Origin of the sequence: Mycolicibacterium tusciae, assembly GCF_002086795.1 — a bacterium.
GTDB lineage: Bacteria > Actinomycetota > Actinomycetes > Mycobacteriales > Mycobacteriaceae > Mycobacterium > Mycobacterium tusciae.
Map to the genome: position 1 here is coordinate 57,672 of NZ_MVIM01000008.1, position 55,212 is coordinate 112,883.

At 66.6% G+C, this 55,212-nt stretch carries 59 protein-coding genes, 1 tRNA gene and 1 pseudogene (1 of these 61 cut by a window edge); 31 read left to right on the forward strand and 30 right to left on the reverse strand.

Annotation, left to right across the window (positions count from 1 at the left end):
* The 6 genes from BST47_RS16420 to BST47_RS16440 form a co-directional block, all read left to right on the forward strand.
* Positions 1-450 carry the final stretch of a HAMP domain-containing sensor histidine kinase gene (locus BST47_RS16420; RefSeq protein ID WP_083126602.1) on the forward strand. 1,038 nt of this gene lie to the left of the window's left edge, so the window shows 450 of its 1,488 coding nt (coding positions 1,039-1,488); the start codon falls outside the window, past its left edge; its stop codon occupies positions 448-450.
* Between the two features lie 144 nt (positions 451-594).
* Complete coding sequence (locus BST47_RS16425) at positions 595-1,962, forward strand: S1C family serine protease (protein WP_083126603.1); 1,368 nt, start codon at positions 595-597, stop codon at positions 1,960-1,962.
* Positions 1,963-1,991: 29 nt separating this feature from the next.
* Positions 1,992-2,537 carry a MogA/MoaB family molybdenum cofactor biosynthesis protein gene (locus tag BST47_RS16430; protein WP_163737698.1) on the forward strand — a complete coding sequence of 182 codons (546 nt, stop codon included), beginning with the start codon at positions 1,992-1,994 and terminating at the stop codon, positions 2,535-2,537.
* Positions 2,538-2,594: 57 nt separating this feature from the next.
* The gene (locus BST47_RS30730) at positions 2,595-2,750 is read left to right on the forward strand and encodes a hypothetical protein (protein WP_165799805.1); all 156 of its coding nucleotides are present in this window, start codon (positions 2,595-2,597) and stop codon (positions 2,748-2,750) included.
* A 381-nt stretch (positions 2,751-3,131) separates the two neighbouring features.
* Positions 3,132-3,761 (forward strand): porin MspA, encoded by a 630-nt coding sequence (locus BST47_RS16435; RefSeq protein WP_083126605.1) that lies wholly within the window; start codon positions 3,132-3,134, stop codon positions 3,759-3,761.
* A 269-nt stretch (positions 3,762-4,030) separates the two neighbouring features.
* Entirely contained in the window at positions 4,031-4,672 is a 642-nt protein-coding gene (locus BST47_RS16440) for a porin MspA (RefSeq protein WP_083126606.1), read from the forward strand.
* Between the two features lie 66 nt (positions 4,673-4,738).
* Here BST47_RS16440 and mscL read toward each other — a convergent pair whose 3' ends face one another.
* Positions 4,739-5,161 carry a large-conductance mechanosensitive channel protein MscL gene (gene mscL, locus BST47_RS16445; protein WP_083126797.1) on the reverse strand — a complete coding sequence of 141 codons (423 nt, stop codon included), beginning with the start codon at positions 5,159-5,161 and terminating at the stop codon, positions 4,739-4,741.
* Between the two features lie 143 nt (positions 5,162-5,304).
* Between mscL and BST47_RS16450 the strand changes: the two genes are divergently transcribed.
* Positions 5,305-5,514, forward strand: a complete 210-nt coding sequence (locus BST47_RS16450) for a hypothetical protein (protein WP_083126607.1) — start codon at positions 5,305-5,307, stop codon at positions 5,512-5,514.
* A 20-nt stretch (positions 5,515-5,534) separates the two neighbouring features.
* On the opposite strand, the gene BST47_RS16455 is transcribed toward BST47_RS16450, so the two are convergent.
* The 3 genes from BST47_RS16455 to BST47_RS16465 all read right to left on the reverse strand — a co-directional run bounded on the left by BST47_RS16455 (position 5,535) and on the right by BST47_RS16465 (position 7,258).
* Positions 5,535-6,197 (reverse strand): SAF domain-containing protein, encoded by a 663-nt coding sequence (locus BST47_RS16455; RefSeq protein ID WP_083126608.1) that lies wholly within the window; start codon positions 6,195-6,197, stop codon positions 5,535-5,537.
* A gap of 61 nt (positions 6,198-6,258) precedes the next feature.
* Complete coding sequence (locus BST47_RS16460) at positions 6,259-6,600, reverse strand: FmdB family zinc ribbon protein (RefSeq protein ID WP_083126609.1); 342 nt, start codon at positions 6,598-6,600, stop codon at positions 6,259-6,261.
* A gap of 88 nt (positions 6,601-6,688) precedes the next feature.
* A complete protein-coding gene (locus BST47_RS16465) occupies positions 6,689-7,258 on the reverse strand; it encodes a 5-formyltetrahydrofolate cyclo-ligase (RefSeq protein ID WP_083126610.1) in 570 nt (189 codons plus the stop codon).
* Between the two features lie 63 nt (positions 7,259-7,321).
* On the opposite strand from BST47_RS16465, the gene BST47_RS16470 reads away from it, so the two are divergent.
* The 5 genes from BST47_RS16470 (at position 7,322) to BST47_RS16490 (ending at position 11,597) form a co-directional block, all read left to right on the forward strand.
* On the forward strand, positions 7,322-8,233 hold the full coding sequence (locus tag BST47_RS16470; protein WP_083126611.1) for a UTP--glucose-1-phosphate uridylyltransferase: 912 nt from the start codon (positions 7,322-7,324) through the stop codon (positions 8,231-8,233).
* A 37-nt stretch (positions 8,234-8,270) separates the two neighbouring features.
* Positions 8,271-9,545: a molybdotransferase-like divisome protein Glp gene (glp, locus tag BST47_RS16475; RefSeq protein WP_083126612.1), complete on the forward strand. Its 1,275-nt coding sequence runs from the start codon at positions 8,271-8,273 to the stop codon at positions 9,543-9,545.
* A 20-nt stretch (positions 9,546-9,565) separates the two neighbouring features.
* On the forward strand, positions 9,566-10,219 hold the full coding sequence (locus tag BST47_RS16480) for a GNAT family N-acetyltransferase (protein WP_083126613.1): 654 nt from the start codon (positions 9,566-9,568) through the stop codon (positions 10,217-10,219).
* 231 nt (positions 10,220-10,450) lie between these two features.
* Positions 10,451-11,470: a divisome protein SepX/GlpR gene (gene sepX / locus BST47_RS16485; protein WP_083126614.1), complete on the forward strand. Its 1,020-nt coding sequence runs from the start codon at positions 10,451-10,453 to the stop codon at positions 11,468-11,470.
* Positions 11,471-11,524: 54 nt separating this feature from the next.
* Positions 11,525-11,597: transfer RNA gene (locus tag BST47_RS16490), tRNA-Ala, on the forward strand.
* 43 nt (positions 11,598-11,640) lie between these two features.
* On the opposite strand, the pseudogene BST47_RS16495 reads toward BST47_RS16490, so the two are convergent.
* From BST47_RS16495 to BST47_RS16505, 3 genes and pseudogenes are all read right to left on the reverse strand, one after another.
* A pseudogene (locus BST47_RS16495) lies at positions 11,641-11,923 on the reverse strand (tyrosine-type recombinase/integrase); the annotation flags it as partial.
* 576 nt (positions 11,924-12,499) lie between these two features.
* Positions 12,500-13,711, reverse strand: a complete 1,212-nt coding sequence (locus BST47_RS16500) for a thiolase family protein (RefSeq protein WP_083126615.1) — start codon at positions 13,709-13,711, stop codon at positions 12,500-12,502.
* 35 nt (positions 13,712-13,746) lie between these two features.
* A complete protein-coding gene (locus BST47_RS16505) occupies positions 13,747-14,145 on the reverse strand; it encodes a Zn-ribbon domain-containing OB-fold protein (RefSeq protein ID WP_107529002.1) in 399 nt (132 codons plus the stop codon).
* Between the two features lie 95 nt (positions 14,146-14,240).
* Between BST47_RS16505 and BST47_RS16510 the strand changes: the two genes are divergently transcribed.
* Positions 14,241-14,624 (forward strand): hypothetical protein, encoded by a 384-nt coding sequence (locus tag BST47_RS16510; protein WP_083126617.1) that lies wholly within the window; start codon positions 14,241-14,243, stop codon positions 14,622-14,624.
* Between the two features lie 82 nt (positions 14,625-14,706).
* Here BST47_RS16510 and BST47_RS31650 read toward each other — a convergent pair whose 3' ends face one another.
* Positions 14,707-15,681: a DUF742 domain-containing protein gene (locus tag BST47_RS31650; RefSeq protein ID WP_083126618.1), complete on the reverse strand. Its 975-nt coding sequence runs from the start codon at positions 15,679-15,681 to the stop codon at positions 14,707-14,709.
* 107 nt (positions 15,682-15,788) lie between these two features.
* Here BST47_RS31650 and BST47_RS16520 point away from each other — a divergent pair, with 107 nt between their 5' ends.
* Positions 15,789-16,595 carry a crotonase/enoyl-CoA hydratase family protein gene (locus BST47_RS16520; protein WP_083126619.1) on the forward strand — a complete coding sequence of 269 codons (807 nt, stop codon included), beginning with the start codon at positions 15,789-15,791 and terminating at the stop codon, positions 16,593-16,595.
* Between the two features lie 36 nt (positions 16,596-16,631).
* Here the strand turns inward: BST47_RS16520 and trhA are convergent, their stop codons facing one another.
* From trhA to BST47_RS16540, 4 genes are all read right to left on the reverse strand, one after another.
* Complete coding sequence (gene trhA / locus BST47_RS16525; protein ID WP_083126798.1) at positions 16,632-17,408, reverse strand: PAQR family membrane homeostasis protein TrhA; 777 nt, start codon at positions 17,406-17,408, stop codon at positions 16,632-16,634.
* Between the two features lie 88 nt (positions 17,409-17,496).
* A complete protein-coding gene (locus BST47_RS16530) occupies positions 17,497-18,564 on the reverse strand; it encodes a phosphotransferase (protein ID WP_107528992.1) in 1,068 nt (355 codons plus the stop codon).
* Positions 18,561-19,532, reverse strand: coding sequence for a DNA polymerase domain-containing protein (locus BST47_RS16535; RefSeq protein WP_083126620.1), 972 nt, complete (start codon positions 19,530-19,532; stop codon positions 18,561-18,563). Before BST47_RS16535 ends, BST47_RS16530 begins: the two co-directional genes overlap by 4 nt.
* Before the next feature lies 1 nt (position 19,533).
* The gene (locus tag BST47_RS16540) at positions 19,534-20,334 is read right to left on the reverse strand and encodes an SDR family oxidoreductase (protein ID WP_083126800.1); all 801 of its coding nucleotides are present in this window, start codon (positions 20,332-20,334) and stop codon (positions 19,534-19,536) included.
* A 115-nt stretch (positions 20,335-20,449) separates the two neighbouring features.
* Here BST47_RS16540 and BST47_RS16545 point away from each other — a divergent pair, with 115 nt between their 5' ends.
* On the forward strand, positions 20,450-21,448 hold the full coding sequence (locus BST47_RS16545; protein ID WP_083126621.1) for an acetyltransferase Pat: 999 nt from the start codon (positions 20,450-20,452) through the stop codon (positions 21,446-21,448).
* A 37-nt stretch (positions 21,449-21,485) separates the two neighbouring features.
* On the forward strand, positions 21,486-22,358 hold the full coding sequence (locus BST47_RS16550) for a shikimate 5-dehydrogenase (RefSeq protein ID WP_083126622.1): 873 nt from the start codon (positions 21,486-21,488) through the stop codon (positions 22,356-22,358).
* Positions 22,359-22,361: 3 nt separating this feature from the next.
* Here BST47_RS16550 and BST47_RS16555 read toward each other — a convergent pair whose 3' ends face one another.
* Positions 22,362-22,691 carry a hypothetical protein gene (locus tag BST47_RS16555; RefSeq protein ID WP_083126623.1) on the reverse strand — a complete coding sequence of 110 codons (330 nt, stop codon included), beginning with the start codon at positions 22,689-22,691 and terminating at the stop codon, positions 22,362-22,364.
* Positions 22,692-22,701: 10 nt separating this feature from the next.
* On the reverse strand, positions 22,702-23,406 hold the full coding sequence (gene lpqN, locus BST47_RS16560) for an envelope biogenesis lipoprotein LpqN (protein ID WP_083126624.1): 705 nt from the start codon (positions 23,404-23,406) through the stop codon (positions 22,702-22,704).
* A 171-nt stretch (positions 23,407-23,577) separates the two neighbouring features.
* On the opposite strand from lpqN, the gene BST47_RS16565 reads away from it, so the two are divergent.
* Complete coding sequence (locus BST47_RS16565; protein ID WP_083126625.1) at positions 23,578-25,161, forward strand: PE-PPE domain-containing protein; 1,584 nt, start codon at positions 23,578-23,580, stop codon at positions 25,159-25,161.
* Positions 25,162-25,169: 8 nt separating this feature from the next.
* Here BST47_RS16565 and BST47_RS16570 read toward each other — a convergent pair whose 3' ends face one another.
* Entirely contained in the window at positions 25,170-25,478 is a 309-nt protein-coding gene (locus BST47_RS16570; RefSeq protein ID WP_083126626.1) for a hypothetical protein, read from the reverse strand.
* A 110-nt stretch (positions 25,479-25,588) separates the two neighbouring features.
* Here BST47_RS16570 and BST47_RS16575 point away from each other — a divergent pair, with 110 nt between their 5' ends.
* Both BST47_RS16575 and BST47_RS16580 read left to right on the forward strand, forming a co-directional pair.
* Positions 25,589-26,230, forward strand: coding sequence for a DUF5642 family protein (locus BST47_RS16575; RefSeq protein ID WP_234809740.1), 642 nt, complete (start codon positions 25,589-25,591; stop codon positions 26,228-26,230).
* Between the two features lie 28 nt (positions 26,231-26,258).
* Entirely contained in the window at positions 26,259-26,930 is a 672-nt protein-coding gene (locus tag BST47_RS16580) for a DUF5642 family protein (protein ID WP_083126627.1), read from the forward strand.
* Here the strand turns inward: BST47_RS16580 and BST47_RS16585 are convergent.
* Positions 26,927-27,523 (reverse strand): alpha-ketoglutarate-dependent dioxygenase AlkB, encoded by a 597-nt coding sequence (locus BST47_RS16585; protein ID WP_083126628.1) that lies wholly within the window; start codon positions 27,521-27,523, stop codon positions 26,927-26,929. The genes BST47_RS16580 and BST47_RS16585 overlap by 4 nt on opposite strands.
* A 33-nt stretch (positions 27,524-27,556) precedes the next feature.
* Positions 27,557-27,991 (reverse strand): redox-sensitive transcriptional activator SoxR, encoded by a 435-nt coding sequence (soxR, locus tag BST47_RS16590; RefSeq protein WP_083126629.1) that lies wholly within the window; start codon positions 27,989-27,991, stop codon positions 27,557-27,559.
* Positions 27,992-28,025: 34 nt separating this feature from the next.
* Here soxR and arcA point away from each other — a divergent pair, with 34 nt between their 5' ends.
* Positions 28,026-29,252 (forward strand): arginine deiminase, encoded by a 1,227-nt coding sequence (gene arcA / locus BST47_RS16595; protein WP_083126630.1) that lies wholly within the window; start codon positions 28,026-28,028, stop codon positions 29,250-29,252.
* Between the two features lie 71 nt (positions 29,253-29,323).
* Here the strand turns inward: arcA and BST47_RS16600 are convergent, their stop codons facing one another.
* Together BST47_RS16600 and BST47_RS16605 are read right to left on the reverse strand one after the other, a co-directional pair.
* On the reverse strand, positions 29,324-29,974 hold the full coding sequence (locus BST47_RS16600; RefSeq protein WP_474623429.1) for a type IV toxin-antitoxin system AbiEi family antitoxin: 651 nt from the start codon (positions 29,972-29,974) through the stop codon (positions 29,324-29,326).
* Positions 29,975-30,338: 364 nt separating this feature from the next.
* The gene (locus tag BST47_RS16605; protein ID WP_083126632.1) at positions 30,339-31,880 is read right to left on the reverse strand and encodes a dolichyl-phosphate-mannose--protein mannosyltransferase; all 1,542 of its coding nucleotides are present in this window, start codon (positions 31,878-31,880) and stop codon (positions 30,339-30,341) included.
* 24 nt (positions 31,881-31,904) lie between these two features.
* Here BST47_RS16605 and rsmI point away from each other — a divergent pair, with 24 nt between their 5' ends.
* Positions 31,905-32,741, forward strand: coding sequence for a 16S rRNA (cytidine(1402)-2'-O)-methyltransferase (gene rsmI, locus BST47_RS16610; RefSeq protein WP_083126633.1), 837 nt, complete (start codon positions 31,905-31,907; stop codon positions 32,739-32,741).
* Between the two features lie 12 nt (positions 32,742-32,753).
* Positions 32,754-33,212, forward strand: coding sequence for a hypothetical protein (locus tag BST47_RS16615; RefSeq protein WP_083126634.1), 459 nt, complete (start codon positions 32,754-32,756; stop codon positions 33,210-33,212).
* Positions 33,213-33,303: 91 nt separating this feature from the next.
* Here BST47_RS16615 and BST47_RS16620 read toward each other — a convergent pair whose 3' ends face one another.
* From BST47_RS16620 to metG, 6 genes are all read right to left on the reverse strand, one after another.
* On the reverse strand, positions 33,304-34,602 hold the full coding sequence (locus BST47_RS16620; RefSeq protein ID WP_083126635.1) for an aminodeoxychorismate synthase component I: 1,299 nt from the start codon (positions 34,600-34,602) through the stop codon (positions 33,304-33,306).
* A gap of 19 nt (positions 34,603-34,621) precedes the next feature.
* Positions 34,622-35,518, reverse strand: coding sequence for an RNA polymerase sigma-70 factor (locus BST47_RS16625; RefSeq protein ID WP_083126636.1), 897 nt, complete (start codon positions 35,516-35,518; stop codon positions 34,622-34,624).
* Complete coding sequence (locus BST47_RS16630) at positions 35,515-36,696, reverse strand: NAD(P)/FAD-dependent oxidoreductase (RefSeq protein WP_083126637.1); 1,182 nt, start codon at positions 36,694-36,696, stop codon at positions 35,515-35,517. Before BST47_RS16630 ends, BST47_RS16625 begins: the two co-directional genes overlap by 4 nt.
* Positions 36,697-36,827: 131 nt before the next feature.
* Entirely contained in the window at positions 36,828-37,730 is a 903-nt protein-coding gene (locus BST47_RS16635; protein WP_083126638.1) for an RNA polymerase sigma-70 factor, read from the reverse strand.
* The gene (locus tag BST47_RS16640) at positions 37,727-38,932 is read right to left on the reverse strand and encodes an NAD(P)/FAD-dependent oxidoreductase (protein ID WP_083126639.1); all 1,206 of its coding nucleotides are present in this window, start codon (positions 38,930-38,932) and stop codon (positions 37,727-37,729) included. Before BST47_RS16640 ends, BST47_RS16635 begins: the two co-directional genes overlap by 4 nt.
* Positions 38,933-38,995: 63 nt before the next feature.
* Positions 38,996-40,531 carry a methionine--tRNA ligase gene (metG, locus tag BST47_RS16645; protein ID WP_083126640.1) on the reverse strand — a complete coding sequence of 512 codons (1,536 nt, stop codon included), beginning with the start codon at positions 40,529-40,531 and terminating at the stop codon, positions 38,996-38,998.
* A 25-nt stretch (positions 40,532-40,556) separates the two neighbouring features.
* Here metG and BST47_RS16650 point away from each other — a divergent pair, with 25 nt between their 5' ends.
* The 3 genes from BST47_RS16650 to rsmA all read left to right on the forward strand — a co-directional run bounded on the left by BST47_RS16650 (position 40,557) and on the right by rsmA (position 43,554).
* Positions 40,557-41,411, forward strand: a complete 855-nt coding sequence (locus tag BST47_RS16650; RefSeq protein WP_083126641.1) for a TatD family hydrolase — start codon at positions 40,557-40,559, stop codon at positions 41,409-41,411.
* 83 nt (positions 41,412-41,494) lie between these two features.
* Positions 41,495-42,622: a resuscitation-promoting factor gene (locus BST47_RS16655; protein ID WP_083126642.1), complete on the forward strand. Its 1,128-nt coding sequence runs from the start codon at positions 41,495-41,497 to the stop codon at positions 42,620-42,622.
* Positions 42,619-43,554 carry a 16S rRNA (adenine(1518)-N(6)/adenine(1519)-N(6))-dimethyltransferase RsmA gene (gene rsmA, locus BST47_RS16660; RefSeq protein WP_083126643.1) on the forward strand — a complete coding sequence of 312 codons (936 nt, stop codon included), beginning with the start codon at positions 42,619-42,621 and terminating at the stop codon, positions 43,552-43,554. The genes BST47_RS16655 and rsmA overlap by 4 nt, the downstream gene beginning before the upstream one ends.
* 9 nt (positions 43,555-43,563) lie before the next feature.
* Here rsmA and BST47_RS16665 read toward each other — a convergent pair whose 3' ends face one another.
* On the reverse strand, positions 43,564-44,346 hold the full coding sequence (locus BST47_RS16665) for a serine/threonine-protein kinase (protein WP_083126644.1): 783 nt from the start codon (positions 44,344-44,346) through the stop codon (positions 43,564-43,566).
* Between the two features lie 83 nt (positions 44,347-44,429).
* Here BST47_RS16665 and BST47_RS16670 point away from each other — a divergent pair, with 83 nt between their 5' ends.
* From BST47_RS16670 to BST47_RS16690, 4 genes are all read left to right on the forward strand, one after another.
* Positions 44,430-45,386: a 4-(cytidine 5'-diphospho)-2-C-methyl-D-erythritol kinase gene (locus BST47_RS16670; RefSeq protein ID WP_083126645.1), complete on the forward strand. Its 957-nt coding sequence runs from the start codon at positions 44,430-44,432 to the stop codon at positions 45,384-45,386.
* A gap of 286 nt (positions 45,387-45,672) precedes the next feature.
* Entirely contained in the window at positions 45,673-47,307 is a 1,635-nt protein-coding gene (locus BST47_RS16680; protein ID WP_083126646.1) for a fatty acyl-AMP ligase, read from the forward strand.
* A gap of 77 nt (positions 47,308-47,384) precedes the next feature.
* Positions 47,385-48,362: an efflux ABC transporter ATPase subunit, DrrA-related gene (locus tag BST47_RS16685; protein ID WP_083126647.1), complete on the forward strand. Its 978-nt coding sequence runs from the start codon at positions 47,385-47,387 to the stop codon at positions 48,360-48,362.
* Positions 48,359-49,207: an ABC transporter permease gene (locus BST47_RS16690; protein ID WP_083126648.1), complete on the forward strand. Its 849-nt coding sequence runs from the start codon at positions 48,359-48,361 to the stop codon at positions 49,205-49,207. Before BST47_RS16685 ends, BST47_RS16690 begins: the two co-directional genes overlap by 4 nt.
* A gap of 71 nt (positions 49,208-49,278) precedes the next feature.
* Here the strand turns inward: BST47_RS16690 and BST47_RS30515 are convergent, their stop codons facing one another.
* Entirely contained in the window at positions 49,279-49,500 is a 222-nt protein-coding gene (locus tag BST47_RS30515) for a hypothetical protein (protein WP_133056220.1), read from the reverse strand.
* 90 nt (positions 49,501-49,590) lie between these two features.
* Between BST47_RS30515 and BST47_RS16695 the strand changes: the two genes are divergently transcribed.
* Positions 49,591-50,622, forward strand: a complete 1,032-nt coding sequence (locus tag BST47_RS16695; RefSeq protein ID WP_083126649.1) for an epoxyqueuosine reductase — start codon at positions 49,591-49,593, stop codon at positions 50,620-50,622.
* 83 nt (positions 50,623-50,705) lie between these two features.
* Positions 50,706-51,401: a cutinase family protein gene (locus BST47_RS16700; protein ID WP_234809741.1), complete on the forward strand. Its 696-nt coding sequence runs from the start codon at positions 50,706-50,708 to the stop codon at positions 51,399-51,401.
* A 2-nt stretch (positions 51,402-51,403) separates the two neighbouring features.
* Here BST47_RS16700 and BST47_RS16705 read toward each other — a convergent pair whose 3' ends face one another.
* The 3 genes from BST47_RS16705 to BST47_RS16715 all read right to left on the reverse strand — a co-directional run bounded on the left by BST47_RS16705 (position 51,404) and on the right by BST47_RS16715 (position 55,179).
* Positions 51,404-52,510 (reverse strand): NDMA-dependent alcohol dehydrogenase, encoded by a 1,107-nt coding sequence (locus BST47_RS16705; protein ID WP_083126651.1) that lies wholly within the window; start codon positions 52,508-52,510, stop codon positions 51,404-51,406.
* A gap of 14 nt (positions 52,511-52,524) precedes the next feature.
* Positions 52,525-53,796, reverse strand: coding sequence for a cytochrome P450 (locus tag BST47_RS16710; protein WP_083126802.1), 1,272 nt, complete (start codon positions 53,794-53,796; stop codon positions 52,525-52,527).
* A 93-nt stretch (positions 53,797-53,889) separates the two neighbouring features.
* Complete coding sequence (locus BST47_RS16715) at positions 53,890-55,179, reverse strand: sensor histidine kinase (protein WP_234809742.1); 1,290 nt, start codon at positions 55,177-55,179, stop codon at positions 53,890-53,892.
* Positions 55,180-55,212: the final 33 nt, after the last annotated feature.

Below are 55,212 nucleotides of genomic sequence, written 5' to 3' on the forward strand. Positions count from 1 at the left end.
GATGTGAACCTGGTGCCGTGGCAGGTCTACGGTGACGGCGTCGGCCTGGGCCGCGCGGTGCTCAACGTGCTCGACAACGCCGCCAAGTGGAGCCCGCCCGGCGGACGGGTCGGTGTGCGGTTGTCACAGGTCGATTCGATGCACGCCGAATTGGTGATCACCGATCAGGGCCCCGGTATCCCGCCGCAGGAACGGCGGTTCGTGTTCGAGCGCTTCTTCCGCTCGACCTCCGCACGTGCGATGCCGGGATCGGGTCTGGGTCTGGCGATCGTGAAACAGGTTGTGCTCAAGCATGGCGGCTCGTTGCGCGTCGAGTACGCCGTGCCGGGCGGGCAGCCGCCCGGCACCGCGATACACATGGTGCTGCCGGGCAGACCGATACCCGGTGAGTCCGCGCGACACGCGGTCACAGGCGTGGACTTGCCCGTGGTCAGCGTCGACAATGATTAGCCTAGGCGCGCTCTGGGGAAGCAACTCTGTGCATGTCCCGAACGTTCTCTAAGTGGATTCTCAGCCCGCTTAGGCAACTTTGACAGTGCGAACGCCGTTGTTCTGGATGTCGGACCCACAACAGGAAAAGAGCACCGCAGCGACATGACCAACCATCCGAGGTATTCGCCGCCACCGCCACCGGGTCGTCGCCCCGAGCCCGCGGCCGCCGGATACCCCGGTGCGCAGCGGCCCGATCCGTACCAGCAGCAGCCGTATGACTGGCGGTACCAGACGCAACAGCAGCCTTTTCGTGCCCCCTACGATCCGTATAGTGGTGCGCCGCAGCCGGCCACGGCGCGGTTTCCCCACGCGCCCCTTCCGCTGCAGCAGGCCCAGAAGCGTTCTCGCGCAGGCTCTTTGATCGCCGGCGCCATCGCAGTCGCGGTCGTGTCCGCCGGTGTGGGCGGTGGAGTGGCGCTGCTCGTGCAGTCCGAGCGGCCCGCGGCGTCGTCGACCATCAACGGCGCCGCTCCCGGTCAGCCCGTCGCCAGCCTGCCCGCCGGCTCGGTCGAACAGGTCGCGGCCAAGGTGGTGCCCAGCGTGGTGAAGCTCGAGGTGGATCTCGGCAGGCAATCCGAGGAGGGCTCCGGGATCATCCTGTCGCAGGACGGCCTCATCCTGACCAACAACCACGTCGTCACCGCGGCGTCAAAAGACGGGCCCGGCGGCCCGGGCGGTCCGCCGGCACCCACTGGTGGCGGCGGCGCGCAGACCAAGGTGACGTTCGCCGACGGCCGCAGCGCCCCGTTCACGGTGGTCGGAACCGACCCCAGCAGCGACATCGCCGTGGTGCGCGCCCAGGGAGTGACGGGTCTGACGCCGATCACCGTCGGCTCGTCGGCCAACCTGCGTGTCGGCCAGGACGTCGTGGCGATCGGTTCGCCGCTCGGGCTCGAGGGCACGGTGACCACCGGCATCATCAGCGCGCTGAACCGGCCTGTTGCCGCCGGTGGCGACATCCGCAACCAGAACACGGTGCTGGATGCGGTGCAGACCGACGCCGCCATCAACCCCGGTAACTCCGGGGGTGCGCTGGTCAACATGAATGGCGAGTTGGTCGGCGTCAACTCGGCCATCGCCACATTGGGCGGCGACGCCGATGGCGCGGCGCAGGGCGGTTCGATCGGGCTCGGGTTCGCCATCCCGGTCGACCAGGCCAAGCGCATCGCCGACGAGCTGATCGAGAACGGCACCGCCTCGCACGCCTCGCTGGGTGTCCAGGTCGGTAACGACGCGACGGTCGACGGTGCCCGCATCGTCGAGGTGACCGGCGGCGGTGCCGCCGCCGCCGCGGGCCTACCCAGTGGTGTCGTCGTGACCAAGGTCGACGACCGGGTGATCAACAGCGCCGATGCGCTGGTCGCGGCGGTGCGATCCAGGGCGCCCGGCGACAAGCTGACGCTCACGTACCTCGATACCGCCGGCAAGGCGCAGACCGTGGAAGTCACACTCGGCAAGGCCCAGCAGTGAGGCCCACTGTGACCTCCGGACCGACGACCCTGAGAGTGGCTGCGCCGCTGTCGCTGCCCGGATATACGGTTGGCGTCATGGAACAGCCAGGGGAGTTGGTGGGCCGAGCTTTGGTCGTCGTGGTGGACGACCGCACTGCGCATGGCGACGAGGAGGACCACAGCGGTCCGCTGGTCACCGAACTGTTAGGTGAAGCGGGCTTCGTCGTGGACGGCGTGGTCGTGGTGGCCGCCGATGAGGTCGAGATCCGTAACGCGCTGAACACCGCGGTCATCGGTGGAGTGGACCTGGTGGTGTCGGTCGGCGGGACCGGTGTCACGCCGCGTGACGTCACCCCCGAGGCGACGGTCGATCTGCTCGATCGCGAGCTGCTGGGTATCGCGGAGGCACTACGGGCGTCCGGGTTGTCTGCCGGCGTCGCCGATGCCGGACTGTCACGCGGCCTGGCAGGAATCTCCGGGAGCACGCTGGTCGTGAATCTGGCCGGATCTCGCGCCGCGGTGCGCGATGGTATGGCGACCCTTACTCCGCTGGCTGTTCAGATCATTGGACAGCTGTCGAGTCTCGAGATCTAAGAGTTATCTGTGAGCGATCGCGCGAAAGTGTGATCTTTGTCACAGCTGAGGAGGGCCATGGCTGACCGGTCGGAGCGCCCGCGTGACGCGATGGACGAGATTTTCGGCGACGAGCTACGTCCGAAGTCTATTGACGATCGTGAGAATTCATTTGCCGACGAAAATCGGCACGATGAGTGGTTGCAGGAGAACACGCCTCCGCACCATCAGTGAGCTGCGGATATGCCTCGTAGAGGAATGTCGCGCACGTTGCCTTGATCTTGACCCCCGTGCCTGGCCGCCGGGGCGAATTGCCGGACCCGACGGGCCGCGTCACGGCCCCCATGACGCAAGTATCGGCGTTACTGGAGTGAGCAAAGTGGTAGATCTGGTAACGCCCTCCCAGCTATTTGCGATCTCACGTTGCCGGGGTGATGCCCGACCGTTATGTTCCTCGTGTCAACGATGAGTAAGACGTAAGAGCAGTATGTGAAGTTTCTCATTTGAGTCACATGCGACTCCTGCGTCGTGTGTGGTGTCCGCAGCAGTGCCAGGCACGAACAACAAAACACAGTGGTCCACTCGGGGGTCACTGTCGACATAGCTAGGGAGAACATGAAGGTATTCAGTCGGGTGCTGATTGCGATGGTTGCCGCCATCGCGTCTTTGTTCGTGAGCACTGGCACCTCTCACGCCGGGCTGGACAACGAGCTGAGCCTCGTTGACGGCCAAGACCGGACGCTGACCGTCCAGCAGTGGGACACCTTTCTCAATGGTGTGTTCCCGTTGGACCGCAACCGGCTGACCCGCGAGTGGTTCCACAGCGGTCGCGCGAAGTACATCGTCGCCGGCGCGGGAGCCGAGGAGTTCGAGGGCACCCTGGAGCTGGGTTACCAGATCGGCTTCCCGTGGTCGCTGGGTGTGGGCATCAACTTCAGCTACACCACCCCCAACGTCCTGCTGGACCAGTTCTCGCCAACGGCTCCGCTGGGCCCGGCGTTCACCACGCCGAACCTGTTCCCCGGTGTGTCGATCAGCGCTGACCTCGGCAACGGCCCCGGTATCCAGGAAGTCGCCACCTTCTCGGTGGATGTCGCCGGTCCGTCCGGTGGTGTGGCGGTGTCCAACGCGCACGGCACGGTGACCGGTGCTGCCGGTGGTGTGCTGTTGCGTCCGTTCGCTCGGCTCATCTCGTCGGCTGGTGACAGCGTCACCACCTACGGCGAGCCTTGGAACATGAACTAACACCTCTCCCAGGCAAATTGGGGTCCCCCGGAGAAATCCGGGGGACCCCTTTTTTGCGTGACTCTGGTCTTGTCTTGCCAGAACCGGTCAGGCCGGCAGACCAATTTCTTCCTCGCGTTGCGGGGGTGGTGCCCGACCGTTATGTTCCTCGTGTCAACGATGAGTAAGACGTAAGACCCGCCTGTGAGGCCTCTCATATGAGTGCCAGGCACGAACAACAAAACACGGTGGTCCACTCAGGGGTCACTGTCGACATAGCTAGGGAGAACATGAAGGTATTCAGTCGGGTGCTGATGGCGTTGGTTTTGGCAATCGCCGGAGCCGTCGCGTCTTTGTTCGTGAGCACTGGCACCTCTCACGCCGGGCTGGACAACGAGCTGAGCCTCGTTGACGGCCAAGACCGGACGCTGACCGTCCAGCAGTGGGACACCTTCCTCAATGGTGTGTTCCCGTTGGACCGCAACCGGCTGACCCGCGAGTGGTTCCACAGCGGTCGCGCGAAGTACATCGTCGCCGGCGCGGGAGCCGATGAGTTCGAGGGCACCTTGGAGCTGGGTTACCAGATCGGCTTCCCGTGGTCGCTGGGTGTGGGCATCAACTTCAGCTACACCACCCCCAACATCCTGCTGGACCAGTTCTCGCCGGCAGAGCCGCTGGGACCGGCGTTCACCACGCCGAACCTGTTCCCCGGTGTGTCGATCAGCGCTGACCTCGGCAACGGCCCCGGTATCCAGGAAGTCGCCACCTTCTCGGTGGATGTCGCCGGACCTTCCGGTGGTGTGGCGGTGTCCAACGCGCACGGCACGGTGACCGGTGCTGCCGGTGGTGTGCTGTTGCGTCCGTTCGCTCGGCTCATCTCGTCGGCTGGTGACAGCGTCACCACCTACGGCGAGCCCTGGAACATGAACTAACACCTCTCCCAGGCGTTAAGCGAAACAGCCCCCCGGATCATCCGGGGGGCTGTTTTCGTATGTCGCTCAGGTCTTGTCGTTGCTTGTGGTCTCCGCGGTGTCGGTGTCGCGCCCCGGGGTGTCGGCCAGAAGGTTGCGAATCTCGGTGAGCAGTGTCAGCTCGGTGTCCTGTGCCTGCTCGACTTCGCCCTTCTTGCGCAACCTGTTGTAGGGCAATACGACCAGGAAGTAGACGACGGCAGCGACGAGGATGAAGTTGATGGCCGCCGAGACCAGGACGTTCAGGTCGATGGTCTGGTCGCCGCCGATGCCGATTCGCAGAATGCCGTAGTCGGAGTCGCCGCCCGCGCCGATCCGGTTGATGAGCGGCTGGATGACGCTTTCGGTGAACTTGGTGACCAGCGCCGTGAACGCGGTGCCGATGACCACCGCGACCGATAGATCGACGATGTTGCCTCGGGCGAGAAACTCCTTGAACCCCTTTAACATGCGCGCGATTTCCTTCCCCTTGAGCCCGGCCATATGACAGACACTCGACGTTAGTCCTGATGGTCCTGCGGCACGCGGGGTCCGATGCTAGCTTGCGTGCAGCGGCCAGTTCGGCTGTGCCCGAAATTGGGGGAGGCCTTGCAATGCGGTGGCTGTTTGCGGTGGCAGCGGGAGTGCTGATCGGCATGTCGGCGATCGCGACGAGTCCGGCCAGCGCGCAACCGGTTCCGCCCCCGCCACCGCCCACGCAACCCGGCTCGTCGAGCACCGAGGAGTTGGCCGACATGGTCCTGGATGCGATCGAGCACGATTCGGCCGCGGCCCCGAGCACCACGCCGGTGCCGCAACCCTGACGCGCTCAGTGGAAGGTAGCTCAGTGAAAAGTAACGGTGACGGTCTGCACCAGCGCCGCGCCCGCCGCCTTGTTCGCGTCGTGAGCCGGCAGGGCGACAAGCACCACACGATCACCTCCGCCGCCCGCCCCTGTCGATTTCGGGGATACCAGGACCACGACGGCGTCGGTTGCCACGACCGCGGGCTCGGCGTCGGCGCCAACGCCCGCATCGGCTCCGGCGCCAAGTACATCAACCACGTCCCCCGGCCGGATCAGGTCGAGTAGGGCTGTGTCGTCAAGGTGGAGCGGAACGATGCGCGCATTGGGGCCCGCCGCCGATTCGGCCAGCCGCGGTCCCAGCAACCGCACGTCGGTCAGCGCCTCGCCGCGGCGCGCCGGGCCGGCCAGCGTCGCGCCGACCACGACCGTGAGATCTGTCTGGAATCCATCGGGAACCGTTGTCGCCAAACGGGTTTCGACGCGGACATCGTCCGCGCTGAGTTCGATGCCCGGCGCCAGATCCCGGGCGGCAACGACGATGTCGGTGCGCTCGTGCGCCGGGTCGGGCCGAAGCGCCGCGACGGCAGCCAGGATCACGAGAGCGCCGGCGGCGACCCGCCGGGCCGCCGCGGTGCGTGACCAGTCGGGGCGCAGACGATCGACGAGTCGGCTCAGCGCCGTCGGGTTGAGCGATTCCCCCATACCGCCAAACTAGGCAGCCGAGGAGGGTGATGGCGCGGTCTGACGACGCGCCTGTGGATAACTAGCTCGATGCCGCCGCGGCGGGCGCCGAACTCGACGAGCCGGAGCTCGAGTCGCTGGACGACTTCGAGGTGGACTTGTCCGCTGACGAAGACTCCGAGCCGCCGGACGAACCGTTCGAGGACGGCGCCGAAGACGAGGATGTCGACGCGGCGCTCTTCGACGTCTCGCGGCTGTCGTTGCGGTAGAAGCCGCTGCCCTTGAACACCACTCCCACATTGCCGAACAGCTTGCGCAGGCGGCCGCTGCACTGGGGGCAGGTGGTCAGGGCATCGTCGCTGAAGGCCTGCACCTCATCGAAGCGATTGCCGCATTCGGTGCACGCATAGGAATACGTGGGCACGAAAACCTCCGAGATCGTCAAACTTCTTAGCACTCTACCGGCTCAAGTGCTAGAACCGCTACGTGGCCATCGGCATTCCCGGTACCGGCTAGCCGACCGGCACTGGTCCGTGGGTCGGGGTCAGTGCGTGGGTCATACGCACATCGTGTGGTTCGGCGGGGAGGGCCTCGACGAGTTCGTCGTCGCGCACGACGGCGATCCGGCGCGCGGCGGGATCGGCCAGCGGCAGGGCGCGGTCGTAGAAACCCGCGCCGCGGCCCAGCCGGACGCCGCTGCGATCGACCGCCAGCGCGGGCACCAGGATCGCCGATGCCTGTGCGATCGCGTCGGCCCCCTGCCACGGTGCAGCGGGTTCGCGCAGTCCGAACGGTGCCTCGACGAGCTCGCCGGGGCGGTACTCACCCCACTGCAACCCCGCGATATCGCGGCGGGCGACCGGCAGCAGCACCCGCACGCCCCGGCCGTGCAGTGTGTCGACCAGGTCCATGGATCCTGGCTCGGACCCGACCGGCACGTAGGCGCACACGGTTGCGGCATCGGTGATGAGTGCCGCCAGATGGCGAGCGAGAGCCTGCGCCTCGACGGCGTGCTCGCGTGGCGACACTGCGCGGCGAGCCATCAAGATCGCCGTGCGCAGTTCAGCTTTCGTTGGCTGCACGCGCCGCCTCCAAACCTGGGTCTTGGGAGGTTCAACCGACCTAAGGACATTAGTGTGTGAACGATGACACGGCCCGAGGTACCGATTCCGCACACCGCGGTCGTTCCGGCGGCAGGTTTGGGTACGCGATTCTTGCCCGCGACCAAGACTGTGCCGAAAGAACTGTTGCCCGTCGTGGACACCCCGGGCATCGAACTGGTGGCCGCAGAGGCTGCCGAGGCCGGTGCCCGGCGACTCGTCATCGTCACCTCGGAAGGTAAGGATGGCGTGGTCGCCCACTTCGTCCAGGACCTCGTGCTCGAGGGCACGCTGGAGGCGCGCGGCAAGCATGTGATGCTCGAGAAGGTGCGCCGTGCCACCGCGCTCATCAAGGTGGAGTCGGTGGTCCAGGCCGAACCGCTGGGTCTCGGCCACGCCGTCGGGTGTGTGGAGAGTGTCCTGACCGACGACGACGACGCGATCGCGGTCTTGCTGCCCGACGACCTGGTGCTGCCCACCGGCGTATTGGAGACGATGTCGAAAGTCCGCGCCAAGCGCGGTGGTTCGGTGTTGTGTGCGATCGAGGTGCCTCGCGACGAGATCAGCGCCTACGGCGTTTTCGACGTCGAACCCGTCACCGACACCAACAACCCGAACGTGATGCGCGTCAAGGGCATGCTCGAGAAGCCCAAGGCCGAGGACGCGCCGTCGCCGTATGCCGCGGCCGGCCGTTACGTGCTGGACCGTGCGATCTTCGATGCGCTCAAACGGGTTCCCCGAGGCGCCGGCGGTGAGATCCAGCTGACCGACGCGATTGCCCTGCTGATCAACGAAGGGCATCCGGTCCACGTGGTCGTGCATCGCGGTTCTCGACACGACCTCGGAAATCCCGGCGGCTACCTCAAGGCTGGGGTTGACTTTGCGTTGGAGCGCGACGACTACGGGCCCGAGCTACGGCGCTGGTTGGTGGAGCGCTTGGGGCTGATCGATTGCTGACCCGCGGCGATCGCCCTGACATCTAGAAAGGCGTGTTGTGCGGTCGGTTGAGGAGCAGCAGGCCCGAGTAGCCGCCGCCGCGGTGGCCCCCAGACCGGTACGGGTGGCGATCGCCGAGGCACAGGGTCTGATGTGCGCCGAAGAGGTGGTCACCGAGCGTCCGCTGCCGGGTTTCGATCAGGCCGCCATCGACGGCTACGCGGTCCGAAGCGTCGACGTGCTCGGCGTCGGCACCGGGGATGAGGAAGACGGCGATGACGCGCCGACTGGCTCCGACGGTGAGGTGAGCCTGCCGGTCATCGGTTCGATCGAGGCCGGGGCGCGCACCCCCAGCCGCCTGCAGCCGCGCCAGGCCGCCCGGGTCCAAACGGGTGCGCCGATGCCGACCCTCGCCGACGCGGTACTCCCGCTGCGCTGGACCGACGGCGGCGACTCGCGCGTGACCGTGCTGCGCGGTGTGCGCTCCGGCGCCTACGTCCGCAGGACGGGAGACGACGTTCAGCCAGGTGACGTGGCCGTGCGCGCCGGAGCGATCATCGGACCGGCGCAGGTGGGGTTGTTGGCCGCGGTCGGGCGGGAACGCGTGCTCGTGCATCCGAAGCCGCGGCTGTCGGTGCTGTGTGTGGGAGGCGAACTCGTCGACATCTCCCGCACGCCGGGCAACGGGCAGGTCTACGACGTCAACTCCTACGCGCTGGCCGCCGCGGGACGGGACGCGGGCGCGGAGGTGAACCGCGTCGGCATCGTGGACACCGACCCCAAGGCTCTGCGCGACGTCATCGAGGGTCAGATCAACCGGGCCGAGGTGGTGGTGATCGCGGGCGCGGTCGGCGGGGCCGCCGCCGAAGGAGTGCGGACGGTCCTCGCGGAACTCGGTGAGATGGAAGTCGTGCGTATCGCCATGCATCCGGGCTCGGTGCAGGGCTTCGGTCAGCTCGGACGCGACGGCGTGCCGGTGTTCCTGTTGCCCGCCAACCCCGTCAGCGCGCTCGTCGTCTTCGAGGTCATGGTGCGCCCGCTGATCCGGCTGTCGCTGGGTAAGCGCCAGGCGCATCGGCGGATCGTGCAGGCGCGCACCCTGTCGCCGATCACCTCGGTAGCGGGTCGCAAGGGTTATCTGCGTGGACAGCTGATGCGCGATCAGGACACCGGCGAGTATCTGGTGCAGGCGCTCGGCGGTGTGCCAGGCGCGCCGTCGCATCTGCTCGCGACGCTCGCCGAGGCAAACTGTCTGGTCGTCGTTCCCAGTGAGGCCGAACAGATCCGCACGGGCGAGATCGTCGACGTCGCGTTCTTGGCCCAGCGCGGCTGATCGACGCCGGGCACACCGTCATGAACCTGTGGCGTTCCAGTTCCATACATCCGGGGTGGCCGCAGCCGGCCGGCCCGCTGCGGGTGCCCGGCGGCGTAGTGAGGCTGCGTCCGGTACGGCTGCGCGACGGTCCGCAGTGGAGCCGTATTCGGTTGGCCGACCGGGCTCATCTCGAGCCGTGGGAGCCGACCACCGGTCAGGATTGGGAAGTGCGGCACGCCATTACGGCATGGCCTTCGGTGTGCTCGGGGCTGCGGTCAGAGGCGCGCAAGGGTCGGATGCTGGCGTTTGTGATCGAACTGGACGGGGACTTCGCCGGCCAATTGACGATCGGAAACGTGACGCATGGGGCGCTGCGTTCGGCGTGGATCGGGTACTGGGTGGCCAGCTCGTCGACGGGCGGTGGTGTCGCGACGGCCGCGCTGGCGTTGGGGCTGGACCATTGTTTCAACGCGGTGCGGTTGCACCGTGTGGAGGCGACGGTGCGCCCCGAGAACGCCGCGAGCCGCGCTGTGCTGGCAAAGGTCGGCTTTCGCGAGGAGGGTCTGCTGCGCCGTTATCTCGAGGTGGACGGCGCATGGCGGGACCATCTGTTGGTGGCGATCACCATCGAGGAGCTCAACGGCTCGGCGGCGTCGGCTCTGGTGCGCGAGGGCCACGCGAGCTGGACGTGAATTTCTGGCGTTGATCGCGCGAGTGCTACGTGAAGGCTGTGCTCCGCGGGCAAATTGCGACCCTGGCGTAGATCTCGTGATGCCGAACCCAGGCCAAACTGTTGCAAAAGTGACACGTGTGACTGTTGGTGCTTGTCAGCAGCGAATTACAGGTGTGTAATTGTCTCGGCGCGCCATCCACGGATGCGCAGGTCAGAAGACCTAGCCTTAACGGGGAAAGGAGCCGGCGACATGCCAAGCATCCCCCAATCCCTCCTGTGGATCTCTCTCGTCGTCCTTTGGCTGTTCGTGCTCGTCCCGATGCTGATCAGCAAGCGAGACGCAGTGCGCCGCACCAGCGACGTCGCGTTGGCGACGCGGGTTCTCAACGACAGCCGAGCCCGGCTCCTACGGCGTAAGGCGCCCGCGGCCGGCCATGCCAGCGATCCGGACTGGCGGCCGTCCGAGGAAGACCTCGATGACGACCTCGATGAAGACCGCGACGACGAGGCAGAAGAGGCCCCGGCCCGCCGGACGGTCGTGCGGGTCGCCGCCGTCGATGAAAAGGACGAGGATCCCGGCTACCTCGATGTCGACGTGATCGACGAGGACGCCACCGCGCTACCGGCCGGTGAGTCCGCGCGCGCTGAAACCGACGAGCTGACACTGGATTTCGATGACGTTGCCGAAGCGGAGCCCGTTGCCGAAGATGCCGGCGAACCGCAGGCCGAGCGCGAACCCGAAGCCGACGGATCCGACGACGAATACGAGTACGTCGCCGATTCCGCCGGTTTGGAGGCGCCGTCGGACAACGACCTCGAGCTGGCCGACTCGCTGAGCGCCGCACGCAAGCGCCGCTACGAATCGAAGACAGCTGCCGCGGTGAGCGCGCGCAAGTACAAGTTCCGCAAGCGGATGCTGACCGTCATGGCGGTGCTGGTGATCGCGGCGGTCGTCACGGCGTACACCGTCTCGCCGATGATGTGGTGGGTCAGCGCCGTCGTCAGCGCGGTGACACTGTTCTACCTGGGGTACCTGCGACGCCAGACCCGGATCGAGGAGAAGTTGCGGCGCCGTCGCGCGCAGCGCATGGCCCGGTCGCGGCTCGGGGTGGAGAACACCGACGACAGAGAGTTCGACGTCGTGCCGTCACGGCTGCGGCGGCCCGGCTCGGTGGTGCTGGAGATCGACGACGAGGACCCGGCCTTCGAGCACCTCGACTACGCCCCGTTCGCACGTCACTACGACCTTCCGCGCGCCGCGGGCCAGTAGCCCTGCGGTTTTCGACCCGCGGGCTGCGACTGGTAGCGTGTGCTACCGGTACCAGGGGCTATGGCGCAGTTGGTAGCGCGTCTCGTTCGCATCGAGAAGGTCAGGGGTTCGAATCCCCTTAGCTCCACAACAGGGAAACCCCATCTGAACTGCCATCAGAGGGGGTTTCTTTAGTTAGCCGACTCGCCGCTGTCAGCCGGTCGGACAGGCAGTGGGCCCGCAACAGCTTTCAATTTCGAGCTTCGATCAGCTTGTGCGGCAGCAGCTTTGATGGCCATGTCCAGCTCGACCGCCACCGCGTCCAGTTGGGTCGAACAGGTCGGTGTAGGTGTCCAGCGTCATCGACGCCTTGGCGTGTCCGAGCATCCGTTGCACCGCTTTGACATTCGCGCCCGCGCTGATGGCCAGCGATGCCGCTGTGTGTCGCAGATCGTGTGGGGTGATCGTCGGAAAAGACTCGTCTGCCGGCGCAGCGACGACGACTAACCGCTGTACCTGTGGGGCGCCGTGCGCGCCTGCGAGCCGAACAGTGGAAGGTCAACGGCTGACGTTCGCCACCAGATTCGCTACGATCGGTCACCGAGATTGGAAATCCTCTGAGGACCGACCGCAGTGCATCCGCGCCGCCGCCGCCCAGTGAGGATCGTGGGGGAGAACATCGTGATTGGCCGGGTTAGACAGCCAGCCCGCCGCGTGGGGTCAGTAAATGCGCAGCATCAATGTCTGCGAAAAATGTCGCGTGCCGACGTTCGTTGACGAGCGGCGGTGCATGCAATGCGCGGCGCGACCGCGTTTCGGGGGCATGAGTGGGAGTGTTCGCATCATTCGCCTGCGACGGTTGTGGCGACGTCGTTGACCTGCGATTGCAGACGCCCTCGACGCTGGTCGCCACCCATGTCCCCGCCGGATGGACAGTGACGGGCCCCGGGCCTGATGACAAGCCATGCCGCGCACCGACAACATGAGCCGAGGGTTGCGTGGTGGGCCGGCCAGTCAGGCGGTGAACGCGGCTTTGTATCAGCAGCTGGCTTACGCAGCCGACTTCTCCATAATGTGGACGCCGCAGGCCGAACCCAGTCCGATCACGTGGGCCAGGCCCACCTTTGCGTTCTCGATCTGCCGGTCACCCGCCTCGCCGCGCAGATGGTGGCAGATCTCCCAGACGTTGGCGATACCGGTCGCGGCAATGGGATGCCCCTTCGACTCCAGCCCGCCCGACACGTTCACCGGGGTCGAGCCGTCGCGCCAGGTGGCGCCGGAATTGAAGAAGTCAGCGGCCCCGCCCTCTTCACAGAGCATCAGGTTGTCGTAGTGCACCAGTTCCGCAGTGGCGAAGCAGTCGTGTAGCTCGACCAGATCGAGATCCTTCGGCCCGACGCCGGCCTGCTCGTAGGCGATGGCGGCGGCCTTGCGCGTCAAGGTGTTGACGTTGGGCAGGACCTGGCAACCCTCCTCATAGGGGTCGGTGGTCAGCACCGAGGCCGCCACCTTCACCGCTCGGCGCCGCTGTTCGAGTGACAGCGAAGCCAGCGTCTCGCCGTTGCACACGACCGCGGCAGCCGCGCCGTCACAGTTGGCCGAGCACATCGGGCGGGTGTTGGGGTACGCGATCATGACGTCGTTCATGATCTGTTCCAGCGTGAACCTCTTCTGGTAGGACGCAAGCGGATTCAGTGTCGAGTGCGCGTGATTCTTCTCGCTGATCTTGGCGAACAACTCGAAGCTGGTGCCGCCGTACTTGTGGCCGTACTCCATGCCGATCTGCGCGAATACGCCCGGCATGGTCTCGGTGCCGATCCGACCGTCGATCGGCGCGACCGCGCCGTACCGGCCGGCCGGCGTCCAGGTGTCGGCGTCCTTCTTCTTCGAACCGCCCCCGCCGAGCAGGCCTGCGCCGGAGAGCTTTTCGACGCCGACTGCCAGACCGTAGTCGACTTCGCCGGCCTTCACTGCCATGATGGCGGTCCGCAGCGCCGTCGCGCCGGTCGCGCACGCGTTGGCGACGTTGTAGACGGGGATGCCGGTCTGACCGATCTGCTTCTGAAGTTGTTGTCCGATACCGGCACTCGCGTTCATCAGGTTGCCCGCGGCGATCACGCCGATGTCCGCCATCGTGACCCCGGCGTCGGCGAGCGCTCCCGTCGCTGCCTCGGCCGCCAGGTCGACGGTGTCCAGGTCGGGGTGCTTGCCGAACTTGGTCATCTGAATGCCGACGATCCATACCTCGTCGCTTGCGCTCATCGTTGAAGCTCCTTCGCCAGATGGATGGGGTCGGGTCAGTCGACGGGCTCGAAGCCGAAGCCGATGGCCTCGGTGCCCTCGGAATCGGTGCCGATCGAATGGGTGGCGAGTCGCACGTTCATGCCGTCGCGGACGTGCTGGGCGTCGGGCTCGACGTTGATGAGGTTGGCGCGAACCTGCGTGCCCCCGCAATCGACGACCGCGGCGACGAACGGAACGGGGATACCCGGCGCGGCGAAGGCGACGATCGTGAATGCCCGCACCATGCCCTCGGTCGGCACCGGCACCGTGGTGAAGTCGGTGCCGAAGCACCCGGCGCACGCGTTGCGCCGGTCGAAGAACCGGGCGCCGCAGTTCGCGCATTGCTGCGCGATCAGATGCGGCTTGTCGCCGTCCAGCACCAGGTAGTCGACCAAGGGAATCTGTCCGGCCACGCGCACCTCCATCGTCGGTGGCATCGACGTTAGTACTCATGCGCCGGACGCAGATATTGGGATCGGTAGGCGACGTGGCGCGATTTACTGGCCACATGCACAAAGCCCTCATCGCAGCGTGTGCGACGGCCACGTTTGCCTCCGTCGGCATGAACGTCGCAGCCGTGCTGGCGCCTGCGGCGAACGCAGTACCGTTCTGTTCACCGTCGAACGCGAATACTCCGCCGTGTGCGCCGCCCGAGGGCCCGCCGGGCACCTGCGACGCGAACGGCGTCTGTGGTCAGCTGTGGTGTCCAGGCTCGGGTATGGAGCCGATACCGAACTGGGACATGAACGTCTGCCACACCTTCTACTTCGACCCCGCGGCGCCGCTGACCGAACCAGTGATCATCCAGGGGCAACCGCCCGGCCCGCCGGCGCCACCGCCTCCGCCGTGCATACCGTTCATCAACTGCTTGCCAGGCCTGACACATCCTTAGCGGCTGCCGGGCCCACTGGCCTGGCAGCGACGACGGCTGCGCCGCGGTCAGTCGTCTCACCGGTGTGAACGGATCGACCCGCTCAGAGTGCGCGTAGGCCGCGCAGCGTCCTCGTCAACAGTTCGCGCCGTTCCTCGAGCGTCATCGAGTCGCCGGGGGTGGCGTTCACCCGCAAATAGCCCTGTGTCACCAGATCGCCGGCCAGAAACCGCGTCGCACCGAGCGGTAACGAGAGCGCAGCGGCGATCTCGGCGACCGAGCGGCTGCGCGCGCAGTAGGTCAGGATCTGGCCCCGCACATCGCTTTTCGGCCAGCGCGGCGGCTTTGCTGTTGCGGCGACCGCTTGGACCGGAGCCTCGAGGGGCAGCTCGACATCGGCATCGGTGCGGCCGGCCGTCAGCGCGTATGGCCGGACCAGACTCGGCTCGCGCGCGGCGGCCTTCGATTCGATGAAACGATCGCCGATCGGCCTGGCTTCCGGCGGCGGCTGTTGTGCGGCGGTGTGCGTGCCTCTGGCATGCGGCAGGTCGAGGTTCTGCAGGAACCACAAGGCCTGGTCGGCATGCACCGATGCGCGCAGCTCGGTGGACACCACCTTGAGCACGGTGCGATCGGTGCCGATGACGAACGTCGTCCGCCTGACCGGCAGCAGCCGGGCCAGCAGGCCACGACGCCGAGTGTGCCTGCCGCGTCGGGGCGCCTCGCGTGTCGACAACGTCTTCTGCAGCTTGGCGAGCCTGCCTCGGCGCACCCCGAACATTTCGGACACCACGCCGTCCACGTCGGACAGCAGCGGATAGTCGAACGAGCGCTGTTGGGCGAAGTGGGCCTGCTTGTCGACGGTGTCGGTGCTGATGCCCACCCGGTGGGCGCTTACCGCAGCGAATTCGTTGCTCAGGTCCCGAAAGTGACACGCCTGGGCCGTACACATCGGGGAGGACGCCAAGGGGTAGAAGAACAGCACGACCGGCCCTTCGGAAAGGAGTCCGGACAGCGTCCGTGGTCGGCCGGTGTGATCCAGCAGCGTGAAGTCAGGCGCCTTGTCGCCTGCGATCATCGGCAAAGAGTAGCGCGGGGACGCACCGTGCAATGCACGTCTGAAGCATTTCGGTGGTGGCGGCGGCGGGCAGATTCTCCAACCCGACCGGTTGGTAGATTGCACGCATGGGCGAAGACAGAGTGCTGGTGCGGACGGCGGCCGAGGGTGTGGCCACGGTGACCATGGTGCGCGCGGACAAGCACAATGCACTTGACCAAGCCATGTTCGATGCCCTGATCCGGGCCGCCGAGCAGGTGGCGGCCGACCCATCGATTCGTGCGGTGGTCCTGCACGGCGACGGCAAGAGCTTCTGCTCGGGCCTGGACGTGGCCAGCTTCATGTCAGGAGGCGGCAACGGCACCGGCGGTCTACTGGCGCGCGACGCCGATCGGGTGGCCAACTTCGCCCAGCGCGTCACCTACGACTGGTCGTTGGTCCCGGCGCCGGTGATCGCCGCGATCCACGGCAACTGCTTCGGCGGTGGTCTGCAGATCGCGCTCGGTGCCGACATCCGGATCGCCGCGCCGGACGCAAAGCTGTCGATCATGGAGATCAAGTGGGGCCTAGTGCCCGACATGGGAATCACGCAGACGCTGCCGAGGCTGCTGCCGATCGATGTCGCCAAGGAGCTGACCTTCACCGGCCGCATCCTGGCTGGTTCCGATGCCGCCGCAATAGGATTGGTCACCAGGACCGCCGACGATCCGCTGGCGGCGGCGCTGGCGCTCGCCGACGAGATTGCGCAGAAGTCTCCCGATGCGGTGCGCGCGGCGAAGAGGCTTTACGACGAGACCTGGGTCAGCAACGACGTCGCGGCGGCGCTCGGGCGCGAATCCGAGCTGCAGTCCGACCTGATCGGCAAGCCCAATCAGATCGCCGCGGTGATGGCGGGCATGTCAGGGGAACGGCCGGTTTTCGCCGACCCCGCCTAGCGGCTTCGACCGCACGTCCGGACCCACGAAGCGCGACTAGAGGACGACGAACCAGACTGCGGCATAATGACTTACGGCTGCGGCCGCAGTGAAGGCGTGAAAGAACTCGTGATAGCCGAACGTATGTGGCCACGGGTTCGGCCAACGAATGGCGTACAGGATGGCTCCCACGTTGTAGAGGACTCCGCCGAGGACGAGCAGGCCGACGACGATCGGACCACCACCGTCGAGCAGGCTGCCTGCGAACCAGATGGCGACCCAGCCGAGCAGAAGGTAGAGCGGCACTCCCACCCACCGCGGTGCCGATGGCCACCACATCTTGAGTGCCACGCCGGCGGCGGCACCGGTCCACACAATGGTCAGCACGAGGTTGCCGGTGCTCGGCGGCATCGCCAACAGCGCGAACGGCGTATAGCTACCGGCGATGAAGATGAAGATCGCCGAATGGTCGAGACGCTTCATCCATTTGAGAGCTGCCGGGTTGTGCCAGTGATTGCGGTGATAAACGGCGCTGATGCTGAACATCGCGACGACGGTGACGGTGTAGATCAGCGTCGCGAGAATCGCCCTCGGCAATGACTCGATGACGGCTACGGACACGAGCGCCAGGCCGCCCGCAGTGGCGATGATCGCGGTGCACAGATGGATCCAGCCGCGGGCACGTGGCCGTCCGATGAGGTCTGCGACCGTGTCGGCCAGGCCCTGGGGAAGGTCGTCAACGACCGGCGCGCGCGGCCCGCTGATCTCGGCAGATGCCAACGGATCTCTTCGACCGCACGTCAGGTGGTGTTCATCGTCGATTAGCGTGTTCAACGCCTCTCCCAGGTTCGCCGAGCCGGATGGCTGGCCATCGCGGAGTGCGACGACGCGGGTCGAGCCTACCCATGACGATTCCCGGCCGTCAGCGCGTCCCATCGAGCGCAGCGCGTAGCAGGTCCAGCGACCCGAAGTCGCGGACCGCTCGTACCGCCCGGCCGAGGCCCGCCCGGGTCGGCGCTTCACCCTGGAGACGCCGGCCGAACGCCGCCGTGACACCGGCGGCGATGTAGCCGGTAAAGGCGAACAGTCGATACGAGTCCCATGCGTCGTCGAAACTGAGCCGGATGGCGCCGTCGGCATTCAGCGTGTCGACGTAGGTGCGCACGAGCTCGGTGTCGATGGCGCGCCGGATGTCGGAGTCGACGGACGTGGCGGCGAAATATGCCAGGTCCTTGATCGCCGGTCCGCACGAGCTGACCTGCCAGTCGAATAGGACGGGCCGGTCGCCGACGAAGCCGATGTTGCCCAGATGGGTGTCACCGTGCAGGAGCGAGTTCGGGTAGGTGCGCATCAGCGCCGCGATTTCCCAACGGCGCTTGATGAGCATCCTGGCGTCGTCACGGAACTGCGGGGGCACGATGTCGTCGAAGTCCTTAGGGATCGTGTGCAGCAGATGCCACGAGTGCGGACCGAGCCTGGTGTTCCTCGATCGGACCGGACCGAGAAACGCGAGATCGCCATCGAAACGCGATGACTGCCAGAACTTTTGGTGCACAGCCGCGAGCGCGCCGGCGACGGCGAACGCCTGCTGAGCGCTGGCCCCGGTCGCCAGCGGCGGGAAATCCGCGCCGCGCACAGCGAGATCCTCCAGGATGACCACCGCGCGGCCACGGCCGTTGGATGCCGCGCCGTACAGTGCCGGCATCACCTCGGACAGGTCGGCGTGCAGTCGTCGGTATACCTCGGCTTCGTTGTGGGCCAGCGCCATGAACCGGTTGAAGAGGCGCTCGGCGGGCCGGGTGGGGGCCAGTTTGACGAACGCCGTGCTCGGCAGTTGCGCATCACCGGTGATATCCAGTCGGGCCCGCGTGGCCGTCCCATGGTCGACATCGTGGACGCGCACGGCCGTCACATCGTCGCGTGCCGCCAGCGCCCGGAACATCGTCACGTCGATGTCGGCCGGCCGGCGCGGAATCAAGTTCTGGTTCAACGTGTGTCGGTGTCCTCGCCACGTTCGCGGCGCGCCTTCGCCCGGCGCTTGCCTTCGTGCATCGCCGCCACTCTTGCGACGGGAATGGTGCGGCCCTGTTCGATCAGGTCGGCGGGCAGCCGCTGCGGTGCCGGCATCGACTCCAGCCACGATGGCCGGCCGTCGAGTGCGTCGATCGCGGTATGGACGGTGAAGTCGGCGGGGGAGACCGAGTCGAGTTCGGACCATTGGAGCGGAAACGACACCGGCGTGCCGGGGCGCAGCCGCGGGCTGTACGCCGCCGCGACGGTGGCGCCGCCCGCGCGGGTGGCGTCGACGAACACCTTGCCGCCGCGGTCCTCGACGATGAACGCTGTCGTTGCGATGTCCGGATCGAGAGCTTCCGCACGGGCCGCGAGCGCGCGGGTCGCCGCGGCGACGTCGTCGACCGGTGCCGAGTCGTCGATCGGGACGAAGACATGCACCCCCTTGGCCCCGCTGGTCTTGACCGCGCCGTCGAGACCGGTGTCGGCCAGTGCCTGATGCACCAGATGCGCGACGGCCGCCACCTTCGTGAAGTCGTCGTCGGGCGGGTCGAGGTCGAGCACGAGATGTGTTGGGCGGTAGATGTTGTCCGCCAGCCCGAGCGTCGGGTGGTACTCCACCGCCCGCTGGTTGGCCAGCCACAGCAGCGTGCGCCAGTCGTTGCACAGCGCGTAGCGCACCTCGCGGTGTGAGGCCTCCGCCCACATCGGCACCGTCCGCACCCAGTCGGGGGTGTACTTGGGCACGTTCTTTTGCATGAACGGTTCGCGCCCGCGTAGGACCCGCAAAACGGTCAGCGGCCGATCGACGAGTCCTGGCAGCATCCGACCGGCGACCGCCGCCAGATAGTCGACGAGGTCGCGTTTGGTGGCCCCGGCATCGGGGGTCAGCGGCTCGTCGAGATTGGAAAGGTCGACGCCGTCGCGATGTTCCTTGGCGGCCACGTCACCCGGCGGCGGTCGTCGCGAGTCCGCCGTCGACGGGGATCACCGCTCCGGTGAGGTAGGCCCCGGCACGGCTGGCGAGAAACACCGCGATGCCCGCCATGTCGTCGTCGCGGCCGATCCGGCGCAGCGGCGCCGACGCCGCGATCGAGTCGCCGAAGGACTCGAGCGTCGCGGCCATCATCTTGGACGGGAAGGGCCCGGGAGCGACGGCATTCACGGTGATGTGCTGCGGTCCCAGCTCATACGCCAGCATGCGCGTCAGATTGTGCAGCGCCGCCTTGCTGCTGACGTAGGAATACACCGGGAGCCGGCTCGGGCGAATGCCGTCGATGCTGCCGACGTTGATGACGCGCGCGGGATCTTCCGCCGTCCCAGCCTCGCGAAGCGCGGGGACCAGCGCCTGCACCATCCAGAACGGCGACTTGACGTTGAGATCGAGAACTTTGTCCCAGGCCGAATCGGGGAAGCTCTCCAACGGCTCACCCCACGTGGCGCCGGCGTTGTTGACCAGGATGTCGAGCTGCTCGCCGCCCGCGGTGACCTCTTCGGCCAGCCGCAGGCACTCCTCGTGCCGGGACAGATCGGCCGGGATCGCCTGGACGTCGCCGAGGCCCGACAACTGCTCGCGGGCCGCTTCGCAGGCGTCGGCCTTGCGCGAGCTGATCACCACGCGGGCGCCGGCCTGTACGAGGCCGCGGGCCATCATCAGGCCGATACCTCGCGATCCGCCCGTGACGAGGGCGCGCTTTCCGCTCAGATCGAAGAGCTGGGCATGAGTGCTGAACTGATCATTGCTCATCCTCGAATAGTGCCCTATCGGCTTCGGCATCCGACACAGCTTCACCGCGGCGTTGTCGCGCAAGCGTTGTCGGCGCTCCTTGCTCGTCGAGTCGAGCACCCCGTAGCCTCGTGAGGTGGCCGGCCCGACCGTCGTCCGAGCCGACGAACTCGTCGAACTAGAAGTTTTCGCCGGCTGTTCGACCGCAGCTCTGGGGCCGCTCGCGGCGCAGTTGCAGCCGCTGAATGCGACGCCCGGACAGGTGCTCATGCAACAGGGCGAGCTCGCGGTGTCTTTTTTGCTGATCGGATCCGGCCGCGCCGAAGTCACCCATGCCGGCGATGACGGGCACGACACCGTGGCCGAACTTCAGCCCGGCCTCATCGTCGGCGAGATCGCGTTGCTGCGCGACACGCCGCGCAGTGCCACCGTGGTGGCGCTCGATCAACTCTCGGGATGGGTCGGTGACCGGGAAGCGTTCGCGACCATGCTCGAGATCCCGGGCATGGTCGAGAAGCTGGTGCGTACGGCGCGGCAGCGGCTCGCCGCGTTCATCACCCCGATCCCGGTGAAACTGCGCGACGGGTCCGTCTTCTACCTGCGCCCGGTCCTGCCGGGAGACAGCGAACGCACGACGAACGGCCCGGTCGAGTTCTCGAGCGAGACGCTGTATCGGCGGTTCCAGTCGCCGCGCACGCCGACGAAGTCTTTGATGACATACCTGTTCGAGGTCGACTACGTGCACCACTTCGTCTGGGTGATGACCGAGGGCGCCGAGGGGCCCGTGGTGGCGGACGCGCGGTTCGTGCGTGACGAGGACGACCTGGCGGTCGCGGAGGTGGCGTTCATCGTCGGCGACGACTACCAGGGCCGCGGCATCGGTACGTTCCTGATGGACGCGCTGGTCGTCACCGCGGATTACGTTGGGGTCGAGCGCTTTACCGCGCGGGTGCTCAGCGACAACCACGCCATGCGGGCGATCATGGACCGCTTCGGCGCCAGCTGGCACCGCGACGACCTCGGGGTCGTCACCACCGTCGTCGACGTCCCGAACCCGGGCTCGCTACGGCTGCCCGCGTCGCTGGTCAAGAAAGTCCGCGGTGTGACGTCGCAGGTGATCAAGGCGGTCGGGTGATGGAGAACGGGGTGAACGCCGGAGGCCGGAGGCCGACATGAACGCCGGAGGCCGGAGGCCGACATTGAACGCCGGAGGCCGGAGGCCGACATTGAACAAGGACACCCGTCTGTGTATCTCGCTGGCGGCGCGGCCGAGCAACATCGGTACCAGATTCCACAACTACCTGTACGACCTGCTCGGCCTCGACTTCATCTACAAGGCGTTCACGACGACCGACATCGCCGCGGCGATCGGCGGTGTTCGTGCGCTGGGGATCCGCGGGTGCTCGGTATCGATGCCGTTCAAGCAGGACGTCATCGAACTCGTCGACGACGTCGAGCAGTCCGCGGCGTCCATCAACGCAGTCAACACGATCGTCAACGACACAGCGGTTCCCGGCGGCCATCTGACCGCGTCGAACACCGACTACCTGGCTGTGGCGCGGCTCATCGCCGAACACGGCCTGCAGCCGTCGCAGTCGGTGCTGTTCCGGGGCAGCGGCGGAATGGCGAGCGCCGTCACGGCAGCCTTCCGGGACAACGGCTTTCACCGGGGCACGCTCGTCGCCCGCAACCCCGACACCGGGCGGGCGCTGGCTGAGCGGCTCGACTACGAGTACGCGGCCGAAGTGGGCGACCGCACCGCCGACGTCATCGTCAACATCACGCCGGTGGGGATGGCGGGCGGCCCCGAGGAGCACGACCTCGCCTTCGACGCGACGACTATCGACGCCGCGCACACCGTGTTCGATGTGGTGGCGTTGCCGTCCGAGACCCCGTTGATCACCGCGGCTCGCGCCGCGGGCATCGCCGTCATCACCGGGGCCGAAGTGATCGCGCTGCAGGCCGCGGAACAGTTCGAACGGTACACCGGCGTCCGGCCGACCACCGAACAGATTGCGGCGGCCTCCGCAGTGTCACGGGCTTAGTGGCTACTTCTCCCGCTGCGACGCGGCGTATTCCTCGGGGTGGTGTCTTTTCTGGTACGCGCGCAGCGGCCAGAAGAGCACCCACAGCACCGGGTAAACGGTGACGTAGAAGAGCAGATGCATTGCAGCACCGAACAATACGGCGAACACCCACGCGGGATAGATGATGATCAGGCAGAACTGGATGAACTGCTTGAGCACCACCTGATAACCATCGGCCATGGACCACAACGTCCGTGGGCTCATCGCACTGAGATACTTCTGCGCCGCTGACGGTTTGGTCTCCGACTCGAAGGGCGGCGCTTCGCCCGAGGGCGGCTGTGGTGTGGTCATGTGCCCGGTCTCAGGGAGTGATCGTGGTCTGCTCGTCGATGGTGACGGTGGCAGGCCCCAGGACGCCGATCTGATCCTCGCGACCATCGGCGTTGAGCTGCAGGACGTAAAGCCCGTCCTGGCCCGGGATCACGACGGTTTTCTGCGCGATGGCGCGGGTGACGCCGTTCTTCTCATAGGTGCCGCCGACCTGCATGGCGTCGAAACCGCTCAGCTTGCCGGGGGTTCCGGTGTTCGAGCCCTCGAAACCGGGCAGGTTGTTTATCTCGCCGGGCGCGAACTCGAGAATCTTCGCCGGGTCGACGTTACCGGTCAGCTTGGAGACCAGCGCCATGATGGACGGCGGATCGCTGCTGAAGGCCGGATCAGTGGAAAGGATTGCGCCGTAAGCCCAATCGGGGGTGCGGGGGCCGGCATCCTCCCAGCCTTCCGGCATGGGCAGGTCGATGGTGGGCGCGCCGGGATCCCCGCGCTTGACCGGAATTTCGGTGATGCCGTTCTCACGGATGTAGTCGACGATCGTCTTGTTCGGTCCCGCGGCCTGGCCCTCGCTGGTGGGTGCGGCCGCTGCGCTGGTGGTCGCGGCCGCTTCGCTGGAAGACGCACTTTCCGTCGCGGACTCGTCGGTCTTGGTGTCCGAGCCGCAACCGGCCAGGCTCAATCCGAGTGCGACGGTCACGATGGCGATGACGCCGGCCCTCACTGACATGCTCATTCGGTCTCCTTTCAAAGTCTCGCCGTAGCCTACGGTCGGCCTACCTCTGGCGCCATGCCCCAGTGTTGCTCTACACTCGCGGAAAGTTTGCTGGCCCGCTGAACATTCCTCGGGTCGGATCCAGATGTGTTCTTTGATCGGCGGCTGTGTTCTGCCGAGGAGGGTTTTGGCATGCGGGGGTTGATTCGTTCGCTGGGCGTGGTGGGCATGGCGTTGCTGAGCGTTGTCGGTCTGGTAGTGGCATGGACCGCGACGACAGTCGTCCAGCTGGCGGCGACCGCGCTCATCATGGGCGGTACCGGTCATCCGCTGAGCTCGCCTGAAGATGATCCGGTGGGTTACATCAACCCGTATATGTCCAATGCGATCGACGGGTTCATCAACCCCGCCTTCGCATCGACCGGCCCAGGGGGCATCCCGATCGACGAGGTGGGGCCCGGTGACGACCGCTACGCCGTCGTCACCCCCGAGCAGTTCTTCCCGGTGTCCGGATCGATGACGTTCGATGCCTCCGTGACCGCGGGCCTCGCGAACGTCAGCAGGTGTATCCGTGGGTCGACCGACTGCGCCTACAACCCCGCCGTCCCGGGTGCCCCGGCCGGCACACCCGACGCCACGGACGAATTCGCCGTCTTCGGCTACTCGCAGAGCGCGGTGGTCGCCTCACTTCTCAAGAAGGACATCATCGAGAATCCGGGCGGCTATCCCGATCTCGAGCCGGGCGACGTCTCCTTCTTTCTGTTATCCAATCCGATGCGTCCCAACGGCGGCGTCCTGGCCAGGGGGCCCGAGGGCCTGACGATCCCGATCATCGGAATCACCTTCCACGGAGCCACTCCGACCGACAGCTGTAATGCGTCTGGTGAGTGCTACGACACCGCCGACGTCGCAGCGCAATACGACATTCTCGGCGGCGACGCACCGGCCAGCCTCACCAACTTGTTGGCCATCGCGAACGCCGTGGCCGGGTACTACTACTTTCACGGTGATATGCAGAACGCGAGTCTCGAGGACGCCGAGTACCAAGGCTCCCACGGTGACACCGATTACTACCTTGTTCGCGCCCAACGCCTGCCCATCCTGATGCCGTTCGAGGCCTTCGTGCCGTCGCCGATCCTCACGCTGCTCGAGGCTCCGTTGAAAGCGGCGATCGAGGCCGGCTATGCGCGCGACGTCAATCCGGGCGTGGCCACCAAGGTGGGGCTGCTTCCGTTTCGGGATCCGGTGCAGGCCATCGTGAACATCGTCAAGGCGATCCCGGTGGGTATCGACGACGCGATCGCCGAAGCATCCGGAGACGAAAACAATCGGCCCCTCGGCACCGATCCGGTGACCAGCCCGTTCGGGGTGGGCGGTTCCGAGCTGCCCGATCCAGCATCGGCCGACGGCGACGAGAACTCGATGGTCTCCTCACGACTGGGTGACGACCCCGGACACGGGGCCCTCGAAGGGGAGAGCGGTGAGGAGCAGGTCGACGAGGGACAGGTCATCGAAGCCGGCGCGCTGGAGGAAGAGGGCGCCGACAACCTCGACGCGACCACGCCCCGCGTCGGCCCCAGGCCGGTGACCAGAGTCGGCGAGCAGATCCGCAACACTCTGGACTCCATCCGCCTGCCGAAGATCAGAGGCCCGATCAGGTTCGACTCGCAGCGCGACACCACACCGTCTTCACCCGCAACGCCCGGCGATAACAACACTGCCCCCGACGCGCCGGATTCCACCCCGGCCGAGGCGGCAAGCCCCGCAGCCGCCTGACGGCCGAATCAGACGTCGCAGTTGAGCGAAACGGTGATCGACCGGCTGACGACGACGGTGATGAACTCGCGGTCCTCACCCTTGCCGACGGAATACGTCCGGGTGACCTCCTGCGGATTGCGCACGTTGGTGACGAAGCACTCGCCCAACGGCGCGCTACCCACCCGATCGATCACGACGTTGTATCCGACGGACTCCAACTCGCCGATCGTCTGGTACGCGTTGCCGCCCCTGTTGGGCTCCGCCGCCGCCACGCCCGCGGGAGCGAGGACAACTCCTATCAACGCTATCGTTGCTAATAGACCCCATTTGCGCATGAGGGCCTCCGTTCTTAATTTGCCTGGTACTTATGCATCGGCGAACGGACATATTTCGTTGCATGTATAGCTGTAAGGATTCTCTGAGGTATTGGCGCCCGGTATGGGCCATGGGTGCGACGGCGGCTCTGCTCGCGGCGGCTTGTGGCTCGGGCGAGGATCCGCAGCCGGAAGTGACCATGTCGCCGGGCGCAACGCCGCGGATCGACCCGGCCAGGATCGATCGGGTTCGCCATGATCTGCCCGACGGCTATGAGGTCGCTACACTGACGGGCCAGGTGCGGCCGCCGGCGTTATGGGGGTTCGGTACGCAATGGTCGGCAGAACCGCCGCAATGCGGTCTGCTCGCGGATCCCGCCGTCGACCCCGCCTCGACCAAAGGGTGGTCGGGGTCGGGAACGGGAGGCATCGTCTACGTCGTCGTCGCGGAGTCGACGGCAGGTCTGGACCCGGGGGCCGCAGCGTCATGCGGGCAGTGGACCCTCTCGGCCGGGCAGGCGGACGGCACCGTCACGATGACCGCCGCGCCGGCGATCGAGAACGCCGAGACCGTCGCCATGGCGACCGTAACAACGACCGTCGTCGAGGGCGGCACCGAAACTCACTCGCACGCCGATACCGTCACCGCCTACTTGGACGGTCACGTGGCGTTCGTCTCTGTGGTGACCGATCCCGGATCGCCGCATCCGCAACTCGACGCGGCTTTCGCGAATGAACTGATGGTGAAAACGGCGGCGGCATTGCGGGGTTGACGAAGGGGCTGCGGGTAAGTTGGCGGCGATGTTCAAGAGCGCAAGGCTCGGCAGCCAGTTGGCCCTGGTTTGCGCGGGGCTACTGGCTGCATGTGGATCTTCGGAGTCGGCGGATCTCTCCAGCGCCGACATCGCCCGCGTCAAGGACGTGCGCTCGAGTTTCGGTCCGCAGTTCAAGGTGACCGAGGTCGCGCCGACGGGAATTGATCCGCGACTGCTCGGACGGCCGGCGCTGCCCGAGGGGATGAAGTTCGATCCGGCCGACTGCGGATCCTTCGCCACCGCACAGGTGCTGCCCGACGGGGTGAAGGGCAACATGGCCGCCACCACCGCCGAGGGTGACGGTAACCGGTTCATCGTCATCGCGGTGGAAACCTCCGAACCCGTTCCGGTCAACCGTCCCGCCGACAACTGCAAGCGGGTGGGTTTCGCCGGTGGCGGCATGCGCGGTCTGGTCGAGGTCGTGGATTCGCCGCAGATCGAGGGCGCCGAGACGATGGGGACCCATCGAGTGCTGCAGACGATCGTCAACGGCAAGCCGGGCGCCGGGGAGATCTACAACTACATCGCGAGCTTCGGAACATTCCTCGTCATCGTCACCGCGAACCCGTTGGTGCCGCCGGACAAGCCCGTCGCGCCAGTCGACACGCAGCGCGCGCGCGACCTCCTCCTGTCGGCCGTGGGGGCGGTCAAGGGTTAGCGGACGTCGTGCGGGCGGAACTGGATGCTGATCCGTGGGCCGGTCGGTCGAGACGTCTTCGGGATCGCGTGTTCCCAGGTGCGCTGGCACGAGCCACCCATCACCAACAGGTCGCCGTGGCAGTGTTTGAGGCGCAGCGACTTGCCGCCGCCACGCGGCCGCAGCGCGAAAACCCTTGTGGCGCCGAGGCTGACGATGGCGACCATGGTGTCCTCGGTGCTGCTGCGGCCGATCGTGTCGCCGTGCCAGGCCACGCTGTCGTCGCCGTCGCGGTAGAGGCACAACCCGGCGGTGGTGAACGGTTCGCCGAGTTCGCCCGCGTAGGCATCGTTGAGACGGCGCCGGATCTGTTTCAGCCGCGGGTGCGGAACCGGGTCGTCGACCAGCTGGTGGAAGCTGACGAGGCGGGGCACATCGAGCACGCGGTCGTACATCTGCCGTCGCTCGGCGCGCCACGGGATGACGTCATGCAGCTCGGTGAACAGCGAGTCGGCGTCCTCCAGCCACCCGGACCGATAGTCGATCCAGGCGCCGTCGCCGAGATGGCGCCGTTCGGCGTGCTCGAACAGCGAGCTCTGTAGAGCCAGCTCCATGCCGGCGAGTTTATCGCACAAGCGTTCGAAGTTTCAGAGGCGCACGGCTCCCGGTCCCTCACCGGCCAGGACATCGCCCGGATTGGACAGCGCGCAGGTCTTCAGGCTCAGGCAACCGCAGCCGATGCAGCCGGTGAGATTGTCGCGTAGCCGCTGCAGGTGCAGGATGCGGTCGTCGAGGTCCTGGCGCCAGCCGGCGGACAGCTTGGCCCAGTCCTTGCTCGTCGGGACGCGGTCGGTGGGCAGGGTGGCCAGTGCCTCCCGGATGCGGGCGAGTGGAATGCCGAGGCGCTGGCTCATTCGGATGAACGCGACACGACGCAGCGTTTCACGGGCATAGCGCCGTTGATTGCCGCCGGTTCGCTTGCTGGTGATGAGCCCTTCGCGTTCGTAGAAGTGCAGCGCCGAGATGGCGACGCCACTTCGAACGGACATGTCCGAGGGCGTGAGTTCGTGTACCAACTCCATGACCTCAACCCTAGTTGAGGTAGCCGCGCGCGCCATGCGCGATACGGTGCTAGATGTGACCACGCTGGGCTGTGACTCCGAGGTCGGCAGGCTACGGGCGGTAATCCTGCACCGGCCCGGCGCCGAACTGCAGCGGCTGACTCCCCGCAACAACGACAAGCTGCTTTTCGACGGGCTGCCATGGGTGGCCAAGGCGCAGCGCGAACACGATGCGTTCGCCGCCCTGCTGGCTTCGCGTGGTGTCGAGGTGCTGTTGCTTGCCGATCTGGTGACCGAGGCGCTGGCCAAAAGTGGTGCGGCGCGGATGCACGGCATCGCGGCTGCTGTCGATCCGCGACGGCTGGGACTGCCGTTGGCACAGGAGCTTTCGGCCTACCTGCGCACGCTGGATGCTGCGCCGCTGGCGTCGGTGCTGATGGCCGGGATGACCTTCAACGAGTTGCCGTTCAGCGGCGGTGAACTGTCGTTGGTGCGGCGCATGCATCACGGTGGAGATTTCGTCATCGATCCGCTGCCGAATCTGCTTTTCACGAGGGACTCGTCATTCTGGATCGGTCCGCGGGTGGCGATCACGTCGCTGGCCCTGCCCGCGCGCGTTCGCGAGACGTCGCTGACCGATGTGATCTATGCGCACCACCCGCGATTCCTGGGTGTACGGCGGGCGTACGAGTCGCGCTCCGCGCCCGTCGAGGGCGGCGACGTGTTGCTGCTGGCGCCGGGAGTGGTCGCGGTGGGGGTGGGGGAGCGGACCACGCCTGCGGGGGCAGAGGCGCTGGCGCGCAGCCTGTTCGACGATGACCTGGCAAATACCGTCCTCGCCGTGCCGATCGCCCAGGAGCGGGCGCAGATGCACCTCGACACGGTGTGCACGATGGTCGACATCGACGCGGTGGTGATGTATCCGAACATCGTGGAGTCGTTGTCGGCGTTCACGATTCATCGCGACGGTGCCGGTGGTGTGCGGATCGACGACGCGCGACCGTTTCTGGTCGCCGCGGCCGAAGCGATGGGCATCGAGAAGCTGCGCGTCATCGCGACCGGGCTGGATCCCGTCACCGCGGAGCGCGAACAGTGGGACGACGGCAACAACACGCTGGCGGTGGCGCCGGGAGTGGTGATCGCATACGAACGCAACGCCGAAACCAATGCGCGGCTGGCAGATTCGGGTATCGAGGTGTTGCCGATCGAGGCGTCGGAACTGGGCACCGGCCGCGGCGGCCCGCGCTGTATGTCGTGTCCCGCGGCGCGAGACCCGCTCTGACGCTCGCTGCTGCGTCATCGCTATCGACGAACCTTCGCGAGGCGCACACCAGGGTCGTCGATTCCCCGGGATCACGACCCTGGAGTAGTTCTCGCGAGCGGAAACCACCGTCGACGCTCGGCGGCCTGTCGCAGTCGGTGCAAAATGAATCCGCGGCTGTGCTCCTTGACCACATGGATATCGAGCCAGCCTTGACTCTCCACCAGCGCGTTGCGTCCGATGTCGTGAACGAATCGAGATCGATCCTTCTGATGTTGTTCACCGTCGTAGTCCAGGCCGATCATCGGCTCATCCCAACCCATGTCCAGAAACGCTTCGCTGACGCCGTCGTGGACTCGAATTTGCGTGCGTGGCCGTGGATATCTGGCGTCGATGGCGAGAAGTCGCAGCCACGTCTCCATGGGCGACTTGGCGCCGCCGTCCATCAAATCCAGTGCGATGCGGGCACGCTTCATCCCTCTCGAGCCCCGGTACCGCTCGACAAGCGGTTCCACATCGTCGGCTGTCAGGCCGGTCGCCGCCGCCAGTGCGTCAAGGTGCCTTACGGCCAAGTCGCGCTCTAGGTGTCGAGCAAGATCCAACGCCGTGCGTGCTGGCGTGGTGACCGCGACTTCGCCGACCGCGCAGATTTCGTCCCAGTCGATCCGCTCATTCCGGATGATCACACCCCGTTGTGGCCGCTCTCGCGGAGCGATCATGTCGATCGGCGTTTCAGGGTTCACCCATTCGGCTCCAAGCAGTGCAGCCGCGGCCCTTCCGCCCACGATGCCGCGGCGATCCGTCCACAACCAGGCGGCATGCGCGCTTAATTCAACCGACGACGGAGCGCCGCGTGGCACGTAAATCCGGGGGTGGACGGCCCTGTACCTCCAACGCAACTGGCTTCGAGTAAGGCCCGCCTCCAGCAGTTCTGCGCCGACGAATGCTCGCTCCATGGTCGTGGATGCTGGCCCGCAGCCATGACAATTCTTCTCTCAAATCGCGAGCTCCACACCAGGGTTGTGGATAACTCGGAAAGTGCGGCCGTGGTGTACGTCTCGCGAGCGAAACCGGCGCAAGGCATTGCGAACAGGCGTGACCGATGCACTAACTCCAGGACGGCAGCCAGATCTGCATGTTCCAGGTGGCCTGCGAAATCGGGATCCCCGTCAGGATCGGGTACATCCACGCGAAGTTCGTCAGCACGAGCGCGATGTAGCAGCTCACCACTATCAGCCCGAGCGTTCTTCGCTCGGAGTTCTGATTTGGTTTGTACAGAATGTCGCCGAGAATAAACGCGATCATCAGCACGAGGAACGGCGCCATCGTCGCCGCGTAGAAGAAGTACATCTGCCGATCGATGTCGGCGAACCACGGCAAGAACCCGGCGCTGTAGCCCACCAGGACCACCGCGAAGCGCCAGTCGCGCTTGACGAAGGTCCGCCACACCGCCCACGCGAGCACCGGCACCGCGATGAACCACATCGCTGGCGTGCCGACCAGCATCACGGCCTTCACGCACGACTGATCCCCGCAGCCGGGCACGTTCTGGTTGTCGATCGCGTAGAGCACCGGCCGCAGCGACATCGGCCACGTCCACGGCTTGGATTCCCACGGGTGGTGATTACCGTCGGCATTGGTCAGGCCGGAATGGAACTTGTAGGCCCCGTAGGTGTAATGCCACAGCGAGCGAACCGCGTCGGGCAGCGGCAGGATGCTGTCCTCTCCGATGTCTCTGCCGACCGCGTGCCGGTCCACGCCGGTTTCGGACGCAAACCACGGCGTATAGGACGCCAGGTAGACCCCGAACGGAATCAGTACCAGCGCATACAGCGACGGGCCCAGATCGCGCCGGAACGCACCGAGCCACGGCCGCGGGACGCGATACTGCTTGCGCGCTGCGATGTCGAACGCCAGCGTCATCACCCCGAAGAACGCCACAAAGTACAGCCCGGACCACTTTGTCGCACAAGCCAATCCGAGTAGCACCCCGGCGCCGAACCGCCACCACCGCACGCCTAGTCGCGGCCCCCATTGCGTTTCACCGATGCGGCCCTCGAGCAGCGCCACATGCATCCGCTCACGCACCTGGTCGCGGTCGACCATCAAACAACCGAACGCTGCCACCACGAAGAAGACCAGGAACCCGTCGAGCAGCGCGGTGCGCGCGGCGACGAAGCTGACCCCGTCGGCGACCAGCAGGAGCCCCGCGATTCCGCCGACGACCGTGGACCGGCTGATCCGCCGCGCGATCCGCACGACGAGCAGCACGGTGATGACCCCGCAGACGGCTCCGGAGAAACGCCAGCCCAGGCCGTTGTAACCGAACAACCATTCGCCGAGCGCGATCAGCTGCTTGCCCACCGGCGGATGCACCACCAAGCCGTAGCCGGGGTTGTCCTCGAGGCCGTTGTTGTTCAGCACCTGCCACGCCTGCGGCGCGTAGTGCTTCTCGTCGAAGATCGGCGTTCCCGCATCGGTCGGCGAGCCGAGGTTCAGGAAGCGCGTCACCGCCGCCTGCGCAGTGACGACGGCGGTCATCGCCCAGCCTTGGAGACGGTCCATCGGGCCGAAGTCGGCGACCGGCACCAGCGGCGCGGGGCTGATGACAGGGACCGCGCGCGAGGCTTCGGTTGCGGGGGCGGTCACGCAAGCGATCGTAGGCTGTCCCGCATGAACCCCGGCCGACTGCTTATCGGCGCCACGCCGCTGGGTCAGCCCTCGGATGCGTCTGCGCGGTTGGTCAGCGCCCTGGCCAGGGCCGACGTGATCGCCGCCGAGGACACCCGGCGGATCCGGACCCTGGCCCAGGCCCTCGAGGTCAAACCCGCGGGCAGGATTGTCAGCCTGTACGACCAGAACGAGGCGGCGCGGGTTCCGGCGCTGGTCGCCGAGATCGCGGCCGGCGCGACGGTTCTGCTGGTCAGTGACGCCGGCATGCCCCTGATCAGCGATCCGGGATACCGGTTGGTGTCCGCCTGTATCGACAGTGGGTTACCGATCTCGTGCTTGCCGGGCCCTTCGGCGGTGACGACGGCGCTGGCCGTGTCGGGTCTACCGTCGGAGCGATTCTGCTTCGAGGGCTTCGCACCGCGCAGGCACTCGGCGCGGATGACCTGGCTCGCCACCCTCGCTGCCGAGTCGCGCACGTGCGTGTTCTTCGAGTCGCCCCGACGGCTGGCCGAGACGCTCAAGGACGCCGTCGAGGCGCTGGGCCCAGACCGCGAAGTCGTCGTGTGCCGCGAGTTGACGAAGACGCATGAGGAGATCCTTCGCGGCTCGCTGGCGGAGCTGGCCGAGTGGGCGAAGGAGGGTGTGCTCGGCGAGATCACCGTCGTGCTGGCGGGCGCGACTCTGAAGGCGGATGTGGAGTCGCTGGTGTCGCAGGTGCAGGACCTCGTCGAGCAGGGCATGCGGGTCAAGGATGCATGCGCGCAGGTGATCGCAACGAATCCGGGCTCGCCGTCGCGACGCGAACTCTACGATGCGGTTCTGCGCTCGCGTGACTGAAGGAGTCGATAGATGAACACCGCGCTGTTCGTAGTCCTCTTGGTAGTCGGCATTGTGGCCCTGTTGGTGCTGATCTGGATTCCGATCCTGGTGTGGTTGCGCCGTCGCAGCGGCGCCACTGCCGAGCAGCTGAGCGCAGAGATCGAAGGCGAATCGGTTCTCCGCGCACCGGAGAAGGGCTCCTACCGCGGGTCGACTGCGCCGGGATTCCCCGCGGTGAAGAACACCGGGCTGATTGCGCTCACCCAGCGGCGGCTGGTCTTTCGAACTCTTACCGGTCATTTGATCGAAGTTCCGGTCGAGTCGATCACCGGAGTGCGAGAGGCCGCGGTCTTCAAGGGTTCGGTCGTCGGCGGACAGACGCATCTGATCGTCCAGACATCCGCGGGTGAGATCGGTTTCTACGTCTTCGCCGGCATCGCCGACTGGACCGCGGCGATTACGGAGTTGGTACCCGGCCAGCGGATGTGACGCTGGCGGAACGATGCCCCTCATGGTCAGCGAGGCGGCGTCCAAGTGTTAACCGCGCCACTGCGCGCGCATGACGCTTCGGGCAATGAGATCAGCTGTGCGCGGGCATCCGCCGCTGAGCGTCGACGTCGATGAACGGCGCTGCCTTGTGCAGGCACTCATCCCACTCCCGGTCGGGATCGGAATCCGCGGTGATGCCGCCGCCGACGCCGAGTACCGCGTTACCGTCGGCGTCGAACTCGACGGTGCGGATCGCTACGTTCAGCTCGCACCCGGCGATCGGTGAGGCCAAGCCGACTGTCCCACAGTATATTCCGCGGCGATTCTGCTCCCAGCCAGTGAGCAGCTGGCGGGCCCGCAGCTTGGGCGTACCCGTGACCGAAGCGGGCGGGAAGGTCGCGTCGAGCACCACAGCCATCGGCATCTCGACGTCGACGCGCGCCGTCACGGTGGATACCAGGTGCCACACCCCCGGCGCCGGACGTACGGCCAGCAGCTCGGGAACGGACACACTGCCGGTCACCGCGACCCGGCCCAGATCGTTGCGGACCAGGTCGACGATCATGATGTTCTCGGCGACGTCCTTGACCGACGCCCGCAGTTCCGCCGGATCAGCGTGCCGCGGCAGCGTGCCCTTGATCGGGCTCGACGCCACCGCCTCGCCGCGTCTGCGCAAAAACAGTTCAGGCGACAGCGATGCAACCGCGCCCCACTCGCCGGCCACAAAGGCGGCGCGCGCCGGCGAGGTTCGCGCGACGGCGTCGGCGAAGAAATCGATTGCGGCTGTGTCCGATGTCGCCGCCGGAGCGGCTGCGTCCGAGGTCGCCGCCGGAGCGGCTCCGGCGGCGATTCGGCCTGCGAACTGCGTGCACACACACGCCTGGTAAACCTCGCCCGCCGCGATCGCCTCAAGGCACGACAACACGCCGCGCCGGTGCGCCTCACGATCGGCCCCGCCCCAGGTGATCGTGCTCGAGGCCGGCGCCACCGGTTCGCGCAGCACTTCGGACACCCAGCCGGGAAGCTTTGCGCCGGAGAGGTTTTCGTGCCACCACTGCCCACCGTTGTCCTGGCGCAGCACGCAATCCGACCAGCCGCCCGCGGCCTCGGGTATGCGTGGCCCGCGCCCGTCGGCGCCGGCGTCGGGGTATGACAGGTAACCGAACCATCCTCCGCCGACGGCATCACCGGACATGCCGGGGGATACGTCGAACACCTCGGATACGCCGACGGGCGTCACCTCCACCGACGGCGCGATGACCGCGCTGGAACCGAACCACTCGCCGATCAGGGCGGCCGGCGGCGGCAGACCGCGCCGTCGAGTCCCGTCGGCCAGCGCGCGCAGCACCGCAGGGGCGCTGCCCAGCTCGCCGAGTCGATCGATCCGCACACCTCAAGCGTGTCAGAAGCTACCGGCTGATCTCCCGCGGGATGTCGACGCCGGTCAGTTTGTCCGGGTTGCGCATCGCATAGAAGTGGCTGATCCGGCCGTCGGTGATCTCGACGGTGATGATGCCTTCGAAGCTGTCGCCCATGTAGAGCTTGAGTGCAGGAGCGTTGTTGTACATCGCCGGCTCGACGCGACCGGTCTCACCGGCGACGCGCACCAGGCCGATGATCACCCGGGCGACCTTGTCAGCGCCGACCACGGGCCTGCGTGCGGCGCTGACCTTGCCGTCGCTGTCGGCGGTCCACTCGACGTCTTCTGTCAGCATCTCGAGGAGCGCTTCGAGGTCGCCGGTCGAGGCCGCGGCGAAGAAACGCGCGGTGATCTCCATGGAGAGTTTGGGGTCGACGGGCTCGAAACGCTTGCGCCGCGACTGAACGTGCTCGCGGGCGCGGTGGGCCATTTGACGGACGGCGGCCGCGGATTTGCCGATCGTGGCGGCGATCTCGTCGTGGCTGAAGCCGAAGACCTCGCGCAGCACGAATACGGCACGTTCGTCCGGACTCAGGGTCTCCAAAACGACAAGCATCGCCATCGAAACCGATTCGGCCAGGATCACGTCGGACGACGCGTCTGTGTTGCTGCCGGTCTCCAGCAGCAGCGGCTCCGGTAACCACGGGCCGATGTACTCCTCCCGCCTGCGCGACTGCGCCCGCAGGGCGTTGAGGGACTGCCGGGTGACGAGCTGGGCGAGGTAGGCCTTGGTGTCTTGCACCGTCGAGAGGTCTACCTCGGCCCAGCGCAGGTAGCTTTCCTGGAGCACGTCGTCGGATTCGGTTGCCCTGCCGAGAATCTCGTAGGCGACGGTGAACAGCAGCGGCCGCAGTTGAGTGAATCGTTCGGCGTGTTCCTCGGTCACGGTCGCACCGGCTGACCGGCTGACTCCAACTGCTGCTGCCGCTTACCGCCCTTGAGCCAGAAGTAGCTTCCCGGTTTGCGCGCCTCCCGCTGCAGGAAGCTGACCGTGCCCTTGCAGACGGCCTCCTTGATCGTGGCTGCGGTGCGGCCGCCGATATGCAGCGGCATCACGGTGTCGTCCAGGTGGGCGAGCTGGACCAGACCGCCTTTGCGCCCGAGGCTGATGCACTGCCCGGTGAACGCCTGGTTCAGCCGTTTGGGCTCGGTGCCCGCGATGCGGCTGAGCACAGTATTCGCGGCTTGTGCGCCCAGCGGGATCGCGGCCTGGCAGCTCATCCGCAACGGTAGGTTCGACGGCGCCGCCGCATCGCCCGCGGCGATGATGCGGGGATCGTCAACGCTGGTGAGGGTCTCGTCGGTGAGAAGGCGACCGGTCGCATCGGTGCTCAGGCCGCTGCTCGTGGCCAGATCGGGCACACCGAAACCGGCGGTCCAGATCGTGACCGCGCTGGCGATCGTGCGTCCGTCGGCCAGGATCACCGAGTCGGGGCGCACCTCGGCCGCGGTGGATCCGGGACCGTCGATGATGGTGACGCCGAGCCGGTTCAGCCGCTTGGCGGCCGCGCGGCGACCACGGGCGTGTAGGTAAGGGCCGAGAACTCCGCCGCACACCAACGTCACCCGTCGCCCTTCCTCGGCGAACTCGGCGGCCACCTCGAGACCCGTCGGACCCGCGCCGATCACCGTGATCGGCGCATCGTCGCCTGCAGCGTGATATGCCGCCTTCAACTGCTCGGCATGCTCGAGTTCCGAGATGGGATAGGCGTATTCAGCGGCTCCGGGAACGACCGGGGTCGCCCCGTGACTACCGATGGCGTAGATCAGATAGTCATAGGCCAACTCACCACCGCCTGAGAGCTCGATCCGCCGTTGCGGTGCGTCGATGCGTGTCACGGAGTCGACGACCAGCTGGATTCCCTCACCGAGGATCTCCGGGTAGTCGACCACCGCATCATCGGTGCCGGTCACCAACTGATGCAGCCGGATCCGCTCGACGAACTTCGGCCGCGGGTTGACCAGCGTGATGTCGACGTTCTCATTGAGCCGCAGATGGTTGGCCGCGAGCACACCGGCGTATCCGCCGCCGATCACGATGACGCGGGTCTTCTGTTCGGTCATGTCAATCTCCTCGGGGTCATCCTCGCTCTCCGCCGGCCCCGAATGTGGCCGTTCAGCTTTGAGCTGGTCTGTCCTCTAGACACCGCGGCAATTCAGACTGTGACAGTCCGCGCCCGATGTGGCCGACGTCACTATCGACTGATCACCCGTGGGGTCGTGACCCCGGTCAGCTTGTCGGGATTACGCATCGCGTAGAGATTCGTGATCCTGTCGTCGACGATTTCGAATACGAAGACGCCCTCCAAGTGGTCGCCGTCGTAGATCACCGTCGCCGGGGCGCCGTTGTACACCGCCGACTGGAACCGAAGGTCCGGCATGGTCTTGGCCACCCGGAACAGCTCGGCCATGAGCGCGGCCACCCTTCGCGCGCCCGAAACCGGACGGCGAATGCCGGTCACCTTGCCGCCGTGGTCGGCGGTCCAGGTCGCCCCCGGCGCCAGCATTGTCAGCAACCCCTCCATGTCGCCGGTGGCCGCCGCCGTCAGGAACTGCTCGGTGATCTGTGTGGTCCGCTTGGCGTCGACAGGTCCGAACCGCTTGCGTCGCGCATGCACGTGTTCGCGGGCGCGGTGCGCCATTTGACGCACCGTCCCCGCGGATTTATCAACGGCCCCTGCGATTTCCTCGTACTCGAAGCCGAACACCTCGCGCAGCACGAACACTGCCCGCTCATCGGGCGTGAGCGTTTCGAGCAGCACCAGCATCGCCATCGAAACCGATTCGGCGAGAACGACATCGGAGGAGGCATCATCCGTGTCCACCAGCAGCGGCTCGGGTAGCCACGGCCCGACGTAATCCTCCCGGCGGCGTGCGCCCTCCCGTAACGCGTTGAGCGCCTGGCGGGTCACGAGTTGTGCCAGATACGACTTAGTGTCCCGCACCGTCGCAAGGTCCACGTCGGCCCACCGCAAATAGCTGTCCTGCAGCACATCGTCGGCTTCGGTTGCCGAGCCGAGGATTTCGTAGGCGATGGTGAACAGCAGCGGACGCAGGAGGGTGAACCGCTCGGCGTGGTCGTCCGGGGAGATTGTCATGCTTCCTTGACCACCTCTGGAGCGAACACCGGCCGCTCGGGACGCGGACCGCCCTTGAACCAGAATGTGGAGCCGGGCTTGCGGCCCTCGCGACGCAGGCCCCACAGCGTGCCCTTGCAGATCGCCTCCTTGAGTCGAGCGCCCACGCGGCCACCGATGAAGAGATTCACCGGGGTGTCGTCCTGGCGACCCAACTGCAGGATCCCGGCGCGCCTACCGAGGCTGGTGCACGATCCCGGAATCCCGTAGGCAAACGGTGTCGGGGAGATGCCGGCGATGCGGTTCAGCACGGTATTGGCCGCCTGGGGGCCCAACTGCGAGGCAGAGGCGCAGCACATCCGCAGCGGCACCCCCGACGGGGAGGCGCAGTCACCGGCGGCGACGATGCGATCGTCGTCGATGCTGGTCAGCGTCTCATCGGTGAGCAGTCGGCCCAGCTGATCGGTGTGGAGGCCGCTCGCCGCGGCCAGTTCCGGCACGCCGAAGCCCGCCGTCCAGATCGTCAACGCGCTCGGGCGCACGGCCCCGTCGGCGAAGACGACCGCGTCGGACCGGACCTCCGTCACGATGTCGGACTCGAGCACCTTCACACCCAGCTTGCGCAGCACCTTGGCGGCTGACCTCCGCCCCGGCTCCGACAGCGACGGCGCCAGCTGGCCACCGCAGACGAGCGTGACTTTGCGGCCCTGTTCGGCCAGCTCGGCGGCGGTCTCGACGCCGGTCAACCCGGCGCCGACGACCGTGACCGGCGCGTCCGAATGCAGGGTAGTGATGGCGGTACGCAGACGCTGCGCCTGCTCGAATTCCGCTATCGGATAGGCGAATTCAGTAGCGCCAGGTACCGATGCGGGCACTGCGCCGGTGCTGCCGACCGCGTAGATGATGTAGTCGTACCGCAGTGCGCGGCCCGATGCCAGTTCAACGGTGCGGTTGGCGGCGTCGACGCGCGTCGCGGTGTCGACGACGAGATCTATGCCTTGGCCGAGCAATGTGCCGTAGTCGACTGCCGCGTCGTAATTGCCCGCCGCGTGCTGGTGCAACCGGATCCGCTCGACGAACTTCGGGCGGGGATTGACCAGCGTGATGTCTGGCATCTGCCAGGTGCCACGCATCCGCAGATGGTTGGCTGCCAGTGTTCCTGAGTAGCCGCCGCCGATGACGACGACCTTGGGCGAATCAGTTGTGGTGATGTGTCGGGTCATGGCCTTAAGACACCTCCCACCCGCCGAACGTGACAAAAAGTGACGTGCGTCACTGCCGTCGCGTCACTCAGCCTGATAGCGCGGGAACACGCCTACCGGGGCCGGCAGTTGAGTCCCGGGTGCGATCCGCCTGCCGACCGATGCGAACGTCCGCTGATCGTCGGTCTGGCCCAGCAGATCGAGCAGTTTGGCCATCGACTCGGGCATCACCGGCTGAGTCAGCAGCGCCGCGATCCGAACTGTCTCGAGCGTCGTGTACAGCACGGTGCGGAATCTCGCCTCGTCGGATTTGCGCAGCACCCACGGCTCCTGCGCGGAGAAGTACTTGTTCGCCGCTCCGAGCGCCGACCAGATGGCCTCCAGGGCCAGATGCATTGCGGTGGCGTCGAAATGCGCGCGCACCCGCTCGAGCAACCCGTCGGCGGCATCCAGAAGCTGGCGATCATCGGCGGTGAATTCGCCTGGCTCAGGCACGATTCCGTCGAGGTTCTTGGCCACCATCGACAGCGAGCGCTGCGCCAGATTGCCCAGCTCGTTGGCAAGGTCGGCGTTGATGCGGCCGATGATCGCTTCCTCGCTGTAGCTGCCGTCCTGGCCGAACGGCACCTCCCGCAGGAAGAAGTACCGCACCTGGTCAACACCGAAGGCGTCGACCAACGCGTTCGGATCGACGACGTTGCCGACCGACTTGCTCATCTTCTCGCCGCGGTTGAGAACGAAGCCATGCACAAACACCTTGCGCGGCAACTCGATTCCCGCCGACAGCAGGAAGGCGGGCCAGTACACGGTGTGGAACCGGATGATGTCCTTGCCGATCATGTGCAGATCGGCCGGCCAGAACCGCTGGAACATCTCCGACGACGTGTCGGGGAATCCGACGCCCGTCAGATAGTTGGTCAGCGCGTCGACCCATACGTACATCACATGGTCGGGGTGGTCGGGAACCGGTACGCCCCAGTCGAACGTCGTGCGGGAGATCGAAAGATCGCGCAGCCCGCCCGAGACGAAGCTGACCACCTCGTTGCGCCGCACGCCGGGCTCGATGAACTCCGGGTGCGCGTCATAGTGCGCCAGCAGCTTCTCGGCATAGGCCGACAGTCGGAAGAAGTACGTCTGCTCTTCGGTCCACGTCACCGGGGCGCCGGTCTCGGTGGCGATCCGCACACCGTCGGCGTTGACGCTCGTTTCACCCTCGGTGACAAAGCCTTCGTCGCGTACCGAGTACCACCCCGAGTACGTGTCGAGGTAAATGTCGCCGGCCTCGTTCATCCGCTTCCAGATCTCGACCGACGCCGCGTAGTGGTCGGCGTCCGACGTCCGGATGAACCGGTCGAACGAGATGTTGAGCTTCTCCTGCATCCGCTGGAAGACATCGGAGTTGCGCCGCGCCAACTCCGCGGTCGGAATCCCAAGGGCGGCCGCCGTCTCCGCCATCTTCTGGCCATGGACGTCGGTGCCGGTCAGGTAGCGCACGTCGTAGCCGTCCAGACGCTTGAACCGCGCTATCGAATCGGTCGCGATGTACTCGTAGGCATGCCCGATGTGCGGGTCGCCGTTGGGATAGGCGATGGCCGTAGTGATGTAGTAAGGCTCACTCATTTGGGGGTCAGCTTATTGTGTGGCGGTGAGTGACAAGCCTTCAGCCAGACGGGAGAAGCCCCCGGCCCCGGAACGGCTGGCACCCCTGATCGACGCGCACACCCACCTCGATGCCTGCGGTGCGACCGATGCCGAGAGCATCCGCACGATCGTCGACCGGGCCGAAGCCGTCGGCGTGCAGGCCGTCGTGACGATCGCCGACGATCTCGACTCCGCGCGTTGGGTCACCGACGCCGTCGACGCCGACCCGCGCGTCTACGGTGCGGTGGCGCTGCACCCCACCCGCGCCAACGCGCTCACCGACGAGGCCAAGGCCGTCATCGAGGGGCTGGCCGGGCATCCGCGCGTCGTCGCGGTCGGCGAGACCGGCATGGACATGTACTGGCCGGGCAAACTCGAGGGCTGCGCCGACCCCGCGACCCAGCGTGACGCGTTCGCCTGGCACATCGACCTCGCCAAGCGCATCGGCAAGCCGCTGATGATCCACAACCGTGACGCCGACGCCGACGTCCTCGACGTCCTGGCCGCCGAGGGTGCTCCCGAGACCGTGATCTTCCACTGTTTCTCGTCGGATGCCGCGATGGCCAGGACGTGTGTGGCCAACGGCTGGCTGCTCAGCTTGTCCGGAACCGTGAGCTTCCGCAATGCCACCGCGCTGCGGGAAGCGGCGTCGCTGATCCCCTCCGAGCAACTCCTCGTCGAGACCGACGCGCCGTTCCTGACTCCGCACCCGTACCGCGGTGCGCCGAATGAGCCCTATTGCCTGCCCTACACTGTTCGTGCGCTCGCCGAACTCCTCAGCAGAGCCGCCGAGGACGTTGCGCAAGAAACCACTTCGACGGCTGTCCGTGCCTACGGGCTGGCGAGTTGCTGCGCGTGAGCGTTTTCGTTACCGTCTTGTGATCAAACTCGGTGGGCTTCTGCAGGTAGACCCATCGACCGATAGTCGGGATAGACGACGTTTTGAACATCTTGAATAAGATCCACCAGGAGCGGTCGCCGTTATTGCGCCTCGTGGTCGGGGTGACGTTGCTTGCGTTGACGTTCGCGGGTGGATTCGCAGTTGCTACGCATAAAACAGTAACCCTGGCCGTGGACGGCTCTTCCATCACCGTCAGCACCATGAAGTCGCGCGTCATCGACGTCGTGGCGGAGAACGGTTTCGACGTCGGCGAACGTGACGACCTTTACCCGGCGGCCGATCAGCCGGTGCATCAGTCCGACACGATCGTGTTGCGCCGTAGCCGCCCGCTGCAGATCTCCACGGACGGCCGGGACAGTCGTGAGGTGTGGACGACGGCGTCGACAGTCGATGAGGCGCTGAGCCAGCTGCAGATGACCGACAAGGCGCCCGCGGCGGCGTCGCGCGGCAGCCGAGTGCCGCTAGCAGGCATGTCGCTACCTGTGGTGAGCCCCAAGACCGTTCAACTGTCCGACGCCGGCGTGGTCCGCACGGTGCATCTGGCCGCGCCGAACGTCGCCGCCCTGCTCGAGGCGGCGGGCGTGCCGCTGCTGCAAAGTGACGAGGTGGTGCCTGCCGCGTCCTCGCCGATCGTCGACGGAATGCAGATCGAGGTGAAGCGGATTCGGATCGAAAAGGTCACCGAACGCGCGCCGCTGCCACCGGTGAATCACCGCATCGAAGACCCTGAACTCAACATGAGCCGTCAGATCGTGGAGGATCCCGGTACGCCCGGAACGCAGGACGTGACGTTTGCCATCGCAAAGGTTAATGGCGTCGAAACAGGCAGGATGCCAGTAGCCAATGTCGTCGTCAGTCCGGCCCGCGACGGTGTCCTTCGAGTCGGCGCCAAGCCCGGTACCGAGGTCCCGGAAGTCAACAACGGATCTACCTGGGACGCGCTTGCTCGGTGCGAAGCAGGAGGTAATTGGGCCATCAACACCGGCAACGGATATTACGGTGGCGTTCAATTCGACCAGAACACCTGGGAGCGCAGCGGTGGTCTGAGGTATGCTGACAGGGCTGATTTGGCAACGAGAGAAGAGCAGATCGCGATTGCTGAGGTCACTCGGGCACGACAAGGGTGGGGTGCGTGGCCGACGTGTAGCGGGAGGATTGGTGCGCGCTGACCATTCGATTACTCGGGCGGACCGAGATACGACACCTGGCGAGAGAGATTGATTTCCGGCCACGCAAATCGTTTGGCCAGAACTTCGTCCATGACGCCAATACCGTTCGTCGAATCGTTTCGGCGTCCAGCGTCAATCGGCACGATCATGTTCTCGAGGTCGGCCCAGGGCTGGGCTCACTGACGCTTGCCCTGCTGGACCGGGGCGCACGGGTGACGGCGGTGGAGATCGATCCGGTGCTGGCCCGACAGCTGCCCATCACTGTCGCCGATCATTCGCACAGCGAGATCAATCGGCTGACGGTGCTCAACCGCGACATCCTGAACCTGCGTCGCGCCGAAATCGCCGACGAGCCCACGGCTTTGGTTGCCAACCTTCCGTACAACGTCGCAGTGCCCGCGCTGCTGCACCTGCTGGCCGAGTTTCCCTCGATCCGCACCGTGATGGTGATGGTGCAGGCCGAGGTCGCCGAACGTCTCGCGGCCGAACCCGGCGGCAAGGACTACGGCGTGCCGAGCGTGAAGGTCCGGTACTTCGGCAACGTCCGGCGCTACGGGATGGTCTCGCCGACGGTGTTCTGGCCGATCCCGCGGGTCTATTCCGGCCTGGTGCGCATCGACCGGTATGAGAAGTCGCCGTGGCCTACCGACGAAGGCTTCCGCGAACGCGTTTTCAACCTGATCGACATCGGGTTCGGTCAGCGACGCAAGACCTCGCGCAACGCCTTCGCCGAATGGGCGGGATCTGGCAACGAATCGGCCAGCAGGTTGCTGGCGGCGAGCATCGACCCCTCCCGCCGCGGCGAGACGCTCTCGATAGCGGACTTCGTCCGACTGCTGCAGCGGTCGGAGGAAAGTCAGGAGTCGGTACCGGTCGAGCCGAAGCCCGTCGTTCACCATCGGCATCCGCGCGACGGTTCCCTGCACGTCTGATCCGGCCGCCTACTGCAGCGCCCGGATGATCAGCGCGACGAATTCACGGCAGGACGCGTAACGGTCCTCCGGTGCCTTCGCCAGGGCTTTCGTCACGACTGCGTCGAATACGCGTGGCAGCCAGGCAATTTCACGTGACCGACGTGGTGGCGGCGTGTGCAAATGTGCGTCGATGAGGCCGAGTCCCGACGAGGCAGTGAACGGTGGCGATCCGGTGATCAGTTCGACGGCGGTGCATGCCAGCGCGTATTCGTCGGTGGCTCCCGTCGGCGCGTGGCCGGTGATCAACTCCGGCGCCGCATAGGGGAGCGACGCCTCGATCTGCGAGGAACGGTGGCGTATATCGTCGGTGACCGCGTGTGCGACTCCGAAGTCGATCAGGACAGCACTGGAAAGATCCTGGCGGACAAGGATGTTCGCGGGTTTCACGTCGCAGTGCACGATCGCGCGGTTGTGTGTGTAGTCCAGCGCGTCGGCGATCTGTTCCAGTGCGGCGAGACGCTTGGGCATGGTGCCCACGGCGACGATCCCGCCGCCGGTGACGAGTTCCATCGACAGCCACCCGGTGCCGCGTTCGTACACCGTCACGATGTGGGGATGGGCTAGGCGACGGGCGAATTCGAACTCGCGGCGCAGTCGCGCAATGTGGGCGAGATCGCGGTGATCCTGGTCGAGGACTTTCAGCGCCACATCCCGATCCCGGGCGCGCGCCCGGTACACCGTCGCATAGCCGCCGCGGCCCAGCACGTCGTCGACGATGTGACCTTCAAACTCTTCGCCAGCGGAGAGCACGCCCCTCAGACTAGGGGTTTGATCGGCGAGATCGACCTGCTCAGACGGCTCCTGGGTGCTGTCTCCTCCGATAGTGTCGTCTGGTGTCCAACGGCAACACCGCATCCGAATGGGTTCCGACCGGATCGGTGACGGTGCGGGTGCCGGGCAAGGTCAATTTGTACCTCGAGGTCGGAGATCGCCGCGACGACGGCTATCACGAGCTGACCACTGTGTTTCACGCGGTTTCGTTGCTCGACGAGATCACCGTCCGCAACGCCGACGTGCTGTCGCTGGAGTTGGCGGGCGAAGGCGCGGACACGCTGCCGACCGACGAACGCAACCTCGCGTGGCGCGCCGCCGAACTGCTCGCCGAACATGTCGGGCGCGCGCCCGACGTCGCGATCACCGTCGAGAAGTCGATCCCCGTCGCCGGCGGCATGGCAGGCGGCAGTGCCAATGCCGCGGCCGTGCTCGTCGCGATGAACACGCTGTGGGAGCTGGGAGTGCCGCGGCGCGACCTCCACGTGCTCGCCGCGCAATTGGGCAGCGACGTCCCCTTTGCGCTGCACGGCGGCACCGCGCTAGGCACCGGTCGCGGTGAGGAACTGGCAACGGTACTGGCCCGCAACACTTTTCACTGGGTGCTGGCCTTCGCCAAGGGCGGACTGTCGACTCCGTCGGTGTTCGCCGAGATCGACCGCCTACGTGAGACGGAGCGCGATGCGCCCCGCCTCGACGATCCCGAGCCGCTGCTTGCCGCCCTGGCGTCCGGCGATCCGGCGCAGCTGGCGCCGCTTCTCGGCAACGATCTGCAGGCGGCTGCGCTGTCTTTGGATCCCGAGCTGCGTCGCACCCTGCGCGCGGGGACCGAGGCCGGGGCGCTGGCCGGCATCGTCTCCGGCTCGGGACCGACGTGTGCCTTCCTCTGCTCGTCGGCGTCCTCGGCCGTCGACGTCGCGACCGAGATGGCCGGTGCCGGTGTCTGCCGGACCGTGCGCGTCGCCAGTGGACCCGTGCAGGGAGCGCGGGTGGTGCCCGCGCCGTCGGCCTCGGTCTGACCGCGCACGGTGTGACTCAGGCCTCAATGACCGCCAGATTTTGGCAGGTCCTTAAGAAATGTTTAAGATGATCGACGGTGAAAACTAGCGGTCATGAATTGGACGCGGCATTCGCGCCCGCCGACAACATCGGTGGGCGACTTGTCATAGCCGACCGCTCACCAGAGGCATCACCAATTCGAGACTCAACCGCTCCCCAATTGTGTGCGCGCCTCCTGGAAAGCGCCTCTGATCAGGCGGAGCATTACATCCGGGCATTTCCTGTTCGGAAACCGAGGAGGTTGTCGTGAGCCGTTTCACCGAGAAGATGTACCGAAACGCCCGCACCGTGACAACGGGCATGGTCACCGGTGAACCGCACGAGCCAGTTCGGCATACCTGGGGCGACGTTCACGAGCGGGCCCGCGCCGTCGCCGGTGGTCTGGCGGAGGCCGGAATCGGACTCGGCGATTCGGTCGGCGTGCTCGCAGGCTTCCCCGTGGAAATCGCGCCGGTAGCGCAGGGCCTGTGGATGCGCGGCGCCTGCCTGACCATGCTGCACCAGCCCACGCCCCGTACCGACCTCGTGATCTGGGCCGAGGACACCATGAACGTCATCGGCATGATCGAGGCCAAGGCCGTCATCGTCTCCGAACCGTTCCTGGTCGCGATCCCGGTGCTCAGGGAAAAGGGCATCACCGTTCTGACCGTCGCCGACCTGCTGGCGTCGGACCCGATCGACCCCATCGAGGTCGGCGAGGACGACCTGGCGCTGATGCAGCTGACGTCCGGATCGACTGGGTCTCCCAAGGCGGTGCAGATCACGCACCGCAACATCCACTCCAACGCCGAGGCCATGTTCATCGGCGCCGAGTACGACGTCGACAAGGACGTCATGGTCAGCTGGCTGCCCTGCTTCCACGACATGGGCATGGTCGGCTTCCTCACCATCCCGATGTACTTCGGCGCGGAGCTGGTCAAGGTCACGCCGATGGACTTCCTGCGCGACACCCTGCTGTGGGCCAAGCTCATCGACAAGTACAAGGGCACCATGACCGCGGCGCCGAACTTCGCGTACGCGTTGTTCGCCAAGCGGCTGCGCCGCCAGGCCAAGCCCGGCGAGTTCGACCTGTCGACGCTGCGGTTCGCGCTCTCGGGCGCCGAACCCGTCGAGCCCGCCGACGTCGAGGACCTCTTGGACGCGGGTAAGCCGTTCGGTCTGAAGCCCGACGCGATCCTGCCCGCATACGGCATGGCCGAGACCACCCTGGCGGTGTCGTTCTCCCCATGTGGTGCCGGTCTGGTCGTCGACGAGGTCGACGCCGACCTGATGGCCGCGCTGCGTCGCGCCGTTCCCGCGACCAAGGGCAACACCCGCAGGCTGGCCTCGCTTGGCCCGCTGCTGACGGACCTGGAGGCACGCGTCATCGACGAGCACGGCAACGTGATGCCGCCGCGCGGCGTCGGCGTCATCGAACTCCGTGGCGAGTCGCTGACTCCCGGCTACATCACCATGGGCGGCTTCATCCCCGCCCAGGACGAGCACGGCTGGTACGACACCGGTGACCTCGGCTACATCACCGAGGACGGCAACATCATCGTGTGCGGCCGTGTGAAGGACGTCATCATCATGGCGGGCCGCAACATCTACCCGACCGACATCGAGCGTGCCGCCGGCCGCGTCGAGGGCGTCCGGCCTGGCTGCGCCGTCGCGGTGCGACTCGACGCCGGTCATTCGCGGGAGACCTTCGCCGTCGCGGTGGAGTCCAACGCCTGGCAGGACCCCGACGAGGTGCACCGCATCGAACGTCAGGTCGCCCATGAAGTGGTGGCCGAGGTCGACGTGCGGCCGCGCAACGTCGTCGTGCTGGGGCCGGGCAGCATCCCGAAGACCCCGTCGGGCAAGCTGCGCCGCTCCAACTCGGTCTCGCTGGTCACCTAGGTTCTCGCTCGGCGCGCGTGGGCCCACGCGCGGTAATCCATTGGCTGCGCGTCGGAGTTCGTCGCTACGGTTGGCCCATGACCTCTCCGGCCATCGAGGCGATCGACCTCGTCAAGAAATTCGGTGACAACGCCTCCGAACGACCAGCTGTCGACGGGGTCAGCTTCGTGGTGCCGCCCGGCACGGTGCTGGGCCTGCTCGGTCCCAACGGTGCGGGTAAGACCACCACGGTCCGGATGATGACGACGCTGACGGTCCCCACCAGCGGCACCGCGCGGGTGGCGGGATACGACGTCCGCGAGCAACCGGACATGGTGCGCCGCAACATGGGCCTCACCGGACAGGTCGCCACCGTCGACGAGCTGCTGACCGGCCGGGAGAACATCCGGATGATCGGCGGTCTCTACGGCATCGGTCGGCGCGACCTCGAACGCCTGGGTAATCAACTGTTGGAACAGTTTTCGATTGCCGATGCCGCCGACCGTCCGGTCCGCGGGTACTCCGGCGGCATGCGGCGACGGCTCGATCTCGCGGTCAGCCTGATCGCGTCACCGCCGGTGCTGTTCCTCGACGAGCCGACCACCGGTCTGGATCCGCGTAGCCGCAGCGAGCTGTGGGAGATGCTGCGCGGCCTCGTCGCCGAGGGCACGACACTGCTGCTCACCACGCAGTACCTCGAGGAGGCCGACCAACTCGCCGACGACATCGTCGTCGTCAATCACGGCCGGATCATCGCGCAGGGCACGCCGCTGCAACTCAAACAGCAGGCGGGCAACGCCAGCCTGGTCGTCACCGTTTCGCACGCCACCGACCTGCCCGCGGCGCGGGAGCTGATCGCGCGTACCGGCGCCGAGGTTCATCTCGACGTCGGTGCACGGCAACTCACCGCGGCCGCCGACGGCATCGCCGACCTGACCCGTGTCGCCGGCTGGCTGCAGGAGCGCGCGATCGAGGTCGACGACATCGGCCTGTCCCGGCCCAGCCTGGACGACGTGTTCCTTTCCCTGACCGGCCATCGCGTCGAGGGCGACGAGACCGAGGAGGTCAGCGCATGACCACCACCGAGAGCGAGAAGCGCGACACGCTGGAGCGGCCCCGGATCCGCCAGACGAACATCGCCGAGCAGTCATGGATCATGGTCAAGCGCAACATGATCCACACCAAGCGGATGCCCGAGATGTTGAGCGACGTCACGGTGCAGCCCATCATGTTCGTGCTGCTGTTCGCGTTCGTGTTCGGTGCCTCGATCGCCACCGCGGGCAGCGCGTCCTACCGCGAGTTCCTGCTTCCCGGCATCCAGGCGCAGACCATCGTGTTCACCGCGTTCGTGGTGTCCACCGGTATCACCGCCGATGTCGAGAAGGGCATCATCGACCGGTTCCGATCGCTGCCGATCCGACGGTCGGCGGTGTTGATCGGACGGAGCATCGCCAGCCTGCTGCACTCGTCGATCGGTGTCGTGGTGATGGCGGTGACCGGGCTGTGCATCGGATGGCGGATCCGCGGCGGCTTCGTCGACGCGGTGCTCGCCTTCGTGCTGATCCTCGTGTTCGGCTTCGGGATGATCTGGTTCGGCATCCTGATCGGATCGCTGATGCGCTCGGTCGAAGCGGTCAACGGCGTGATGTTCACCGTTCTTTTTCCGATCACGTTCCTGGCCAACACCTTCGCGCCGACCGAGCCCATGCCGCGCTGGCTCCGGGTGATGGCCGAGTGGAACCCGGTGTCGTCGCTGACCCAGGCGGTGCGGGAGCTGTGGGGCAACGGCCCGCCCGCCCCGCCGGAGGCGCAACTCCCACTCCATCACCCGATACTCGCGACGATCCTGTGGTCGCTGGCGATCACCGCGGTGATCGCGCCGTTCGCGTTGCGGGCGTACGCGCGCCGCACGGGCGACTAGGAGCGGATCGCGTCGACCGTCCACGCGGTATAGCGATCCCACATCGGGTCGGCCGAACATGACCGCGGCGGTCATGGTGCGGACCTGGGTGCGCAGTCGCCGGCCAGCGCCCAAGCGATGCGACCCAGACCGATCGCAACACCGATCGAAAGCGCCAGCGCAATCCAGGGATTGAGGGCATCAGCCAGATAGATCTCGGCGATGGCCAGGCCGCCACACCCCACAGCGGCCAGGCCCGGGCCACACGGAGGCGGCGGCTCTCGGACATGCTTCCGGTGTACGCCCGTTCGCACTGCGAAAGCGTCGTCTGAACGGGTTCTTTACGCGGCGGTTCAGCATTCTGACGGCCGCCGAACCGCTGAGTATTGTGTACTATACCTAGCATGACCGACAGAGTCCCCGCTCGGCTCGCCGACCACCCGACAGTCCGCAAGGTGCGGGCACGCAAAACCGAGAAACCCGGCGTCATCGACGCCGACTGGCTGCGTCAGGTCTGTCTCGACGCCGGCGTCGACGACGTCGCGTTCGCCAGCGTCGACAATCCCGACCTCGCCTCCGAACGCGAGCACGTCGACGAGGCCTTGCCCGGCGTCGCAAGCTACATCTCCCTGGTCGTCAAGATGAACCGCGACAACGTCCGCTCCACCGCGCGCAGCGTCGCCAATCAGGAGTTCCACCGCAGCGGCGAGATCATGAACGAGGCCGCGCACCGGATCACCCGCGCGCTGCAAGATGCCGGCTACCGCGCGATCAATCCGTCGATGTCGTTTCCCATGGAGATGGACCGGTTCCCCGGTCGGATCTGGGTGGTGGCGCACAAACCTGTTGCGGTCGCCTCCGGCCTCGGTGTGATGGGCATCCACCGCAACGTGATTCACCCGAAGTTCGGCAACTTCATCCTTCTCGGCACGGTGCTCGTGGCCGCGCCGATCAGCAGTTACGGTGAGCCGCTTGACTATTCGCCGTGCCTGGAATGCAAACTCTGCGTAGCGGCCTGCCCGGTTGGTGCCATCAAGAAGGACGGGGAGTTCGACTTCTTCGCATGCTCCACCCACAACTACCGCGAGTTCATGGGCGGATTCACCGACTGGGTGCAGACCATAGCCGACAGTGAAGACGCGGCTGATTTCCGTTCGAGAGTCAGCGATTCCGAGAACGCCTCGATGTGGCAGAGCCTGTCCTTCAAGGCCAACTACAAGGCGGCCTACTGCCTGGCGGTGTGTCCGGCCGGAGAGGACGTCATCGAGCCGTACCTCGACGACCGCAAGGGCTTCATGGATCTGGTCCTCAAGCCGCTGCAGGAGAAGAAGGAGACCCTCTACGTCCTGCCGAACTCGGTGGCGAAGGAGTACGCCGAGCGACGGTTCCCGCACAAGCAGATCAAGGTGGTCGACAGCGGCATCGATGGGCGCTGATTTCGCTAGACGGAATAGATTCGCCGCTCGACGGCGTTTGGCCCGGTATGAAGATCAGCCGAGGGGTCACGCGCGGTTTGCTGATGGGTGTTGCTGCACTGATGGTTTCGGGTGTGACGCTCGTCGCACCGGCATTGCTTCCGTCGGGCCCGACGGGTGTCGCCTCGGCGCAGCCCGCCGAGTGCGCCGACGTTCAGGTCGTGTTCGCACGCGGCACCGGCGAGCCGGCGGGCATTGGACGCGTCGGCGACGCGTTCGTCGACGCGCTGCGACCGCTGGTGCCGGGGCAGTCGGTGGACGTGTACGCGGTCAACTACCCGGCCTCGTACGACTTCCTTCGCGCTGCCGACGGTGCCAACGACGCCAGCGCATTCGTTCAGAACACTGTCGCGACCTGCCCCGACACCAAAATCGTCCTCGGCGGCTTCTCGCAGGGTGCCGCGGTGATCGATGCGCTTGCGATCGCCAACCAGCCGACGCTCGGCTTCACCAACCTGTTGCCGCCGGCCGCCGCCGATCACGTCGCCGCGGTGGCGGTGTTCGGCAACCCGTCCATCCGGTTGCTCGGCGGCCCGCTCACCTCGCTGAGCCCGCAGTACGGATACAAGACCATCGATCTGTGCAACGGGGCCGATCCGGTGTGCTCCGGCGGCGACGACAGGCCCGCGCACAGCCTGTACGTGCAGGCCGGATTGACGACGCAGGCAGCACAATTCGTGGCCAGCCGACTCACCTCCGAGGCGCCGATCACGACGCTGGCGGGCCAGACGCACGGCTGACGCTAGTAGCGGATCAGACCGCGCAGGTTCACCCCGGCATGCATATCGGCGTACCCCTGGTTGATCTCCTCGAGGGTGTACTCACGGGTGATCAGCTCGTTGAGTTTCAGCTTGCCCGCCTGGTACAGCTCGAGCATCCGGGGAATGTCGTGGCGCGGATTCGACGAGCCGAACAGCGAACCGCGGACCTGCTTTTCATAGAGCGTCAGGTCGAACAGCGACATATCGACCGAGGTGTCGGTCGGGTGGGGGATCGCCGTCATCACCACGCGTCCCCGCTTGCCGACCAAGCTCAGTGCCTGGGCGACGTACTCGCCTTCGGCTGAATCCGTGCTGACGACGCACACGTCGGCCATCGCCCCGTGGGTCAGATCGGACACCAATGCCTGCGCCTCCTCGACCGTGGCTGCGGTGTGCGTAGCGCCGAACTCCAGCGACCGGGTGCGCTTGTACTCGATCGGGTCGAGTGCGACGACGGCGCGCGCACCGGCGATCCGGGCACCCTGCACGGCATTGATGCCGATGCCGCCGACCCCCATCACGACGGCCGTGTCACCGTCGCGGACCTCGCCGGTGCGTACAGCGCTGCCGTACCCAGTGGTGACGCCACAGCCGACGAGCGCAGCGGTGTCCAGGGCGGTGCCGGGATCCACCTTGATCACCGACGCGACCGGAACGACCGTGTACTCGGAGAACGTGCCGAGCACGCACATCTGGCCCAGCCCTTGTCCGATCGCATGAAACCGGAAGGTGCCGTCGAGTTGCGGGCCCGCGATGATCGCCGCACCCAGCACACACAGGTTGCTCATCCCGCGCGAGCAGGGATCGCAGCGACCGCACGCCGGGATGAAGCTCAACACGACGGAATCACCCGCGGCGACGTCGGTGACGCCGGGGCCGACGTCGACGACGACGCCCGCGCCCTCATGTCCGCCGACCACCGGCAACTGCATCGGCATGTCGCCGGTGACCAGGTGGTCGTCAGAATGGCACAGCCCACTGGCCGTCAGCTTGACGAGGACTTCGGCTTCCTTCGGGCCGTCGAGCTCGACCTCCTCCACCTCCCACTTCTGGTGCAGGCCCCATAGCACCGCGGCTTTGGTCTTCATTGGGACTCGTCTCCTCAGCGCTTCTCGGGGGTCCAGATGGCGGGCAGGCGGTTGATGCCGTTGATGAAGTTGGCCAGCGCGAAGTCGGGCTCGGGAGCCGAGATGTCGGGGATCCGCGTGTACACCTCGGTGAGCAGCGACTTGAGCATGGTGCGCGCGAGCGCGGCGCCGAGGCAGAAGTGCGGGCCGCCACCGCCGAAGGCAATGTGTGGGTTGGGATTTCGCAAAATGTTGAAGGTGTGCGGATCCTCGAAGACATCCTCGTCGCGGTTGCCCGAGTAGTACCACAGCACCACCTTGTCGCCCGCCTTGATGTCCGATCCTCGGACGGTGATGTCTTGCGTGGCGGTGCGTCGCATATGCAACAGCGGCGAGGACCAACGCAGCACCTCCTCGACGGCGGTGCCGGCCCGACCCTCGACATCCTCGACGAGCAACGCGCGCTGGTCGGGGAACTTCGAGAGCGTGTAGATGGCGTGCGCCGAGGCGTGCCGGGTGGTGTCGTTGGCGGCGACGCCCAGCAGGACGAAGAACGCCTTCAGTTCGTCGTCGGTCATTTTCTTGCCGTCGAACTCGGCCTGCACCATCCACGTCAGCAGGTCGTCGCCGGGGTTGGTCCGCCGCTGTGGGATCAACACTGAAGCGACCTCGTGGAGGTCCATCACGGCCCCCATGAACAGCTCGAGTTCGCTCTGCTCGCCGCGGATGTTCGGGTCGGTCCAGCCCACCAGGCGCTGCGCCGCGCGGACCGCCTTGTCACGCAAGTCGCCTTCCGGCAACCCGAAGAAGCTGCCGAAGATGCGTCCGGGCAGTTTCACCGACACCAGCTCGACGAAGTCACCCTCGCCGAGGTGGGCCATCTCGGTGACCAGATCGCGGGCGTGGCCGCGGATCCAGTCTTCGAGCCGCCGGACGTTTTTCGGCTTGAAGGCCTCGGTCGTGATGCCCCGCAGCTGGGTGTGCCGGGGTGCATCCATCGCAATGAATGACTGGGCGATCTCGACCGCCTCAGGTGCGAAGTCCTCCATCGTGATGCCCTGGGCGGAGGAGAAGATCTCCGGATGGCGGCTGGCCATCCGGATGTCCTCCTGTTTGGTCAGGGACCAGAAGCCCCTGGTATTGAGCTCGGGTGGTAGCAGGTCCGATTCGGCCGGCCGGCTCCACGGCACCGGGTTCTCTCTGCGCAGCACCTCGAACGCCCGATCACGTTCTTCCGGGGGTTTGGCCCAGAACGCACGGGCGCTCAGGTCGATGTCTTTGTGCGTCGTCGTCGCCGCAGTGGTCATGTGGTCATGCTGAACGCCGAGAGCGCCGAGCGGACCCGGCGGCCGTGCCATTCGCGGCCCCCGCGGGCCCAATGCGTGGACCGTGCGGGCCGTTCAGGTCAGCGGCAGCGTGAAGGTCGCGACCAGCCCGCCCCCTGCTCGGGCCGAGAACCGCAGTGCGCCGCCGAGCGCCTCGACGATCTGCTGGACGATCCACAGTCCGAGGCCGGCGGTCCCGCGCTGGCCGCCGAGGCTGACGAATTTCGCGGTCAGGTCGCCCAGGCTCTCCGCAGGCACGCCGGGGCCGCGGTCGGCCACCGAGATGGTGAGATTCGTGTCGGTGCGCGCGCACGTGACGTCGATCGGCCGGCCACGGCCATGTCGCGCGGCGTTCTCCAGCAGGTTGGTCAGCACTCGGCGCAGTCCTTGCGCATCGATGTCGATCGCCGACACATCCCCGGTGACCGCGACCTCGAGGCGCGCGCTCGTCAGCCCGGCCGCGTCGGCCGCCTCGCCGATCAGCGCCGCGACGTCGACGCGTCGTAACCGACCGGGCGAGAACGTCGGACGTCTGGCGAGCGCCACGTCGGCGAGCGCGTCGAGCATGTCGTTGAGGTGGCGGGCGTGCCGGCCGGCCAGGGCGATCGCCGCGTCACGATCGGCCGACGCCATCGGTGAGGCGCCGTCGGTCAGTGCACCGGCGAGGGCCTCCAACGAGGCCACCGGCGTACGGAACTCGTGCAGTAGCACCTGCAGGCCCTCTTGCTGCGACTCGTAGGACTGCAGCAGCCGGGCGCGCAGATCGCGTTCCTCCTCGGCCGCGGCATGCTCGGCCTCGGCTTCCACCAGCAGCCGCATCCGTGACCGGTGCTCACGCTCGACGAGCAACGACAGACCGCCTCCGAGAAGCGCGACGAACACCAGGAGCAACGCCCACCACACCCCCTGCAGCGGGCGGGGCACGGTCGCTACGGCATCTGGGCCGGCCCACAGCGCGACGCCGATGTAACCGAGCCCGGCCACCGCTGCCACCAGCACGGTTTGCGGGAACGACAACCGGGCCGCCGACGCGATGACGACCATCACCAACACCGCCACCACGGGGCTCGACGGCCCGCCCGTCAAGGCGATCACCGCCAGCGTCAGCGTCGCATCGGAGGCGGTCACCAGCCACGAGTAGCGCGTTCGCCTTATCTCGACGCGAGGGCGGGTCATCAGAATCGCCGCGTAGCCCAGCGCCACACCCAGCACGACGGCCACCCCGGCGAGGTGCTGCCGCAGCCAGTCCGGCCCGACCGCCACGAGGACGATGATCGAGATCACCACGGCGACCCGGACCGCGACGACCAAGCGTGCCAGGCCATAGCCATCCTCGCTGGAGGCCAGCGACTGGAACCGGTTCACGCGCCGACCATAGACGCGGATTCGACGCAGCAT

Bases quoted from the DNA above. Each gene is read 5' to 3' on its own strand.
- BST47_RS31650 (WP_083126618.1), bottom strand. From the start codon at position 15,681: ATGATCGCAGGCGACAAGGCGCCTGACTTCACGCTGCTGGATCACACC.
- BST47_RS16550 (WP_083126622.1), top strand. From the start codon at position 21,486: ATGAACGCCGGAGGCCGGAGGCCGACATTGAACGCCGGAGGCCGGAGG.
- BST47_RS16470 (WP_083126611.1), top strand. From the start codon at position 7,322: ATGACACGGCCCGAGGTACCGATTCCGCACACCGCGGTCGTTCCGGCG.
- BST47_RS16685 (WP_083126647.1), top strand. From the start codon at position 47,385: ATGACCTCTCCGGCCATCGAGGCGATCGACCTCGTCAAGAAATTCGGT.
- BST47_RS16710 (WP_083126802.1), bottom strand. From the start codon at position 53,796: ATGACCACTGCGGCGACGACGACGCACAAAGACATCGACCTGAGCGCC.
- sepX (WP_083126614.1), top strand. From the start codon at position 10,451: ATGCCAAGCATCCCCCAATCCCTCCTGTGGATCTCTCTCGTCGTCCTT.
- BST47_RS16565 (WP_083126625.1), top strand. From the start codon at position 23,578: ATGCGGGGGTTGATTCGTTCGCTGGGCGTGGTGGGCATGGCGTTGCTG.
- rsmI (WP_083126633.1), top strand. From the start codon at position 31,905: ATGAACCCCGGCCGACTGCTTATCGGCGCCACGCCGCTGGGTCAGCCC.
- BST47_RS16640 (WP_083126639.1), bottom strand. From the start codon at position 38,932: ATGACCCGACACATCACCACAACTGATTCGCCCAAGGTCGTCGTCATC.
- BST47_RS16695 (WP_083126649.1), top strand. From the start codon at position 49,591: ATGACCGACAGAGTCCCCGCTCGGCTCGCCGACCACCCGACAGTCCGC.
- BST47_RS16705 (WP_083126651.1), bottom strand. From the start codon at position 52,510: ATGAAGACCAAAGCCGCGGTGCTATGGGGCCTGCACCAGAAGTGGGAG.
- mscL (WP_083126797.1), bottom strand. From the start codon at position 5,161: ATGTTAAAGGGGTTCAAGGAGTTTCTCGCCCGAGGCAACATCGTCGAT.
- BST47_RS16555 (WP_083126623.1), bottom strand. From the start codon at position 22,691: ATGACCACACCACAGCCGCCCTCGGGCGAAGCGCCGCCCTTCGAGTCG.
- BST47_RS16630 (WP_083126637.1), bottom strand. From the start codon at position 36,696: ATGACCGAACAGAAGACCCGCGTCATCGTGATCGGCGGCGGATACGCC.
- BST47_RS16440 (WP_083126606.1), top strand. From the start codon at position 4,031: ATGAAGGTATTCAGTCGGGTGCTGATGGCGTTGGTTTTGGCAATCGCC.
- BST47_RS16455 (WP_083126608.1), bottom strand. From the start codon at position 6,197: ATGGGGGAATCGCTCAACCCGACGGCGCTGAGCCGACTCGTCGATCGT.
- lpqN (WP_083126624.1), bottom strand. From the start codon at position 23,406: ATGAGCATGTCAGTGAGGGCCGGCGTCATCGCCATCGTGACCGTCGCA.
- BST47_RS16510 (WP_083126617.1), top strand. From the start codon at position 14,241: ATGCACAAAGCCCTCATCGCAGCGTGTGCGACGGCCACGTTTGCCTCC.
- BST47_RS16520 (WP_083126619.1), top strand. From the start codon at position 15,789: ATGGGCGAAGACAGAGTGCTGGTGCGGACGGCGGCCGAGGGTGTGGCC.
- BST47_RS16575 (WP_234809740.1), top strand. From the start codon at position 25,589: ATGGGTGCGACGGCGGCTCTGCTCGCGGCGGCTTGTGGCTCGGGCGAG.
- soxR (WP_083126629.1), bottom strand. From the start codon at position 27,991: ATGGAGTTGGTACACGAACTCACGCCCTCGGACATGTCCGTTCGAAGT.
- BST47_RS16585 (WP_083126628.1), bottom strand. From the start codon at position 27,523: ATGGAGCTGGCTCTACAGAGCTCGCTGTTCGAGCACGCCGAACGGCGC.
- BST47_RS16435 (WP_083126605.1), top strand. From the start codon at position 3,132: ATGAAGGTATTCAGTCGGGTGCTGATTGCGATGGTTGCCGCCATCGCG.
- metG (WP_083126640.1), bottom strand. From the start codon at position 40,531: ATGAGTGAGCCTTACTACATCACTACGGCCATCGCCTATCCCAACGGC.
- BST47_RS16700 (WP_234809741.1), top strand. From the start codon at position 50,706: ATGGGTGTTGCTGCACTGATGGTTTCGGGTGTGACGCTCGTCGCACCG.
- BST47_RS16690 (WP_083126648.1), top strand. From the start codon at position 48,359: ATGACCACCACCGAGAGCGAGAAGCGCGACACGCTGGAGCGGCCCCGG.
- BST47_RS16540 (WP_083126800.1), bottom strand. From the start codon at position 20,334: ATGAGCAATGATCAGTTCAGCACTCATGCCCAGCTCTTCGATCTGAGC.
- BST47_RS16635 (WP_083126638.1), bottom strand. From the start codon at position 37,730: ATGACAATCTCCCCGGACGACCACGCCGAGCGGTTCACCCTCCTGCGT.
- BST47_RS16615 (WP_083126634.1), top strand. From the start codon at position 32,754: ATGAACACCGCGCTGTTCGTAGTCCTCTTGGTAGTCGGCATTGTGGCC.
- arcA (WP_083126630.1), top strand. From the start codon at position 28,026: ATGCGCGATACGGTGCTAGATGTGACCACGCTGGGCTGTGACTCCGAG.
- BST47_RS16580 (WP_083126627.1), top strand. From the start codon at position 26,259: ATGTTCAAGAGCGCAAGGCTCGGCAGCCAGTTGGCCCTGGTTTGCGCG.
- BST47_RS16480 (WP_083126613.1), top strand. From the start codon at position 9,566: ATGAACCTGTGGCGTTCCAGTTCCATACATCCGGGGTGGCCGCAGCCG.
- BST47_RS30730 (WP_165799805.1), top strand. From the start codon at position 2,595: ATGGCTGACCGGTCGGAGCGCCCGCGTGACGCGATGGACGAGATTTTC.
- BST47_RS16425 (WP_083126603.1), top strand. From the start codon at position 595: ATGACCAACCATCCGAGGTATTCGCCGCCACCGCCACCGGGTCGTCGC.
- BST47_RS16500 (WP_083126615.1), bottom strand. From the start codon at position 13,711: ATGAGCGCAAGCGACGAGGTATGGATCGTCGGCATTCAGATGACCAAG.
- BST47_RS16570 (WP_083126626.1), bottom strand. From the start codon at position 25,478: ATGCGCAAATGGGGTCTATTAGCAACGATAGCGTTGATAGGAGTTGTC.
- BST47_RS16450 (WP_083126607.1), top strand. From the start codon at position 5,305: ATGCGGTGGCTGTTTGCGGTGGCAGCGGGAGTGCTGATCGGCATGTCG.